A 50,266-nucleotide genomic window follows, 5' to 3' on the forward strand; every position below is an offset into this window, starting at 1 on the left:
TCAACTTCATTTGCCCGCACATCAGTGCGCGACGTTCTAACAAAGCCACGGATGTAGCCGGAGTCCGTTTCGCCGGTCAGCTGAGCACCGTTGGCAGCCGTGCCCGAACGGTCGCCCAGGGTCACGTAGTTGTTGTCGGGAGTCGAGATATCCGTGGTAAACAAGCCGCTGCCAGCCAGGAAGTTCATGGAGTTGGAGATGGTCATGATACCTTGCAGCGCCTTGGTACCAGCACCCGACAGGTCCACGTCGGTGAAGGAGCCACCAGTAATGGTCTGGTTGCCGCTGCCGGCAAACTCAATGCGCGAGCCATCAAACTGACGGTAGCTGTCGAAGAGGTTGCTGAAGCCACCGTATACTTTCCAGCGGCCCTGGTAGAGGCGGCACAGCGAGCGTTGGGCCTGCGAGCTACCCTGCATGTCGACGTTGCGGCACATGGCATCGCCCGAGTTCGTGTTATTAATCGTGGTAGAGCCAAACGTATAAACAGCGCCAGCGTGGATGTTCGGGTAAGGCTTCGTGTTGCCCACGCCGAAGTCGGGGATAACGACGTTGATGTTGGCCGTCGGAACAATTTTCAGGTCCCAGTTGGCCGGAGTAAACCAGTCGTCGCTGGTGCCGCCAGTCCAGGTGTCAATCAGAATCGGCACACCGGTCGTGTTGAAGGAGGCCGTGTAGCCATTGCCACCGTTGTCGTCGCGCACCCGGAACGTGGTGCCGTTGGCACGCAGCACAACTGCTTCGTAGGTAACAGTAACGGTATAAGTACCAATGCCCTGGTTAGCCAGGCCCGAAATCAGGTTGCGGAGGGCGGTGCTATTCGAGAAAGAGCGGTTGGTACCGCCGTTGCCGGCAGTGCCGGTACCATCCTGAATCAACGCGATTTCAGACTGCGGAAAAGCAAAGCCGGGCTGGCTGTTCTGCGGGGGCTTCACAATGAGGTATTGCAGACGGGCGCTTTGTATCACGTCGCCACCGCTTTCGAAGGTGTTCAGCGTGCCGCCATTGAGCGTAAGCTTGCCATCGTTGATGTCATAAGTACCCAGGTTGGTGCCGTTAAATGCCGAAGCCGTGTAAGTGGTATTCGGGGTAGTAGCACCGGTCGTGTTGATGAGGATGGTGCTCTGAGCGTTAACGGGAGGGCCAGCGCTGGTTGGGTTCACGCGAGTACCGGTGGCCGTGAAGACCGACTTGCGAAGGCCCGTAGACAGTGTAGTAACGTTCGTGTTATCAGTGGCTACGAAGTTGATATCGAAGCGGTAGCTACCACCGGAGGCCGGCGAGGTTACAGCAGCCAAGATATCATAGCCAGCCGTTGTAGGGGTGAAAGTGCGCACACCATTTGATAAGCCAGCGTTTACCAACGGAATATCGGTAAACCCGACGCTAACAGTTGAGCCGAGCGTGCCGGGAGCTACACGCACCCGCAGTACTGCCTGGTCGTAGCTCTCAGACGGGTCTTCGTTGATGGTAAGAACCCCGTTAGTAACGGCGAACACATCCGTCGAAATGTCGAACGAGCCGAAGTCACGGTTGGCAAAATTGGTACCCCCGCCAGTAGTCGGCTTCGCGTCGTACGTAACAGGCGACCCTTTCACATTTAGTGAAATGGAGGCAGTAGCAATGGTTGACTGCGCCAGTACCGACTGCGACGAGCCCAGACCAACGAAAATGGCGAAGAGGGGGAGCAAAAAGCTGAGGAAGCGACGCTGTCGCAGCAGTTTGGGAGTAAAGTTTAACGTTTGCATGGGATTAGGTATTTATTGTAAAAAACTGGAATGCGCTGAAGGGGGGAAACACATTCAGGGCGCATATACGCAGGGGTAGGAAAAAAGTCGAAGGGTTGGAAAAAAAAATTAAAAAGTGGTAAAACAGTGCAAGTGAGGGCCTTTTCGGGGTGGAAAAAATCCTGTTTTGGGAATAAAACGGGATTTTTTCAATCCGGTTAATGTACCACGCTGTATGGCACAGTGGCTAGCGCCTTCTTCTCCGCCGGCAGCTCGACACCGAGCAAATCGTGGACGCTTACCCGGATTTTATTGGAGAGCTGCGTGATGGGCAAATCGTTGCTGTCGTAGCCGAATGGATTTTCTATTTCGTTGCCAATCATCTCCAAGCCCAGCATGGCGTAGGCCCCAATCATCGTCACGGGCACCATCCACCATCCGCACGAATCGACGAGTACCAGAGGCATAACCATGATGAACACGGTGATGTAGCATTTGATGAAAAAGCTGTAGGAATAAGGAATGGGCGTGGATTTGATGCGCTCGCAGGTGCCGTTCACGGTCATCATGCCCAGGTAATGTTGCTTGAGGTTGATGAGGTGAATGGGGTCGAAAATCTGCACCTGGCGCAACTGCTCCACGCTTTCCATGAGCACGGCAATGATGGTGGAGCACACGCTTTCGGCTTTTTGCAGTCGCTCGATGATGTCGGGAGTAGCTTCCATCTTGTCGAAGCGCACGCGGTTGCGCAGGCTGCCTTCGAGGGCGATGGGGAAGTTGGAGATGAGAGCAGCGAAGTAGCGGCGGCTCGATTTGGCCTCGCGAGGCAGCAAGGCGTTCATTTCCATGGCCAGCCCGCGGCAGTGCGACACCAGCTGACCCCACACGCCGCGGCCTTCGTAGTACCGGTCGTAGGCGGTGTTGGTCCGAAACACCAGCAGCAAGCTGAGCAAAATACCGAGAATGGACAGGTATTCGCGCCCGATGCGGACGTTGAGGGTGTGAAAATCGAGGCTAATGACGGCAATGGCCGAGCCGTAGAGGCCCACCAGGGCCACGCGCTTCAAAAGCAGGCGGATAACTGCGGAGGTATGGAAGTGCCACAAGGCACGCCACCAGTCTCCGCCCTGATACACAATCATCGGGGTAGTAAAAGCGTACGCAATTCAATAACATCCAGGGGAGCGTGGCCGGGGTAGGCAGCCAACGGGCCCGTATACGGAAGGAAGGTGAGAAGGGGTGTGGCCGGTTGGCAGGGGGAGACGCCCTGCTCGGAAACCGGGCGAATGGCCAACACAGAGCCCGCGCCAACCGGCTACGGACTCGGGCAGAAGATTACAAAGCAGTAGAGGTGAATAAGAAAAATAACACCTTTTTAGGGGTAAATACAATTGTAGTAAAGCAATCCACAAAGATAATGCCGAACTAAGAGAAACAGCTATGTCTCTGCGGAAAGGTTGATAGCGCGGCTAGTTCGGCAGCGGGCGGTTTTCTTTGTGGCTCACTTTTCGTCCGGCATGGAACTCCTTAAGCATTTCTTCGACCTGTTGCTGCACCTCGACAAAACCCTCGTGAACGTGGTGCACGACTACGGCAACCTCACCTACCTCATCCTGTTCCTCATTATCTTCACCGAGACGGGGGTGATTGTGTTTCCCTTTCTGCCCGGCGATTCGCTGCTGTTTGTAGCCGGCACGCTGGCCGCGCAGCCCAACCCCGAAACCGGCCACCCGCTGCTCAACATCTGGCTGCTGATTCCGCTGCTGATGGCGGCCGCTTTTATCGGCGATAACCTGAACTATATGGTGGGCGACTACCTGGGGCCGCGCGTGTTTCGCGAGAATTATAAGTTCCTCAACCGCAAGTACCTCGACCAGACGCAGGCGTTCTATGCCAAACACGGCGGCAAGACGATTATCATGGCGCGCTTCGTGCCCATTGTGCGCACGTTCGCGCCGTTTGTGGCCGGCGTGGGCACCATGACGTACCGCTACTTTGCTACGTTCAGCATTGCGGGCGCGGCTTTGTGGGTGGTGTCGCTCACGCTGGCGGGCTACTTCTTCGGCAACATTGCGTGGGTGCAGAAGAATTTCACGCTGGTGATTTACGCCATTATTCTGGTGTCGGTGCTGCCGCCGCTGTTCTCGTTCCTGAAGGATAAATTCGGGAACAAGCAAGCCGTTTAGCACGCAGCAATTGCGAGGGCAGCAGCACGTGCCTTAGCTTGCGGTCAGATACCTGTTAACCTTATCTATGCGCCAGTTCGGGCTTATCGGCCGCACCCTGCAGCACTCGTTTTCACAGACTTACTTCACGCAGAAGTTCTACTCGCAGGGCCTGGCCGATGACCACCGCTACGACCTGTTCGAACTGGCCGACATCCACGAGCTGCCGGCACTGCTGCGCGCCAACCCCGATTTGGTGGGCCTGAACGTGACCGTGCCTTATAAGGAAACCGTGGTGCCGTACCTCGACGAACTGGCGCCCTCGGCTGCCCGCGTGGGAGCTGTGAACGTGATTGAGCGCTGCTCCGACGGCCGACTGCGCGGCCACAACACCGACGTGGTGGGCTTTCGGGAGTCGCTGCGGCAGTTTTTTCCGGCCGGAGCGCAAGGCCGGGCGCTGGTGTTGGGGGCCGGCGGGGCGGCCAAAGCTGTGATAGTGGCCCTCAACGACCTGGGCATTGGCCACTGGAGCGTGACCCGCAACCCGCTGGGCCACGGCCTGACCTACGATGAGCTCACGCCCGAACTGCTGGCCGCGCACTCGCTCATCATCAATGCTACGCCGCTGGGCACCTACCCGCAGGTGGATGCCTGCCCGCGCCTGCCCTACGAGGCTCTGGGGCCGCAGCACTACCTCTACGACTTGGTGTACAACCCCAGCGAAACCCTGTTTATGGCCAGAGGCCAGGCTGCCGGGGCGCACGCCAAAAACGGTTTCGAGATGCTGCAGCGGCAAGCCGAAGCTGCCTGGGACATCTGGAACGGGCGGTAGCTGACTGGCTGCTAATAGACCGTCAAGCGGAGCTTGTCGGAGCAGGTCTACTGCGATAGTAATTGGTTTACTACTGCAGTAGACCTGCTCCGACAAGCTCCGCTTGACGGTCTTTTTTTCTCGTGTAAAAACGATTTATCGATTATTCCACGCGGGGGGCGGCCTGGCGGCGGCCACTCTGCAGCAGGTAGAGATGGGCCACTTCACCCTTCTCGTTCTTGCCGAACTCGACCTGGGCCGGCACGCCGCGCAGCGTGAACAGCACCGGCGAGCTGGCATCGGTTTCGAACTCTGACTGCCCGGTGGCCTGCACGAAGAGGCGGCTATCGCGCTGGCGCACCGTGATGCGGAAGTTGGGGTTCAGCTCATACACTCCCACGTAGGTGTTCAGGGTGGCAACCGGCACGGTTACGGGCGCGCTCGGGGCGGTGCCAGCTGGCGCGGCGGCCACGCTGGGCGGGGTGACGGGCTGGTGGTTGATGAGGCGGAGCAGGCCGCGGCGCAGCTCGGCGAGGCCGGCGCGGTTGCTGTGGTTATCGAGCAGCACGATGCACTGCTGGCGCTGTGGCACCCGCACCAGGTACGACGCAAAACCGTTCACGGCGCCGTTGTGCTCTTGTATCAGCACGGTATCGGGGGCGGTGCCGATGCGGGCTTTGAAGACCATCCAGCCATAGGCGTAGTTGTCTTTGACAGGCGTGAAGAGCAGGCGCTGGCTGGTGGCCGACAGGACTTTGGTGCCCAGCAGGGCCTGGTTCCAGCGGTAGAGGTCGGCGACGGTGGAGGTGATGGCCCCGGCGGCGAAGGGCACGCTCATGTTGATGGGCGCGGCGGGGGCAATGCCGGCGGGCGTGGCGCGGTAGCCGGCGGCGCGGCGTGCATCGGCGGGCTCGGTGGGGGTGTAGGCGGTGGCACGCAGCTTGGCGGGGCGGGCAATCTGGGCGTCGAATACCCGGGCGTAGGGCTGGCCGGTTACTTTTTCGATGATGGCCCCCAGCAGGATATAGTTGGAGTTGCTGTACTTGTGCTGCGTGCCGGGCGCAAAGTCGAGCGGCAGGTTGGCGAAGATGGCCACGAGCTGCGTGGGCGTTTGGGGCGTGGTTGATACGGCGGCAAAGGCGGGCTGGGCCAGGTATTCGGGCAGGCCGGCGGTGTGGCTCAGGAGCTGGTGCAGGGTGAGGGCGCGGCCGGCGGCCGATGGATAGTCGGGCAGGTAGTCGCCCACCCGGCCGTCGAGCTTCAGCTTGCCCTGCTCCACGAGCTTGAGCACCAGCGCGGCGGTGAACTGCTTGGTAAGCGAGCCGATGCGGAATTTGGTGTCGGGTGCGTTGAGCGTGCCGGCGGCGCGGTCGGCTAGGCCGTAGCCTTTTTGCAGCACCACGCGGCCCTGGTCGGCCACCAGCACGCTGCCGTTGAACAGACCGGCTTGCGCATATAGCTGCACGTAGTCGTCGAGCTGCTGAGCCAGCGAAACGGCGGGTTTGGCCGCCGCCGTAGCCGACGCGGCGGCTGGCGACTGGGCCACGGCAGGTGCGGCAGTGGCCAGCAGGCCCAGCAGGGCCAGGCAAAAAGAAGAACGGGTGGAAGGCAGCAGGTTTTTCATAACGGCAAGCAGAAAAGGTGAGAAAAGCAGCGGGCGGCTCGTTGAGTTGGAAGCCGAGGCAAACCTAGGCGGTCGAAAACGGCGTTTTTCAAGTATTCAACCAACCAGGGCTTTCCGGGTAGCAACGCCGCGTTTGGGCTGACCAACGCCCCGCCGGGCCGGCTTCCGCCCAGGCCGCCGCCAGCCGCCGCGTTGGGGGCCGCCGGGTGGGCATTGGGGGCGGGCCGTGGGGCGTTGGTTGAAAATTCGGGCCGACCAGGCCACGGCCGGCTACCTTTCGGCGTGGAAAACCTGCTGCTCTCGCCCGCCCGCCTTGCTTCTGTTGTTTCGGCTACCGCCGTGGGAGCCGTGCCGCGCCCGGGTGGCTGGTGGGCAGCCCGCCCGCGCTGGTGGCCGCGCGCGGCCAGCCACACGCCCGTGCCGGGCTGGGTGCACGGGCTGCTGGTGCTGGTGCTGCTGGCCATCGACGGGCTGCTGTACTACACCATTCGCATCACCCCCAAATCCACCGTCAGTATTGATGCCATGTGGTTTGTGCGCAATGCAGTGCTCGATGCCCTCACGGCGGCTCTGTTTTACTGGAACTGGGCGGGGCTGTTTCCGCGCACGCTGGCGCTGGGTAGGGTGCGGCGCTACCTGGCGGGCGTGCTGGCATCGGCGGCGGGCTTCACGCTGCTGCGGCTGGCTACCTCCAACTTGGTGTATCACCTGCTGCAGGGCCGCGACCCCGATTTGCGCGAGCATTTCTGGCCGCTGTTTGCCGGGCTGCTGCTGGGGGGCGTGGCCACGATGCTGGCCAGCTCGGGCGTGCGCATCACCCTCGATTACCTGCGCGGGCAGCGCACCCGGCACGAGCTCGAGCGCCAGCACCTGCTCACGGAACTGGCCATGCTCAAAACCCAAATCAACCCGCACTTTCTGTTTAATACCCTCAACAATATCTACTCGCTCACCAGCCGCAAGTCGGACCGCGCCCCCGAGGCGGTGCTGCGCCTGGCCGAGAGCATGCGCTACCTGCTCTACGACAGCAGCGCCGACACCGTGCCCCTGAGCCAGGAGCTGGCCCACCTGCGCAGCTTTCTCGACCTGCAGCGCCTGCGCCTCCCCGAAGCCGAAGCTGAAGCCGCCATCGTGCTGCACGTGGCCGGCGAGGTAGCGCCCGAAGCTTTCAGCATCGCGCCGCTGCTGCTGCTGCCGCTGGTCGAAAACGCCTTCAAGCACGGCGACCTGGCTGCCCGGCCCGAGGCCATTCGCATCGAAATCGACCTGCCCGATGCCGCCACCCTGCTCGTGACGGTGCACAACTACGTGGTGGCCCGCGATGCCGCGCTGCCCGCCCAGCCCGGCGGCCTGGGCCTGCACAACCTGCGCCGCCGGCTGGAACTGCTGTATCCTGGCCGCCACGCCCTCACGGTGCGCACCCTGCCCGGCGAGTACGCCGTGACGTTGGAGCTGGGCAGTAAGGAGTAGGCCGGCAGCACGGGCCAGCGTATTTCCCCACCGCTGCCGCTAACTTGCCGGGCCTTCCCTGCTTCCCCGCCATGCACCGCCTAACCTGCGCCATTCTCGACGACGAACCGCTAGCGCTCGACCTGTTGGCCGACTACTGCGCGCAGGTGCCGTTTCTGGAGCTGAAAGGGCGGTTTCACGACGCGCTGGCCGGCCTGGCTTTCCTACAGGACCACCCGGTCGATGTCGTGTTTCTCGACATCAGCATGCCGCGCCTCACTGGCCTGCAACTGGTGCAACTGCTGCCTGCGCCCGCGCCGCGCATCATCTTCACCACCGCCTTCGACCAATACGCTGTGCAGAGCTACACGCTGAACGCGGCCGACTACCTGCTGAAACCCATTGCCTTCGACCGGTTTTTGCAGGCGGTGAATAAAGTGCGCCCGGCCGCCGGGCCAGGCGTGCTGGCCGGCAGCCCGGCCGCCAGTGCTGCACCGGCAACGCCCGAAACGGCTGCCGCTCCTGCACCACCCGCTACTCCGGCCGCCCCCGCCGATGCCATGTTCGTGAAAAACGAGCACCGCCTGCAGCGCGTGGCGTTCGATGACATTCTGTACGTGGAGGGCATGAAAGAGTACCTCATGCTGCACACCACGGCCGGCAACATCCTCACGCTGCAATCCTTCCGGCGCGTGGAGGAAGTGCTGCCGCCCGAGCGATTTGCCCGCATCCACAAGTCGTTTCTGGTGGCGCTCAGCCGCATCGAGCACGTCGAGCGCGGCAAGGTGCAGGTAGCAGGCCGCCTGCTGCCGGTGGGCGACACTTACCGCGACGCCTTCGCCGAGCTGATTCGGGCGCACCAGCAGCTATGAAACAAAACAGCCCCGACCCTTTGCAGGGGCGGGGCTGTTTATTGAGCAATACAGCTGGCCTACTTCGCCGCCAGCTTCTGGGCGATTTCGGCGGTGTGCCGGCCCTGGAAGCGTGCGCCTTCGAGTTCGTTGGGGCTGGGCTGGCGCTCGCCCTGGCCGCCGGCCACGGTGCTGGCGCCGTAGGGCGTGCCGCCGGTTACTTCGGTGTGCCCCATCTGGCCCTGCCAGGCGTAGGGCAGGCCCACCACCACAAAGCCGTGGTGGAATAATTCGGTGTGGAAGCTGCGGATGGTGGTTTCCTGGCCGCCGTGCTGGGTAGCGGTGCTCACAAACACGCCGCCCACTTTGCCCACCAGCGCGCCCGTGGCCCACAGGCCGCCGGTGCTGTCCATAAAGGCCTGCATCTGGCCGCAAAGGTTGCCGTAGCGCGTGGGGGTGCCGAAAATAATGGCGTCGTACTGCGTCAGCTCGTCGGGCGTGGCCACGGGCACGTGGGCAAACGCCTGTTGCGCGCCGGTGGCTCCGGTTTTGTCGAGAATGGCCTGGGGCAGCGTTTCGGGCACGCGCTTCACCACCACTTCGTTGCCGGCAACTTCGCGGGCGCCTTCGGCAATGGCCTCGGCCATTTTCCAGATGTGGCCATAGGTAGAATAAAACAGCACTAGCGTCTTCATGTGAGCGGGGAAAAAGTTGAGATGAAACAGGTGACCCGAGTGGGAGAACAGGTAGTACGCAGGCCGGCGCAAAAAGCTCGAAAGCCGGCCGCCAAACTGCCCGTGTAAATTGGGCACACCGACTGCCGTGATACGGGTTATCTTGCAGGATGAAGGCGGCTTTGGAAGAGTTCGGGCGCGGGCTGGCCACGATTGTGGCGTGGGCTTGCAACCATTTGGCGCGGGTGGGCATCCCCCTTCCGTCGGCGGTCCACGCGCCGGCGGCTATTGCTACCAACCCGCCTTCTTATGCTGCAAAACTTCCCTCTTTCGACTTCTTCCCTGGCTGGCACGGGCACCAGCCGCCGGGCGTGAGCGCGGCCACCTGGTTTGCGTTCGGGGCCGATGACGCGCTGCCCGACCAGCCTGCCGTGGCTCCGCGCCTGACGGCCAGCCGCTCGTCGGCCCTCACCAGCCCGCCCACCGAAGCCGAGCTGATTGACGGCTGCCTGCGCGGCCGCCAGCTGGCCCAGAAGCTGCTCTACGACAAGTACGCCGGCAAAATGATGGCCGTGTGCCTACGCTATGCCCAAACCACCTTCGAGGCCGAGGACGTGCTGCAGGAAGGCTTCCTCACGGTGTTCCGCACGCTGGGCAGCTTCCGCCGCGAGTGCCCGCTGGAATTCTGGATTCGCCGCATCATGATTAACGCCGCCCTGCGGCAGCACCGTCGCAACGCCTCGCTGGTAGCGGTGAGCGACGGCGACTACCCCGAAACGCTGTCGAGCGAGGAATTCACGCTCAGCAATTTCAACTTCAGCGAGCTGCTGGAGATGGTGCAGGAGCTGGCCCCGCGCTACCGCATGGTGTTCAACCTGTACGCCATCGAAGGCTACACCCACAAAGAAATCGGCGAACTACTCAATATCAGCGAGGGCACCAGCAAGTCGCAGTACTCCCGCGCCCGTGTTATCCTACAAACCAAACTGGAGCGCCTCAACGCCCCAACCCGTCATGTCCGCTAATCCTATCGAAAATAACGCTACGCCTAAAACCACCGGCAGCCTGGAGGAATTATTCCGCCACCACCTGGGCGAGGAGGCCGCCGTGCCCCCGCGCCCCATGCTGTGGGACCAGATTGATAACTCGCTGCTGATTCGGCAGAACGAGCAGTACCGCCGTCGCCTCGTGGCCACGCGCTGGGTGGCCGCCGCCAGCCTAATGCTGGCCACGCTGGCCGGCACCGGCTGGTGGGCCAGCCGCACCGGCCTGGTGGGCACCCCCGAAATGGCCACGGTGACTGGCCCGGCTGCCAATGGTGCGCAGTCAAATCAGGGCGCCTCGCGCGGCGGTTTTGGCCCGGCAGGCACTGCTGGGTCGACGAGCCCGGCCGCAGCAACCACCGGTGCGGTGGCTTCCGCCGCCGGTACCGCGCAGCAGGCCGCTGCTGACTATTTGAATGGCAGCAGCCAGCGCGGAACGACGGGCCGCGGCGGCTCAGGGCGTTCGGTAGCATCGGCAACGGGTCTGGCTTCAACTCGCCGGGCCACTACCTACAGCCGTGGGCTGAATAATACCGGCGAAGCCGTGTCGGCCACTTACAGCCGCCTGGGTCGCCAGGGCGTAATGGGCCGCAATGCTGCTGCTGCTGCGGGTAGCGAAGTTGCAACCAGCGCATCGGCAACTGCTAATGAAACTGCGGCAATGTCGGCCGGCTCTGTGGCAATGCAAAACGCCCAATTACCCGCGTCTTCTGCGGATGGATTGACTAACTCGAATGCTGCCTCCGGTGCGGTTGCCCTCGGCAGCACTACTACGGCGGCCGGGACTACGCTGGCTACGGGTGGCGCGGGCACTGTTGCAACGTCTGCTCCGGCGGCCGCTTCAGTATCAGCTGCTTCGCTGTCGGCTTCGGTTGCGGCCGCGCCGGCCACTGCGCTGGGTGCTGAAGAGGCCGGCCTGCTGGCCAGCCGTTCGGTTGCTCTGGGCGCGGTCGAAACGCCTGCCCCGGCGCTGCCTGGGGCCCTGGCCGCCGGCCCCGAGCCCACGGAGCTGGCCCTGGGCACGCACCGCTGGCAGTACGGCGCGAGCTACACGGCCAGCGCCTTCAACCCCAACATCAACTTCTCGCGGGCTGGCATTGAGCCCGATTTTGGCTACAATCCCGTCCTCGGCCCGGCCGAGCTGAGCGAGCAGGCCGCCACCGAGTACCGCCAGAACCTGCGCGCCGGCCTAGCCCAGCGCCTGGCTCTCACGGTAGCGCGCCGCCTGAATGGGCACTGGTCGGTAGGCTCCGGCGTGGAGTTCACCAAAGCCAACGCCCGCTCATCGAGCACCGTGGCCTTTGTGGGCGAGCAGATTGCCGACGGTGGCCAGATAGTAGGCAGTGGCCAGCGCCGTACCACCGATTTCAGCTACACCATGGCCGGCCTGCCGCTGGAGCTGCGCTACAGCAACCCCGCCAAGCACGGCTGGAGCCTCTACGGCCGCCTCGGCGGCGTAGTGAGCGCCCTGCTGGGCAACCGTAGCGAAGTAGCTGGCCGCCCCGAAGTGACGCAGACGTACAGCATCACCTCGGCCAGCACGCCCTACCGCCGCCTCACCAGCAGCGTGCGCGGTGCGGCGGGTGCCCGGTTCAGCCCCGGCGCGGGCCGCTGGGCCTTCAGCATGGGCCCGGTGGCTGAATTGGGCCTGGTGTCGCTGAACGCGCACCCGGTGCAGAGCTACTTTGCCCAGAGCCATCCCTACAGCGTGGGCCTTGAGGCCGGTGTGGAGTTTGGACGGTAAGATTTTGGAGTAGAAGTAGTAAGACCAAAAGCACGTCATGCTGAGCTTAGTCGAAGCATCTCTACCGTGTAAGTAATTCATTTACTAATGTGGTAGAGATGCTTCGACTGGGCTCAGCATGACGTGCTTTTGGTTTCTATCAACTCTACACTCTTTTCCAATTCCCGCGAAACCCATTGCGCGCGGTTTGGGTTAAGGTAGGCTGACCAATTCGGCCTACCTTTCGCGTTGCATGGAGTACCAACTGACCTCAGAATTTAAGCCCACCGGCGACCAGCCCACCGCCATCGCCAAGCTCGTGGAGGGCGTGAACAACGGCGAGCCGGCCCAGGTGTTGCTGGGTGCCACCGGCACCGGCAAAACCTTCACCATGGCCAACGTGATTGCCGAAACCGGCAAGCCGGCCCTGGTGCTGTGCCACAACAAGACGCTGGCCGCCCAGCTCTACGGCGAGTTTAAGGCGTTTTTCCCGAATAATGCGGTCGAGTACTACATCAGCTACTACGACTACTACCAGCCGGAGGCCTACATTGCCAGCACCGACGTTTTCATCGAGAAAGACCTGGCCATCAACCAGGAAATCGAGAAGCTGCGGCTGCACACCACCTCCACGCTGCTGAGCGGGCGGCGCGATGTGATTGTGGTGGCCTCGGTGTCGTGCATCTACGGCATCGGCAACCCCGAAGAATTCGCCAAAAACGTCATTTTCCTGAAGCCGGGCATGCGCTACACGCGCAATGCGCTGCTGTACCAGTTCGTGCAGATTCTGTACTCGCGCACCGAGGTGGAGTTCACGCGCGGCTCATTCCGGGTGAAGGGCGACACGGTGGACGTATTTCCGGCTTACGCCGACTACGCCATTCGCCTGTATTTCTTCGGCGATGAAATTGAGAGCGTGCACAAAATCGACCCGGTGAGCGGCAAGAAGCTGAGCGATGAACCCCACGGCCTGGCGCTGTACCCCGCCAACCTGTTCGTGACCGGCAAAGAAACCTTGAACTCGGCCATCAAGCAGATTCAGGACGACATGGTGCAGCAGCACGCCTACTTCGAAAAAGAAGGCCGCGACGCCGAAGCCAAGCGCATCATGGAGCGCACCGAATTCGATTTGGAGATGATTCGGGAACTGGGCTATTGCTCGGGCATTGAGAACTACTCGCGCTATTTTGATGGCCGCTCGCCGGGCTCGCGCCCGTTCTGCCTGCTCGATTATTTCCCCGACGACTACCTGCTGGTGGTGGACGAAAGCCACGCCACCATGCCTCAGATTCGGGCCATGTGGGGCGGCGACCGCAGCCGCAAAACCGCCCTCATCGAGTATGGTTTCCGATTGCCCTCGGCCCTCGATAACCGGCCGCTGACGTTCAACGAGTTTGAGAGCATGTTCCGGCAGGCCGTGTACGTGAGCGCCACGCCGGCCGACTACGAGCTGGCCCAGGCCGACGGCGTGGTGGTGGAGCAGATTATTCGCCCCACCGGCCTGCTCGACCCCGAAATCGACATTCGCCCCAGCATCAACCAGATAGACGACCTGCTCGACGAGGTGGACAACCGCGTGAAAATGGGCGACCGGGTGCTCGTTACCACCCTCACCAAACGCATGGCCGAGGAGCTGAGCAAGTACATGGACCGCCTCGGCATCAAGGTCGAATACGTGCACTCCGATGTGAAAACGCTCGACCGGGTGGAGATTCTGCGCAAGCTCCGGCTGGGCGAAATCGACGTGCTGATTGGCGTGAACCTGCTGCGGGAGGGCCTCGACTTGCCCGAAGTGAGCCTGGTAGCCATTCTGGATGCCGATAAGGAAGGCTTCCTGCGCGACCAGCGCAGCCTGATTCAGACAATGGGCCGCGCGGCGCGGAATGACAAGGGCAAAGTAATTATGTACGCCGACCGCATCACCGGCTCGATGCAGCGCGCCATCGACGAAACCAATCGCCGCCGTGCCACCCAGCTGGCCTACAACGAGGAACACAACATCACGCCGCGCACGGTGCGCAAGAGCCACGCCGAAATCATCGGCCAAACCGACCTGGCCGACTACCGCACCGTGGAAGCCGCCGGCTACGGCAACCCCGAAGCCGACAGCGTGGCCCTGGCCATGGCCGCCGAGCCCGTGGTGGCCATGATGAACAAGGTGGAGCTCGAAAAACTCATCAAAACCACCGAAAAGCAGATGGAAGCCGCCGCCAAGGACCTCGACTTTCTGACGGCCGCCAAGCTGCGCGACGAACTGAGCGCCCTGCGGGGCATGCTAAAAAACAAGCGCGACTAGCACCGGCTTCGGCGGTTGTTTAAATTGCCCGACTGGCCGGCTACGGCATTGGAAGTGAAACGGGAGGCGGATTATATTCGCCCCACGTTTCACTTTTTCTGCTTAAAAACCCATGTCATTCACGTTTACCAAGTCGCTGCTGGTGGCGGGCCTGTTGGCCGGCGGCGCGGCTTTCACGCCGGCCAAAGCGCAGGCGCCCGGCAACTACACGTACCAGCTGGTCACCACCATCGAATCGGTGGTGCCGGGCGGTTTTGGCCGGTCCAAGGTTTCGTACACGCCGGCCTTCAAGGGCGTGAAGGAAGCCCCCATGGAAAACCTGTTCAGCCTCACTGGCCTGAACATGGCCAACCTCCAGAAAAACGAGGAAACCATTGTGGCCCTCACCCAGCAAATGGCCGCCGATGGCTACGAACTGGTGCAGGCGCTGCCCCTCACGTCGTCCATTCAGGGCAGCGGCATTTTTATGACGCGCTACATTTTCCGCAAGGGCAAGTAGGGCATTGCCAATCCGTTGAAAAAAGGCACGCTGGGTCCCGCCCGGCGTGCCTTTTTTGCGCATAGCTCAGCGGTGCGGTGCGCTCAGGTAGCCTTTTTCACCACGCTGATGGTGCCATCGTGCTCCAGGCGCACAGTTTCGGCCTGGGCCAGGTCGTCGAGGTTGGCGCCCACGCGCAGGCCCGATTGCAGGGCCTCGGGGCTGATGCTGGCCCGACGCAGCTCGTGGTGATGCACGGTCGCGCCTTCGGCCAGGATGCTGGCTTCGCCCTTTACCAGCCGGCCAATGGCGGGGAAAAAGTAGGTGAGGTAGGCCAGTGCCCGGTGCACGAGCACCAGCGTGAGCGCGGCAGCCAGAATGGTGAAAAACGGCGCATCGGCCGCAATGGCGCGGCTAAGCGTGGCGCCGAGCATGAATTTAACCACCATTTCGAGGGCGCTGTTGCTGGCGAACGTGCGCCGGCCCGACACGCGCAGCAGGACGATGGCAATGAGGAAAACCAGCACCGTGCGGGCCGAAATCTGCCCGGCGCTGATGGTTTGGGCGGTTTCGTGGAGGCCAATGAGGTTGGCGAAGAATTCTTTCATGAGAGGGAAGGCCGGAATGCTTAATAGGCTGTACGCAAGCTTTGCAGTGGCGGCCGGATGCGGCCGGGCTGCGTGCTGGGCAGGCGCTGCTACAACCGCTTGCGCTGCCCCAAGGCCGGCCCGCAATTCCCGTAATAACTTGAGGCACCATTCCAACCCTGCTTTTCATGCTAAAATCATTGCTTCTGCCGCTGTTCCTGTTGTTGGCAACTCTACTGGCGGTTCCCGGCTGCGCCCAGAAGGGGCCGCCGGTGGTGTATATGCAGATTTTTTTTGAAGGCCCCAACTGGCTGGCCGGGCGCGAGGTATTGCACTACACGCCCGCGTTCAAAGGCAAAACCGGCGAACTGGTGGCCGAAGGCGCGGACACTCAGGAGGTGTCGCCCATGCGCTTTATGCAAGGGCCAACCCGAACCACCTACGGCAGCAGCACCAGCGGCACCACGGTAACTACCGATAAAGGCACGTTCGTTACGGACGCTGACGGCAAAACGCACCAGCAAACCGAGGAGGACATTCGCAAAGAGAATCAGGTCGAGCAGGACAATATGAACCGAGGCCTCCAACTGCTGGAGAAGCGTGCGCGCCTGGCCCGCGAAGCCCTGACTAAAGCGCTCAACGAAGCCGCTGCCGACGGCTGGGAAGTGGTGCAGATGACGGCCACTGGCACGTCCGGCAGCCTGGTGTACCTGCTGCGCAAGCGCTGAAAAGCCGCGCTACGGCTGGCGGTAGAGCACCCCGCCCTTCATCACCAGCCGGATTTGGCGCAGCGCGGCCACATCCTGCGTGGGGTCGCCGGCCACGGCCACCAGGTCGGCCAGCAGGCCGGGGGCGAGGCGGCCGCGGTCGGCGAGGTGGAAGATGCGGGCGTTGCCGCTGGTGGCCTGGCGCAGCACCAGCAGCGGGCTGAGGCCGTAGTCGCGCACCAGCAGTTCCATTTCGCGGGCATTGTCGCCGTGGGCAAATACGCCCACGTCGCCGCCCATGGCCAGCGCCACGCCGGCTTTCACGGCCGCCGCCATGCTCACGTGTTTTTGCTGAATGCGGGCGGGGGCGGGGTCGGTGCCCTTGCGCCAGCCTTTGTATTGGGCGGTGGCGTCGCCGGCGGCCACGGTGGGGCAGAGGGCCACGCCGCGTTTCTGCATCAGGGCAAAGATTTCGGGCGTGCCGCCGTCGCCGTGCTCGATGGTTTCGACGCCGGCCAGAATGGCGCGGCGCATGCCCTCGGGCGTGCTGGCATGGGCCACCACGCCGCGCCCGGCCGAGCGGGCGGTTTGCACAATCAGGTTCAGCTCGTCCTGCGAGAACGTGGGCTGAGCCGAGCCATCGGCACCCCAGCGGTAGTCGGCGTATACTTTGATGAGGTCGGCACCCTTGCCCATCTGCTCGCGCACGGCCCGGATGATGCCGTCGACGCCGTCGGCTTCCTGCGCGCCCTGGGGCACGTCCTCATCTACCGACAGCTTGGGACCGTAGCTGCCGGTGGCTACCAGCGCCCGGGTGGCTACCAGCAGGCGCGGGCCGGGAATGATGCCCTGGTCGATGGCCTGCTTCAGGCCTACGTCGGCGTAGCCCGCGCCTTCGGTACCGAGGTCGCGGGCGGTGGTGAAGCCGGCCAGCAGCGTGCGCTGAGCGTGGGCGGTGGCGCGGGCCACGCGCAGCGCCTGGCTTTCGAGCAGTACCTGGTCGTTCCAGGTGGTTTCGTTGTAGGGGTGCAGCAGCAGGTGCGAGTGGCCTTCGATGAGGCCGGGTAGCAGCGTGAGGCCGGGCAGGTCGAGCATGCGCGCGCCGGCTGGGGCAGTCACCTGCGCAGCCGGGCCCACGGCGGTTATTTTATTGTTTTCGACCAACACCGCCCAGCCTTCGTGACGGTCCTGGCCATCGAACACGGCGGCGGGCCGCAACAACATGGCAGTAGGAGCGGGACTGGCGGGCTGGGCGTGGCTCGCGAAGGTGCTGCCCACAACCAATAAGCCGGCCCTGATGCCACGGCTTAGACCCAGGCGGGCGATGAATGAGTTTCGGCAGGAGAAGAAAAGCTTCATAAGAGAACGTGCCGTCGGTTGACCGGCCAGCTGGCGCAGCCCGAAGCTACTACGCCGCTACAGTTTCGGCCCGCTACCTCGCGCCGGCTATTCGGCCAGCCACTGCAGGGCGCTGTATTCACCCGGCCCGAAGAACAGATGCAGCAGCTCATCGGCCATTTTGGGGCCGTTGGAACTGTTGGTGAGGAAAACCAGGCTTTCCTGTGTGCCGGGCAGGGTCAGGTAGAAGCCTTTGAAATTGCCGTTGTCGCCCCACTGCCACTGGGCCAGGCCGCGGCTGGTGGTGGCCAGCCCCACGCCGCAAGCCCAGGCGATAAACGGGTCGGTGGCAGTGGCCGGCTGGCCGCAGCGCCGGGCCTCGTTGGCGGGCGTGCGCAGCAGCAGCGCGGTGGCGGGCTTCAGCCCCTGGCCCGTCATCACTGCCTGCAAAAACCGGCTATAGTCGGCCGCAGTGCTCAGCAGGCTGAAGGCCCCATAGGCCGCCGGAAAGTGGCTGATGGCAACCGGCTGCCTCTGACCATCGTGGCCCGAGGCCGCGTTGGCGGCGAATTTCTTCTGCCACGCAAAGCCGCTGTGCTTCATCCTCAACGGCTGGAAAACTTCCTCCCGTGCCAGCGTTTCGAACGGCTTGCCGGTGAGGTGCTCCAGGGTTTTCTGCAGAAACACGTAGCCCTCGCCCGAGTAGTTCCAGCAGCTGTCGGGTGCGTATTTCAAGCGCAGCGGCGTGGTGGGCCACTCCGGGCTCAGGGGGTTAGTAGCCCAGTTGGGCAGGCCAGTGGTGTGGCCCAGCACCATGCGGGCCGTTATTCGGTCGGCGTTGGCCGCGCCTTGCAGACGCGGGTAGGGCGCGTAAGCCAGCAGCGGCTTGTCCAGCGTCAGCACGCCCCGGTCCACCAGCCGCAGCGCCACATAGGCCAGCACCGCTTTGCCCAGCGAAGCCGCTTCGAACGTAGTGGTCGCGTCCACGGCGGCCGGCTGGCCGGCGGTGCGCTGCCCCAGCGCGTAAGCCCGCACCCGGCCGCCGTGGGCGTACACCAGCTGCATGCCGGGCACACCGGCTTTCTGCATCAGCGCGGTGAGGGTAGCGGTGGTGGGAGGCGCTTGGGCGTAGCTGGCCCGGCCGCACAACAACATCAGCAACAGCAAAAACAGGTTTTTCATGGCGGACAAGGCAGCGCATTCGGCCCAGAGCGGCCGGGGCACTATGCTGCCACAGATGCACCCGCTGCTGTGGCAGTTGCCCGGGAGCCCGCCGGTTCGCTAACTTATTTCCAGGCGTGCAGCAGGCGGCGCACCAGAATGATTTCGCCGGTATGGTAGGCGGCATGGTCGGCAATCAGGAAAGCCTCGCGCAGAATGGTCTGACCAGTACCGTGCGGCAGGCGGGCCAGCAGGTCGGTGCCGGGCGCGTGCAGCAGGTGCAGAAACCGCTGCCGGTCCTGCCGAATCTGGTCGAGCGTTTCCTGCCATTGCTCCTCGTCAGCGGTGGCATCCCGGGCCGGCCAGTACCCCTCCGGCCACTTCGGCGACTTGTGCTCGGGCTCAACGCAGAACTCCACAATATCCCATTGCGCAATGCGCACGTGCTCCACCAACTGCCAGATGGTGTAGGGCACATCGGGCACGTGCTGGTTCCAGATTTTGGGTGTCAGGTCGGCGCAGGCTTCTTCAAACGTTGCGTGCGCGTTGCCTTTGGTAATCAGGCTGGTCAATTCTGCCAGCAGGGCTTTTTGGTCGGGGCGGTCCATTGCGTGCTGTTATTTCTTTTTCGTCAGCGCATTCAAAGCGCCCGTCGAATACAGGGCCGCGCCAATCAGCACGGGCTGGAAGAACAGGCGGGCCAGTCGCTTCTTATCGGTGTCGAGGCCGAAGGCGGACAGATGCTGCTGGTACTGGTGAATGTTGCCCGGGAATACCGCCGCGTAAAATGCCGCCAAACCGAAGCCCATGCGCACGCGGTTTTTACCTTTCAGCAACAGCAGGGCCAGCCCCAGGCCAATTTCTACCACTCCCGACTGCAGCACTACGGTGTCTTTGTCTTCCGGTACGAAATCGGGCACCTGGGCCTGAAAATCGCGCCGCGCAAAGGTGAGGTGGCTGGTGCCGGCTACAATCATAAAAGTGCCCAGCAGGCCGCGGGTAACGTTCTGGAGCGTGGTGGTGTGGGAGGCGTGGCGCATAGCAGGTGTGGGTGAGGTACGGTGGCTATACGATGGGGCAGGCGGTTTGGGTAGGGAGTAATAGGCATTGCAGGAGGAACCAGAAGCTTGATTCTCGCAGATTCCTCCTGCGTCGGAATGACAGCTTCTGCCTTGGTACGCCTGCAGCCAGTTTCGGCCCAGGGCCACTTCCATTTCCGGCGTGTTTGGGCAAATTAGGCTCAGGGCATTCTTCCACTACCTGCATAGCACTTGTTCGATGAGAAATGCCAGCAGAGCGTAGTGAATAAAATGCTTTAATTCAGGTGGTTGTGCGGGTGAAAATCCGAGGAGTAGCAATTGTAGATTACCTGTTGCTGCATATATTTGATACATTCAGTGAGCAAGTATAGGCCCATGGTGTACTCCGGCAGTCGTAAGTGAGTTAAATAATGGCCCCGCTGCAGCAGGGGGTACTTGGTCGCAACTCTTTCCTGAAAATTTTATGCGGGTACGTCTACTTCAAGTCCTCATTGGCGCTATCGGCGCAATTTCTTTCCTCGCTCTACAGAACTGCAAAAGTGCCGACCCGGCACCATCCAAACCGGCACCATCCAAAACAGACTTGTTAACTGCCCATCCGTGGTTTTTGGTTGGGTATAACGAAATCTCGCCGGTTGGGGGAGTTGTCGACCGATTCCCTGCCATGTCGAATTGTGTGAAGGACAATTCGCTTTCCTTCAAAGCGAATCAGTCTTTTACCTTCAGCCCGGGTGCTATCAGCTGCAATGGCGAGGGCCCGCGCGACATCGCGTGGTCTTTTGCCGCCAACGAAACCCGATTGTCGCTGGCCGAGCTGCCCGATGTTACCTATGGACAAATAGAAGTTGAGATTGTGGCGCTCACTGCCAACACGTTGCAGTTGCGCTACAGTGGTGGGGCCGTCTACCTCTATTCCGATAAAGGCAACTTCACGCCGCCGTCGGCCAACTACCAGGTAGCGTTCAACCGCCTCACCGCGCATAAGTGGCGCATGAGTCGTTACACGGTGTATAGCAACTACTCGGGGTCGGGTAGCACGTGGGTTTTGACGGACTTGTATGCTGCAATGCCGGCTTGCCGACGCGACGATTTCCTCCAGTTCAACCCGGATTTTACATTGGTGAACGACGAAGGGAACAGCCGATGTGCACCGACCGACCTCCAAACGAATGCAACCAGATGGGGATTATCCGAAACGGGTAACATTAGCATCCTCGCAATAGGGGTATTGAGCAACAACATTCCAGGAATAGCTCCCGGTGGCATCCAGGTCAGCGATTCAACGCTGACGCTTTATAGAAGCCAAACAAACCAAGGCAACGGCTCCACCACAACTGTGGTTTACAAGCCGTTCTAATACAGCGTCATTTTTCGAAGTGCCGGCAAACCCCAACTGCGACGCACTGCTGGCAAGGCAACAGCTCTGGCACCGCAGCCGGGGTACTAGTGCGCCTGTAGCCAATTACGGCCCGAGCCCACTTCCACTTCCAGCGGCACGCCATGCGGCAGCAATAGCGCGGTGGTCATCAGCTCTTTGATTTTGGGCGTGATGTAGTCCACCTCCTCGGCCACGGCGTCGAACACGAGTTCGTCGTGCACCTGCAGAATCATCTTGGTGCCGAGCTTCTCCTCGCGCAGCCAGTGGTGGATGTTAATCATGGCCATTTTGATGATGTCGGCAGCCGTGCCCTGGATGGGGGCGTTGATGGCGTTGCGCTCGGTGTAGCCGCGCAGCGTGGCGTTGCGCGAGTTGATGTCGCGCAGGTAGCGGCGGCGCTTGAGCAGCGTTTCGGCGTATTCCAGCTCGCGGGCGCGGTTGATGCTGTCGTCCATAAACGCCTTCACGCTCGGGAATTCCTGGAAGTAGGTTTCGATAATATCGGTAGCTTCCTTGCGGCTGATGCCGATGCGCTGGGCGAGGCCAAACGCGGAAATGCCGTAGATGATGCCGAAATTGACGGTTTTGGCCTTGCGGCGCATCTCGGAGTCCACTTCCTCCAGCGGCACCCGAAACACCTTGCTGGCGGTGCTGGTGTGCACGTCCTGGCCCAGGCGAAAGGCTTCAATCATGGTTTTATCGCCCGAGAAGTCGGCCATGATGCGCAGTTCCACCTGCGAGTAGTCGGCCGCCAGCAGCACGTGCTTATCGTCGCGCGGCACGAAGGCTTTGCGGATTTCGCGGCCCCGCTCGGTGCGAATGGGGATGTTCTGCAGGTTGGGGTTGGTGCTGCTGAGGCGGCCGGTCGCGGCCACGGCCTGATTGAAGTTGGTGTGCACGCGGCCATCAACCACGCTCACCAACTGGGGCAGGGCTTCCACGTAGGTGCTGCGCAACTTGGTGAGCTGGCGGTATTCGAGGATGAGGGCGGCAATGGGGTTTTCGGCGGCGAGCTGGCTCAGGATTTCCTCGCCGGTGGCGTACTGCCCGGTTTTGGTTTTCTTAATTTTGCCCTTGCCGATGTCCATTTTGTCGAACAGCACCTCGCCCAACTGCTTCGGCGAGCCGATGTTGAACTCCTGCCCGGCCTCACGGAAAATTTGGGTTTCCAGCTCGCTCACGTAACCTTGCAGCTCGGCCGAGTACTCGCCCATGGCCACGCTGTCAATCTTCACGCCCTCGTACTCGATGTCGGCCAATACCGGCACCAGCGGGTTTTCCACGTCGTTCAGCAAGCCCAGCAGACCCAGGTCGCGTAGCATCGGCTCGAAGACGTGCTTGAGCTGGAGCGTTACGTCCGCATCCTCGCAGGCGTAGTCTTTCACGGCGGCCGGGGGCAGGTCGGCCATGGTTATCTGCTTCTTGCCTTTGGGGCCGATGAGCTCGATGATGGGCACTGGCGAGTAGTGCAGGTAGGTTTCGGCCAGCACGTCCATGTTGTGGCGCATGTCGGGCTCGATGAGGTAGTGGGCCAGCATGGTATCGAACAGCGGGCCCGAAATATTGACCTTGTAATGCTTGAGGATGGTGAGGTCGTACTTGATGTTCTGGCCGATTTTCAGAATGGTTTTCGACTCAAAAAATGGGCAGAATTCGTCTACGATGGCCTGGGTGGCGGCCTGGTCGTCGGCCGGCACGGGCACGTAGTAGGCCTCGCCCGGCAGCCACGAGAAGCTCAAACCCACCAGCCGCGCCGTCATGGTATCCAGCCCGGTGGTTTCGGTATCGAAGCTAACTTCCTCCTGCTGCAACAGGAAGCTGAGCAGCGACTTGCGCAGCTCGGGCGTGTCCATCAGGTGGTACTGGTAGGGCACGTCTTCGAGCCGCTTGCGGGGGCCGGCGGGGGCACCGAAACCGGCCGTTTCGCCTTCTTCGGCACCAATGGCCACGGCTGCATCTTCGCTATTGCCAAAGAGCGAGGCCTGCCCACCGGGCACCAGCTTGGGCCGGCGCACGGGCTTGGAGCCGGGCGCGGCCACGCCGGCCGGCGTGCGCTCGGGGCCGCCGCCGCTCAGGATGCGGGCGGCCAGCTGCCGAAACTCCAGCTCCTCAAACAGTTCGCGCAACACCGTTTCGTCGGGCGCGTCGAGCACCAGCTTTTCGGGCTCGAACTCCAGCGGCACGTTCACGTGGATGGTGGCCAGCTCCTTGCTCATCAGGCCCTGCTCGGCGAAGTTGCGCACGTTTTCCTGCTGCTTGCCTTTGAGCTCGTCCACGTTGGCCAGCAGGTTTTCGACCGAGCCGTACTTCTGAATGAGCGTCTTGGCCGTTTTCTCGCCGATGCCGGGAATGCCGGGAATATTGTCCGACGCGTCGCCCTGCAGGCCCAGAATGTCAATCACCTGCTCCACGCGCTCAATCTCGAAGCGGGCCAGCACGTGGGCCACGTCCAGGATTTCGGCCGCGTTGCCCATGAAGGCCGGCCGGTAGATTTTGATGTGCTCCGTCACGAGCTGGCAGTAGTCCTTGTCGGGCGTCATCATAAACACCTCGAAGCCTTCCTTTTCGGCCTTCTGGGCCAGTGTGCCGATGACGTCGTCGGCCTCAAAGCCGTCGAGCATCAGAATAGGAATGTGGAAGCCGTGAATAATTTTCTTGATGTAGGGCAGGGCAATGCCGATGTCCTCGGGCATGGCCTGGCGCTGGGCCTTGTAGGCGGCAAACTGCTCGTGCCGGAAGGTCTTTTTCGGCCCGTCGAAGCACACGCCAATATGGGTGGGCTTTTCCTTTTGCAGCACTTCCACCAGCGTGTTGGTGAAGCCGAGCACGGCGCCCGTGTTCATGCCTTTGGAGTTGATGCGCGGGTTTTTGCTGAACGCGAAATGCGAGCGGTAGATGAGGGCAAAGGCGTCGAGCAGGAAGAGCTTCTTGGGGGCGGCGGCAGTGGTGTCGGACATGAAGGCGAAGGTACGCCCGGGCGGGAAAGCGGCCAGAATCGGCGGCCTTTTCCGCCCGGGCTTTGCCCCGGCAACGGCTTGTTGTGCGCCCGGCGCGCAGCCAAAACACAGCCCGTGCCGCAATCGGAAGACCCCATGTCATAAATGGCCGCTTTTGTCGTTGTGCCCGCGCTGCCCACCCGCACGGACAGGGCCGTAAAGCCGGTTTTTGAAAAAAAAACAATGATATAAATCAATTGCATAATCAATAAATCATAGTCTGACAGGCAGGCAAAGTGTCCTTGCTTGGGCCGGCTGGCGCGGGCACCTTTGCCGGCATGCCGCAATTGCTGCCGCGCCGGTGGCGGGCCGTTCTTTGCCCTTCACTATTCCCTTTTACCCCTTTCAATGTTTCCTTCGCCTTTCCGCACGCTGCGCCTGGCCCTGCTAGCCCTGCTGCTGCCCGTGGCCGCCGCCGCCCAAACCCCCGCCCCGGCCGACACGGCCCGCACCTACAAGCACGCGCTGGGCCTGACGGCCAGCCCCGTGCTCGAGGGCTTCTTCCGCAACAACCGCAGCCTGCCGCTGGGCCTGCTCTACAAGCGGCAGGCAGCCCCGCACCGGGCCTGGCGCTACGGCGCGGTGTTCAGCCAGCAGTACCACGAGCGCTACGACCCCCAGCCCAAAACCAACAATGCGTACACTATCCAGAATTTAGGTGTAAGCGTCTCCGTCGGCCAGGAATGGCAACGCTCGCTAAGCAAGCGTTGGGTTGGCTATGTCGGCGTCGAAGTAGGTGCTGGTGTCAACCGGTACAAGGAAGAGAAAGAGTTGCAACGCTTTGTCACCATGAACGGCGCGGACGTGATATGGGCAGACAATGAGTTTTTCCGCTTCCTGACTTACTCCGGGGTTATCCGTCCGTTGGTGGGGGTACGCTACCACTTCCTGCCTTACCTGTATGCCAGTGCCGAGGCCGCCCTGGAAGCGATGTACTCCCATACAAGTTGGGACTCGAAATTAAGAACGACGCGCACAGACACGGGGGAACTCATCGTGGAAGGCAGCGGAACCTACCAAGAGCACCGCCTTCAAACAGTTTTTCGCCCGATTCAGCAAGTGACTGTGCATTACCTCTTTGGTTATTAGTAGCTATTCCCCCCCTTTCAATGTTTCCTTCGCCTTTCCGCACGCTGCGCCCGGCCCTGCTGGGCCTGCTGCCGGTGGCCGCCGCCGCCCAAACCCCCGCCCCGGCCCTGGCCGACACGGCCCGCGCCTACAAGCACCAGCTGGGCCTGACGGCCAGCCCCGTGCTCGAGGGCTTCTTCCGCAACAACCGCAGCCTGCCGCTGGGCCTGCTCTACAAACGGCAGGCAGCCCCGTACCGGGCCTGGCGCTACGGCGCGGTGTTCAGCCAGCAGTACCACGAGCGCTACGACCCCCAGCCCAAAACCAACAACGCGTACGCAACGCTGCGCTACTATGTGGAGGCCGCCGTCGGCCTGGAATGGCAGAAGCCACTGACCAAGCGGTGGGTCGCCTTCACTGGCGCAGACCTAGGGGCCGGCTACAGCCATTACCGCTACGACCAGGATACGGAGCGTTTCGTGACCATGAATGGGGCCGACGTAGTGCTGGCGGAGAAGGGACGGAGTATTGACAAGGCATATTCTGGTTTCCTGCGGCCTTTTATCGGGATACGCTACCACTTCCTGCCTTATCTCTATGTCAGCGCTGAAACCACGCTAAACCTGAGCTACACGTACAGCAGCGCCGACTTCGGTTCTGTCGTTTCGCGCACTGATACCGGCGAAATTTTAAGCATACCACATGGCGAATACAAAGAGCAAAATTTTCAAAATACGCTGCTGCCCGTCAGCAAGTTGACGGTGCATTACCTTTTTGGATATTAGTAGCTATTCCCCCCCCTTTCAATGTTTCCTTCGCCTTTCCGCACCCTGCGCCCGGCCCTGCTGGGCCTGCTGCTGCCGGTGGCCGCCGCCGCCCAAACCCCCGCCCCGACCGACACGGCCCGCGCATACAAGCACCAGCTGGGCCTGACGGCCAGCCCGGTGCTCGACGGTTTCTTTCGCAACAACCGCAGCCTGCCGCTGGGCCTGCTCTACAGGCGGCAGCTCACGCCAACCAAGGCCTTGCGCCTGCGGCTAGTGGGGCAGTATAGCCGCCGCGACACAACCAATTACTTGGAATATGCTCCTTCCAATACTCTGATAGGGTTTGTGGAAGGTCCTAATACTACTGCCCTGGACTTAAATGTTTACGCAGGCTATGAATGGAAGAAACCAATCAGCAAGCATTTCTACTACACCTACGGGCTTGAAGCAGGCTTTGGGTGGAACCGGCTGCGTTCCGAGTACTTGTTGCAATTTTCTGACCCGGGGCAAGTGCTACCAGCGGTGGAAACATATAGTAAAACTGTCAACACTTGGGGCGTACAGACGCGGCCTTTTGTAACCCTGCAATACCAAGTCGCTAACAGAGTATTGTTGTTTGCAGAAAGCGCTGTGTCGATAGTCTATTCTCATCAACAGCAAGATATTGTTACAAAGCACATTTATTATAATGGGCCAGGCTATGGAGGTCGTAGCAATACCGCAAATGTGTTTAGCGTGGCTTGGCGGCCCATCCAATTGATTGGGGCTGCAGTAAAGTTTTGATTTTTTTCGTCATTTCACCATTTTCAACAATATCATGAAACACTTTTACTTCCGGTTGTTAAGCTGTTCAATTGCGTTGCTGAGCGTGCTCACCGCACCGAGGGAGGGTTCAGCCCAGTCCTTGCGGATAAATAATCCAAATCCCAAAACTGCTGGCAAATTTCCATCTACGGTGACTGCAGCGGCGGCGGCCCCATCGAGCCCGAGCCCTGCGTAGAGTGCCGCCAGGCCAGCACCACTGCCTATCCCAACCCCGCCGCCACCGACCTCACGGTGCCCGTGCCGGCCGGCGCGCATGGCCAGGTGCGCCTGCGCGATGCCCAGGGCCGCACCCTGCGCCACGCCCCCGCCACCAGTGCCCGCGTGGTGCTCGACGTGCGCGCCCTGCCCAACGGCTTCTACTACCTGGAAGTGCCCACGCCTGCTGGGGCCCCCAGCCGCCAGCAGGTGCAGCACTAGCAGCCGCTGGCGGCTCGGTTGCTGGCTTAGAAAGTCGAAAACGTTGTCATCCTGAGCGTAGCGAAGGACCTTCTCACGTCCTGATAAAGTTGCTCAGCCGTGAGAAGGTTCTTCGCTGCACTCAGAATGACAAACACACAAGAAATACCGAGTTTCTAAACAGTTTCATAGATAGCAAAATAGCAAAAAGGCCCGGTGCTACGCAGCACCGGGCATTTTTTTCGTTATGGGTGGCCAGGAACGGTCAGCTTACAAGGCGGGCTTCACATCGAAGGTAAACTGCTGGCTGCCGGCTTTTCCGTCGGCGGCCAGGCCCTGAAGCACCACGAGGTAGCGCCCGGCCTGGTCGCCGGTGTAGAAGCGCAGGGTTTGGGGCGTGGCCCCGGCCAGGCCGATGTTGGGATTCCAGTAGAGCAGGTTGCGCAGGTCGGGCAGGCGGCTTTGGCGGGCTTCGGGCGTGTCGTAGCGCGGAGCGAAGAACTCGCGCTGCGCCTGCGTGCCCTCGTACTGCTGCACCAGCGCGTGCGGGTCGAGCTGAAAGCCTTCGAGGTCGCCCTTGTAGGTCGTGAAGCTCACCAGCCCGTCGTAGATGGCCGCGCCGTGCACGTAGCGGCTGTCCATCACCTCCAGCTTCTGCACCTTCAGCGGGTTCAGGGCCATTATTTTGTTCATGTTGAACACCGGCACCCCGTCGAGCAGCACCATGGGGTTGTTGCCCAGCAGGGCCTTGTTGATGAGGTCGTCCACCATCAGGTGGTAGCCGTCCTTGCGAATGCGCACCACCACGCCGGGCACGTACTCGCGCAGCACTTCCTCCATCACCTTAAAGCGCGTGTAGCGGTCCAGGTAATACGTTTCGGTGGCTTTGCCGAAAAACGACGTGGTATCGCCCGTTTCCGGTGCCAGGGCCGGCCGGCGGCGGTCGAGGTACACGCGCTGCGTCTGGGCCTGCAGGTGGCGCCGGGCATACTCCGGCGCGAAGCGCGGCAGCAGCCCGTAGCCCGGCAGCGCCGAGGCCGCGTAGCTGGTCGAAAACGGTTCGAGCAGGGTAATCTGGCTGGTGCTGTCCTGGCGCGGGTCGGTTTGCACCACCAGCTCGCGCGGCCCGGGCAGCGGCCCCAGCTCGAAGCGCACGCGGCCGTCGGCATTGCTGAGCGAGTTGCTCAGGCGCAGCGTCCGGCTCGGCGAGGCGAGGTAGGCCATCGTCCAGGGCGCGGGGGCGTTGGTGCCGGCCCGCGTGATGCGGCCCGTGATGATGGGGCCGTTGGGCTCGGGCACGTGCCCGAACCGGGCGGCCGTGCCCGCCAGCACGTCTTCCCAGCGCCAGCGGCTCCAGCCCTGGGTCAGCATCAGGTTATCGGCGGCGGTGCGGGCGGCCTCGGTGGCCGCAAAGTAGGTGCCGGGGGCTTCGATGTAGCCCTTCAGGTCGGCCACCAGCCACAGGTATTCCTCGATGGCGGCCGGCGGCGTGGTAGCCAGCGAATCGAGCTGGTACACGGCCATCGACACGCTGCTGCGCCCCATCTGGCCGGGAGCGGCTACCTGCACGCTCACCGGGGCGCGGGCGGCGTAGCTGGGCTGGTCGGCGCTGGCCGCCAGGGCCAGGTGCCGGGTGGGTGCCCGGAAATACAGCCGCTCGCACACCGGCTGCCGGCCGGCCGTGAACAGGGTGAGGTGCGAAATGCCCTCCAGCAGCTGGCTTTTGTCGAACGCGTACGTGGCCTGGCCGTTGGCCAGCGCCAGGCGGGCCGTGAGGGCCACTTTCTGGCGCGAGTGGCCCAGCAGGTACAGCGTTTCGGGCTGCTGGCCGGTGGCATTCACCGTGAGGGTGAGCTGGGTGGGGCTGGTGTCGTCGAGGCGCAGCACGTAGCCCTGCCCGAAGGCGCGGGGCAGCGCCCGGCGCACCGGGCGGGCAGGCGAGCCGCTTGGCTTCAGCACGGCCGTGTAGGGCTGCTGGCTGTCGAGAGGCGTGAGGAAAAAGCTGCCCATGCCCAGCTGCTGCGTGGCAAACGTGGCCACCACGGCCCCCTTGTTGTCGAGCACCTGGCCGGTGGCCGCCACGCCGTGCCCGGCCGGGTCGGTTACCTTAAAGGCCACGCGGCTGCGCAGGCCCTGCACCAGGTTGCCGCCCTCCGGAAAAAACTGCGCGTCATAGGCCACCGAGTCGGCCTTGGGCGCGCCCGAGGCCTGCCGGGTGTTCACCACCGTCACGGCGGTATTGAAGTAGTATTCGGGGCTGAAATTCTGCATCCAGCTGGTGTAGGCGCGCACGCGGTAGCTGCCCGCCGGCAGCGAGGTTGGCAGCGTGAAGTAGCCGTGGCCGGTGGCGTTTTTCAGGGCCACTTTGCCTTGCAGCACGGGCTGGTTTTTGGCATCCAGCACCTCCACGTAGGCCACGCTGCTCAGGGCCAGCGGCCGGGCGTGGGCGCCCTCTGCCGCGTACACCTTAAACCACATGGTTTCGCCGCTCAGGTACAGCGGCCGGTCGAGGTGCAGGTAGAGCTTCTCGTGCGGGTCGCGCTGCGCGTACTGCTGCAGGCGACGCGTAATGCTGCCCAGCGAGTCGGCCTGGCCCGCGGCCGGCCCGGCGGCCAGCAGCCCCAGCAGCGCCGCGGCCAGAAAGTTGCGGCCGGTTTTTGCCCGATTAATCATGTGCCAAAAAAGGAAGTGAAGGAGCGAGAAAGAGGCTGGTTAGGGCCAGAACGACGGTTTCACGGTGGTGCCGTGCAGGCGGCAGTCCACGCAGGGGCGGCCGATGCCCAGCACCCCGCCGACCGTGGCGGATATGGGGATGTAGTCGGGCGAGCCAAAAGCCGATGCGATGCTCAGCCCGCGCACGGTGTCGGGCACGCACTTGCCGTACTCGCCGGCGATGTTCCAGTCGAAGGGCAGCTGGCTGCGCTCGACAAAGAGGCGGCGCTGCTCGACGGAGTGCACGCCCACGAAGCCCAGGGCCAGGGCGGCGGGGTCGGTGAGGCAGCGCACGTTGCCGGTGAGCTGCACGGGCTGGGGGTCGAACAAGGTGCCGATGTTCTCGGTGTTTTTCTTGAGCAATTCCCAGTAGTGAAACTCGTCCTCCGACTGCGCCGCTTGCGTCACCAGAATGCTGTACCGGTCATGCAGGCGGTCGCTGGTGGTGGGCAGAGCGCGCACCACGTAGTCCGGAATAGCATCCCGCGTCAGGCGCGTGGTGTTCACCAGCTTGATGTTGGTGGACTTTTCAGTGGCCCAGCAAATGCGTGGAAACCGCGTGGTGATGGGAAAAAGCCCTTCGCGCGGGGCGGCGGGCGGCACCCGCCACTCCAGGCTCGGAATAAGAATGGGGATGGACTCCCAGGTTTCCTCGTACTGCCAGCGGTAGAAGTGGGTGGCGTTGGCGTCGTCGTGGGTGGCGAGGAAGATTTTGAGCCCGTCGGGTTCGGCGCGCCAGCCGAAGCGGTCGAAGGGCGGGGTGGTGACCACGGGCTGGTAGTCGGTGGCGAACTCCTGGCCGGCGGCGGTGGTCAGGTGCAGGCGGTACTTTTTGGCCGGGTTCAGGGTGCGGGCGGCGGAGGTGTAGGTGCCGGCCGGGCTTTCGGTGAGCTGCACGCTGGGGCCGCCGAGTTCTTCGACGTAAACGCGGGCCTTGGTTTCGGCCGGCGGGGCGGCGGGGGCGGCCAGGTTCGAGGCGCGCGAGAGCAGCAGGGTGGTGGCGCCCTTGCTGTTGATGAAGCCGTCGACGACCAGCAGCCGCGGCGGGTTCTGGATGGCCGAGGGCAAATACGGGTCCGTGCACCCACCCAGCATCACGCCCAGCAAGCCAATGCCTAGCAACAGTAGCAATGAAGCGACAGTTGATTTCGCCTTAGTAATCATTAGGAAGGAATAATCGAAAAAGAAAGGAAGCTGGAGAAGCCCTAGGGCCAGAACGGCGGTTTCACCGCGCTGCCGTGCAGGCGGCAGTCTACACATTCGCGGCTGGTAGCCAAGGTGCCGCCAGGTACATAACGGATAGGGCTATTGTAGGCGGAGCCAAAAACTTGGGGGTAAAGCTTAGGTATGATAGTATCTGTTGGGCATTTATCGTATTCGCTGCTGATGTTCCAGTCGAAGGGCAGCTGGCTGCGCTCGACGAGGAGGCGGCGCTGCTCGACGGAGTGCACGCCCACAAAGCCCAGAGCCAGGGCGGCGGGGTCGGAGAGGCAACGCACGTTGCCGGTGAGCTGCACGGGCTGGGGGTCGAAGAGGGTGCCGATGTTCTCGGTGTTTTTCTTGAGCAGCTCCCAGTAGTGAAACTCGTCCTCCGACTGCGCCGCCTGGGTGACGAGGATGCTGTAGCGGTGGCGCAGGCGGTAGCTGGTGGTGGGCAGGGCGCGCACCACGTAGTCGGCCACCACGTCCTGACTCAAGCGTGACGTATTGAATAGCCGGATGTCGGACGACTTCTCGTTGCCCCAGCAAATGAGTGGGTAGCGGTTGCGAATGGGAATCAAGCGGCCCTCCACAGGACCAGAAAAAAGCACTTCCCATTCCAGCGTCGGGACGATGATGGGAATAGACTCCCAGGTTTCCTCGTACTGCCAGCGGTAGAAGTGGGTGGCGTTGGCGTCGTCGTGGGCGGCGAGGAAGATTTTCAGCCCGTCGGGCTCGGCGCGCCAGCCGAAGCGGTCGAAGGGCGGGGTGGTGACCACGGGCTGGTAGTCGGTGGCGAACTCCTGGCCGGCGGCGGTGGTCAGGTGCAGGCGGTACTTTTTGGCCGGGTTCAGGGTGCGGGCGGCGGAGGTGTAGGTGCCGGCCGGGCTTTCGGTGAGCTGCACGCTGGGGCCGCCGAGTTCTTCGACGTAAACGCGGGCCTTGGTTTCGGCCGGCGGGGCGGCGGGGGCGGCCAGGTTCGAGGCGCGCGAGAGCAGCAGGGTGGTGGCGCCCTTGCTGTTGATGAAGCCGTCGACGACCAGCAGCCGCGGCGGGTTTTGGATGGCCGACGGCAAATACGGGTCCGTGCAACTGCTCAACCCCAGCCCAAGCAGGCCCACTGCCAACAGCAGTGACTCAGCTGATTTTAGCTTATGTATCATTGGAAGGACCAGTCAGACAAGAAATAAGAAGCCGGGTGGCCTAGGGCCAAAACGGCGGTTTCACCACGCTGCCATGCAGGCGGCAGTCCACGCACTCGCGGCTGGTGGCCAGCACGCCATCGGGCGCATAGATGATGGGAATGTTATCGGGCGAGCCGAAGACCTGCGGAATAAGGATTGTTTTAACTACATCCGTCGGGCATTTATCGTATTCGCTGCTGATGTTCCAGTCGAAGGGCAGCTGGCTGCGCTCGACGAAGAGGCGGCGCTGCTCGACGGAGTGCACGCCCACGAAGCCCAGGGCCAGGGCCGCGGGGTCGGAGAGGCAGCGCACGTTGCCGGTGAGCTGCACGGGCTGGGGGTCGAACAAGGTGCCGATGTTCTCGGTGTTCTTTTTCAGCAATTCCCAGTAGTGAAACTCGTCCTCCGACTGCGCCGCTTGCGTGACGAGGATGCTGTAACGGTGGCGCAGGCGGTAGCTGGTGGTGGGCAGGGCGCGCACCACGTAGTCGGCCACCACGTCCTGGGCCAGGCGCGTGGTGTTCACCAGCTTGATGTCCGAGGACTTTTCGTTGCCCCAGCAGATGAGCGGAAACCGGTTGCGGATGGGAATGAGCCGGCCCTCCGACGGGCCGTAGAGCACTTCCCATTCCAGCGTCGGGACGATGATGGGGATGGACTCCCAGGTTTCCTCGTACTGCCAGCGGTAGAAGTGGGTGGCGTTGGCAGCGTCGTGGGCGGCGAGGAAGATTTTCAGCCCGTCGGGCTCGGCGCGCCAGCCGAAGCGGTCGAAGGGCGGGGTGGTGACCACGGGCTGGTAGTCGGTGGCGAACTCCTGGCCGGCGGCGGTGGTCAGGTGCAGGCGGTACTTTTTGGCCGGGTTCAGGGTGCGGGCGGCGGAGGTGTAGGTGCCGGCCGGGCTTTCGGTGAGCTGCACGCTGGGGCCGCCGAGTTCTTCGACGTAAACGCGGGCCTTGGTTTCGGCCGGCGGGGCGGCGGGGGCGGCCAGGTTCGAGGCGCGCGAGAGCAGCAGGGTGGTGGCGCCCTTGCTGTTGATGAAGCCGTCGACGACGAGCAGCCGCGGCGGGTTCTGGATGGCCGACGGCAAATACGGGTCCGTGCAGCCGGCCAGCGCCACGCCCAGCAAGCCAATGCCCAGCCCGGTCAGCCGCGAGAAAAAGGCGGAGGTCTTCATCTAGAATTTGAAATTATAGGTGACCGTGGGGATGGGGTTGCCGAAAATCGACAACTGGTAGCCCCGGATTTGCCCGTTCGTCGACTTAAAGTAGATGGAGTACGGGTTGCGGCGGCCCGTTAGGTTGTACACGCCCACCGTCCAGGAGCTGTGGCCCAGCTTCTTCACCTTGTGGCCGCCCTCGATGTTCAGGGCCAGGTCGACGCGGTAGTAGTCGGGCACGCGGTACTGGTTGCGGTCGGAGTAGTACACGCGGTAGGCGTTGTTCACGTAGTACTTGGCCAGCGGCAGGGTGATGGGCCGGCCGGTGCTGTAGTTGAAGTTGAGCGAGGTGCTGAAGCGGCGGCTCAGGCGGTAGTTGCCCACCAGCGTCACGTCGTGGGGCTTGTCGAAGTTGCTGGGGTAGTAGTTGCCGCCGTTTATCATGTCGGCGGTAGTAGCGGCATTCACCTGCACCAGCGAGCGCGAATAGGTGTAGCTCACCCAGCCGTTCAGCTTGCCCGTGAGCTTTTTCACAAACACTTCCACGCCGTAGGCTTTGCCCTGGGCGTTGATGATGTCGGTTTCGATGTGGTGGTTGAGCACCAGCGTGGCCCCACTCTTGTAGTCCACAAAGTCTTTCAGTGTCTTATAATAGGTTTCTACCGACGCTTCGATGGTGTTGTTCTTGAAGTTGCGGTAGTAGCCAATCGAGTATTGGTCGCCCACCTGCGGCCGGATGTTGTTGTCGCTTAGCTTCCAGATGTCGGTAGGCGACACCGAGGCCGTGTTGGTGAGCTGGTGGATGTACTGGCGGGTGCGGGTGTAGCTGGCTTTCACCGACGAGTTATCCGAGAGCGAATAGCGGGTCGACAGCCGGTATTCCGGGCCGTGGTAGCGGGCCACGGTCTGGTTGTTGCCGTAGCGCACCGTGTCGATGATGGACGACTCGGAGCGCGACTCGCCCGGCGCGTACTGGTACACGTCGCGCGGCCCCAGCGCCTGGAAAAACGAATAGCGCAAACCCACCGACACCGAAAAGCGCGGCGTAATGTCGAACCGGTCCGACGCATACAGGGCGCTTTCCAGGGCCTTTTCCTTGTTCAGCACGTCGGGCCGCACCAGCGAGGCCTCGCCCTGCGGCAGCAGGCTGCCGGGCATGATGTCGTAGAGCGTCGAGCTGGCCCCAAAGTCGAGGGTATGCCGCGAATTGGGGAAGAAATTAAAATCGAGCTTCGCGCCCGTCTGGTTGATGCCGTAGCGCAGCTGCGAGGCCGTCGTCTCGTCCTGGCGGCTGGTCACGTCGTAGTCGTAGTGGCTGTAAGTGCCCGTGAGCACGCCAAACAGCTTGTTGCTGAACGTGTGCCGCCATTTCAGGCTGGCCGTCTGGTTCACGTAATGGTAGGTGGTGTCGCTGGCCAGCCGGAACTTGTCGGTGCTGTAGTAAGCCGTGGCATAAAGCGTGTTTTTGTCGTTGAACTCGTGGCTGATGTGGGCCGTAAGGTCGTAGAACGAGGCCGCGCTCTGCGAGAAGCTGCGGTTGGGCAGCTGCTTCAGCAGCCAGTCGGAGTAGCTGGCCCGTCCGCTGATGATGAACGAGCTTTTATCCTTGAAAATGGGCCCCTCCAGCATCAGGCGGCTGGTGAGCGGGCCAATACCGCCCGAGCCGCCCAGCTTCTTCTTGTTGCCTTCGCGGGTCGTAATGTCGAGCACCGACGACAAGCGCCCGCCGTACTTGGCCGGAATGGCGCTTTTGTACAGCTCCACGCCCTGCAGAATGTCGGGGTTGAAGGCCGAGAAAAACCCGAACAAATGCGACGGGTTGTAAATGGGCGCGTCGTTGAACAGAATCAGGTTTTGGTCGGTGGCCCCGCCGCGCACGTTCAGACCGGTGCTGCCCTCGCCCACGGTTTTCACGCCGGGCAAGGTCATCACCACCCGCAGAATGTCGGTTTCGCCGAAGGCCGTGGGCACTTGGCGCATGGTCTTGATGTCGATTTTCTCCACGCCCATCTGCAGGCTCGACACGTTCTTGTCCTTCTCGGCCTCTACGACCACCTCTTTCAGGGTCACGATGTCTTCTTCCGTTTCAATCTCCAGCTTGCCGTCGCCGCGCAGTATCACCTGGCGGCGGGTGTTTTTGATGCCCACGCCGCGAATTTTCAGGTTGCGGCGGCCCACGGGCAGCGTCAGCGAGTAGGCCCCAAACTGGTCGGTGCTGGCGCCCACGTTCAGCGCCTCATCGTAAATAGACGCCCCGATTACGGGCTCGCCGGTTTTCACATCGCGCAGGTGGCCGGCCAGCGTGGCCCGCCCGCTGGTGCTGCCCGTGCCAATGGTGTACACCTTGTACTCGGCCGCGCTGATGAGGTGCGAGCGGCCGGCCGCCACCGCCACGGGCTCATCATCGGGCAAGTCGGCCAGGGCCGAAGTACCCTGGGGCTGGAAAAAATCTTCGGGCAGCGCCGGGTTGATGGCCGTGCCCGACGACACAAACACCCGCCGTTGGGCATCGACGCCGAAGCGGTAGTTGCTGCCCAGCAGCGCCTGGTACAGCACGGCCTGCACGGGCTGGTTCTGCACCCGCACGGTTATGCGCAGGCTGTCCACCGAGCGCGGGTCGAAGTAGAACCGGTAGTTGGTCTGGGCTTCGAGCTGGCGGGCAAACTCCTCGAAGGGCACCCGCACAAAGTCGCCGGTTACCAGCGGCTCGGGGGCCTGCTGGGCGTGGCTGCGGAAAGCGGGCAGCCCCAGCAACAGCACTAGTAAAAGCAGAGAATAAGCTTGCTTCATATAGAAGAGAAAGGACGAACAAGAGTAAGATACCCAACGCGCAACCATCCGCCTTAGCGCTGCGGCAGGTGGCAATAGTAGCGGGCCAGCCGCACCAGCGAAGCATCCAGCTGCTCTTTCCCGAAAGACAACGCCTGCTCCCGGATAAACTGCTGCACTTCGCGGCTGTGGTCGGCAAACACGCGCACCGCCGTGGCCTTGCTGGTAACCGGGTAGTACACCCCGGCTTTGCGGATGAAATACCGGTCGGTTACCACAAACTCCACGTCGGTCACCCGGTCCTTTAGTTGTTCGTGCAGGCGCTTCGAGCGTTTGGCCACCACCTGCACGCAGCTATCCACCATCACTTCGTAGTAGCCGGTGCGTACATCGGGCCCGGTGCTGCTATCGGCCACCACGCGCACAAAGTGGTGGGAGCCAATGTCGAAGGCGCGCACGTGCTCGTCCACGAGGCGCAGGGTGAGGGGGCTGTCGGCTACGGGCACTACCACTTGGTCGCGCACCACGTCGTAGGCCAGCTGAATGTTGGGGAAGTAATGCCCGTTGTAGTCCACGCTGCCGGGCTGCCGGTCGGGCGCCAGAAAAAACTGGTGGCCGATGCGGGCGTTGTAGCGCCGGGAATAGTCGGCGTATTCAGGCCCGTTGTAGAGTTGCGGCTGGTCGGTAAACGAAGCCGTGTACTGCTGTTGGGCCGAAACCACGGCCACCGCCACCAGCATGCTATCGGCCGCCGGGGACGTAGTTTGGCTGCGGGCCGGCTGGCCCAGCGCGAAAATGCCCGCCGCAACGGCGAGCACGGTGCAGAATGTTTTCATGGGGAAGGGCGGAACGTTGGCCCGCCGCCGGTAAGAGGCGGGCGGACCCTCGGTATGGGTCAGGAAAGGAGGCTGTTGCAGCCGATGGAAGGCCAGCCCACGCGAAAACGCGCCCGGGCAAGAGCAACAGCAGAGCGAAACCGAGCTAAACCGGCCGGGGTAGCGGCGGCCATAACCAGCGTGCCGAAGATAAGGCCCGAATCCGTAAATCAACGCCCTGGCGCCTTGCCCGCCTGCCGCTCGCATTTCACTGCGGGGTATCGGTTGCCCGGCCCTTGCCGTACACAGGCCCCATGCGCTACGTTTCCCTCGACCTCGAAACCTCCGGTTCGAACCCGGCCCGTCACCAAATCCTGGAGTTGGCCGCCGTGGTCGAAGACAGCCGCCGCCCTGTGCCGCTGGCCGAATTGCCCGCCTTCCGCCGCGTGGTGCGCCATCCCGAGTACGTGGGCACGGCCGGGGCCATTGCCCTCAATGCCCGCCTGTTTGTGGAACTGGCTCAAAAAGAGCCCAACCCCGAGCTGTGCCAGCCCGCCGAGCTGCTGCCCCAGCTGCGCGAGTTCCTGCTGGCTCAGGGCTTCAAAACCGACAAGCACGACTGCGTGAGCGTGACCATGGCCGGCAAAAACATCGCCGTGTTCGACCTGGGTTTCCTGAAAGAGCTGCCCGGCTACGGCACCCTGGTGCGCGCCGAGCCCGCCATGCTCGACCCGGCCGCCTTCTACCTCAACTGGCACAAAGACTCGCGCCTGCCCAGCATGAGCATCTGCAAAGCCCGCGCTGGCCTGGAACGCGAAGTAGCCCACGAAGCCCTCGCCGATGCCCTCGACGTGGTGCGCCTGCTGCGCCCGTTCTACGAGCTGCCGGTGTACAAGCAGGTGGGCGAAGTGCCCGCCCCCCGCGAATCCTGAAGCCGTTCCGGCTGTTTACAAGGCCGGCTTCACCTCCAGTACGAAGCGGCGGCTGCCCGCCTGGCCATTGGCCCCCAGGCCCTGCAGCACCACGAGGTAGCGCCCGGCCTGGTCGCCGGTATAGAAGGACAGCGGCTTTGAAGCAGTGGCGGAAGTAGTGATGTCGGGGTTCCAGTACAGCAGGTTGCGCAGGTCGGGCAGGCGGCTCTGGGCGGCCTCGGGCGTATCGTAGCGCGGGGCGTAAAACTCGCGCTGCACTTGCAGCCCCTCGTACTGCTGCACCAGCACCTGCGGGTCGAGCTGGAAGCCTTCGAGGTCGCCCTTGTAAGTGCTGAAGCTCACCACGCCGTCGTAAATGGCCGCACCGTGGAAGTAGCGGCTGTCCACCACCTCCAGCTTGCGGATTTTGAGCGGGTCCATCTTCATGATGCGGTTGAGGTTGAACACCGGCACGCCGTCGAGCAGCACCATGGGGTTTTCGGTGAGGACGGTTTTGTTTACTTCGTCCACCACCATGAAGTGAAAACCGTCTTTGCGAATACGTACGACCACGCCCGGCACGTATTCGCGCAGCACCTCTTCCATCACCTTGAAGCGGGTGTAGCGGTCCAAGTAATAGGTTTCGCTGGGAGGGCCGAAAAACGACAGCGTATCCGTTGGGGGCAGCAGGTAGCGGTGGCGGTTTGGGCCGGCATAGGCCTGCTGCAATTGCGCCTGCAGGTGCCGCTTGGCGTAGTCTTGCTGGAAACGGGGCACCAGGGCAAAAGCAGGCTGCAAAGCCGTCGCGTAGTGCGTCGAATACGGGCTGATGAGGGCCAGCCGACTCGTGCTGTCCTGCCGCGGGTCGGTTAGCATCACCAGCTCGCGTGGGCCCAGTATCTTGGGCATCTCGAACTGCACCAGGCCGTTGGCGTCGCTGCGCGTGTTGCTCAGAGTCGTTGTCGGGCCGGGCGCGGTGAGGTACGTCACGATGCCCGGCTTGGGCTGGCCGGAGCCGGCCTGCGTAAGCCGGGCGCGCACCACCAGCCCGTTGGGCTCGGGCAAGAAAGGTAGGGCAGGAGCTGTCGGGCTCAGCACCTCGGCCCACCGAAACCGGCTCCAGCCCTGCGTCAGCATCAGGTTATCCGCAGCCGCAGCGGCTTCCGCGCCGGTGGCCGTGAAGTAGTAGCCCGGGTTCTCCACCGTGCCCTTCAGGTCGGCCGTGAGCGCCAGGTACTGGTCGATGGTGCTGGCGGGGCTGGCATTCAGCGAGTCGAGGCGGTACACGGCCATCGAGAGGCTGGCCGGCTGGCTGGTGGCGCCTAGCTGCACGGTCACCTTCTCGCGGGTTGTGTACTGGGGCTTGTCGGCCCGGGCTTCGAGGGCCAGCGGCTGCCGGGGGGGGGTAAAGTACAGCCGCTCGGCTACGGGCTTGCGGGCCGCGTTGAAGACGGTGAGATGCGCTACTCCATCGGGCAGCAGCGCTTTTCGAATGGTGAACACCGCTTGCCCATTCGCGAGCGTGGCCTGGCCTACGGCCGCCGCCTGCCGCCGCCCGTGCGTGAGGAGCGACAGGATTTCGGGCTGGCCGGCGGGGCTGCTCACCGTCAGGGTCAGCTGCTCGGGGCTGCTGTCTTCGAGGCGCACCACGTAGCCCCATTCATCGGCAGCAGGCAGCTTGCGCATGAGAGGGGGCAGCCCCGCTGGCTGCACTACCGCCGTGTAGGTGTCGCGGGCCGAAGCAGGCGTCAGCTCAAAAGAGCCCATGCCCTGCTGCAGCGTGCGGAAGGTGGCGACCACCTCGCCCCGCTGGTTGCGCACCTGGCCGGTGGCCGCCCGGCCGCGGCCGCCCCTGTCCGTCACCTTAAAGCCCACCTTGCTGCGCAGGCCCTGCACCAGCCGCCCACCTTCCGGAAAAAACTGCGCATCCACGGCCGCCGAGTCTTTGGCCGGGGCGGCGCTCAGGGCCGTCGTGGTGTTCACCACCGTCACGGTGCTGTGAAAGTAGGTTTCGGGTGCGAAATTCTGCATCCAGCGGGTGTAGGCCCGCACGGTGTAGCGGCCCGAGGGGAGCGAGGCGGGCAACAGAAACGAACCTCGGCCGGCTGCTTCTTTCAACGCCACCTTGCCTTGCAACACGGGCTGGTTCCGCACATTCAGCACCTCCACGTAGGCCACGCTGCTCAGGGCCAGCGGCAGGCCGGTAGCGCCGTCCGAGGCGTAAGCCTTAAACCACATGGTTTCGCCGCTGAGATAAAGCGGGCGGTCGATGTGCAGAAAAAGCTTTTCGGGTACGGCCGTCTGCTGGTAACGGGTGAGCTCGCTCGCCACGTCGGCGGGAGCCTGCGCTCGCACCAGGGCGGGCCGCCCTGCCAACAGGCACAGGGCCAGCAACACCCCTTGGCGCAGGCCCGGAACTACAATGTGGGCCTTACCGGCCACCCAACGCGCATGTAACAAGTGCATCATCGCAGGTTTAGGGCCAGAAACTGGGTTTCAGGGCTGAGCCGCGCTTGCGGCAGTCCACACAAACCGGTGTGGAAATGGCATAGCCAAAAATATAGCCGGTTTTGGTATAGAACGGGTAAATGGGCACGTAGAGCCGCCCGCCCGCCAACAGGCCATCCAGCTGCCCTACCAAGGCCGTATCCGGGGGCTCGCACGACTCGTAGCCGGTGATGGTGACCCAGGTGCGAGGCAGCTGGGCGTGGTTGATAAAAATGCGCTTTTCGGCCCGCGAGTGCACTCCTACGAATCCCAATACCAGCTCCGAGGCATCGCCCACGTTGTGCAGGTTGCCCTTAACCTGCGAAGGCAGCGGGTCGAACAAGGTGCCGAGGCTTTCGGTGTTGCGGCGCTGCAAATCCCAGTAAGCATACTCCTCGCTGGTCAGGGCATACTGCTGCACCAGCACGCTGTACTTGCGCTGCAGGCGCGCCGACGACGACGGCAGGTACCGCACCGGAAACTTCGATACTACGTCCTGCGTCAGCGCCGTCGTTTTACCAATGGTGATGGCAGTCGAGGTGCCAAAAGCCCAGCAATAGTCCGGGTAAGGAACGGCAATCGGCCGGATGGCTCCGTTCACGTACTCCACTATCGGGCGGTAAGGGGTGTTAAACTCCCAGGCCTCGTCGCACTCCCAGCGGTAATAGCGCGTGGCATTGGTCGGGTCGTGGCTGTCTACCAGAATATTGAGCCCATCCGGATTGGTTTCCCAGGTCACCGCATCAATAGCCGGCGTGGTCTTCACCGGTGCAAAGTCCGACGTGTAGGCCTTGCCCGCAAACGTATTGATGCGCAGGTGGTAGCGCTTGGCCGGGTTCAGCGTCAGGTTGGCCGAAGTGTAGGTGCCCAACGGGTTTTCGGTGAGCGGGTAGCGGGTGCCGGCTTCTTCTTCAATGAACAGCGTGGCTTTGGTTTCGACCGGCGGCACCTTGGTGGCCGCAATGGCCGTGGTGCGCGACAGCTTAATGGAGCTGATGCCCTGGCTGTTGATAAAGCCATCCACCACCAGGTAGCTGTTTGGCGAGCTGATAACATCCGGAATGTAGCGCTCGGTGCAGGCCGGCAGCAGCAGCAGCGCCAGGCCACACACCCACGCCAGCCGATAGCAGAAAGTAGATAAGCTCATTTAGAATTTGAAATTATAGGTGACCGAAGGAATGGGCTGGCCAAAAATGGACAGCTTATAGCCATTAATCTGACCATTTTCCGACTTGAAATAGATGGAATACGGGTTGCGACGGCCCGTCAGGTTGTACACGCCCACCGTCCAGGAACTATGGGCAAGCTTCTTCACCCGGTGGTTGCCTTCGATGTTCAGGCCAATGTCCACGCGCAGGTAATCGGGCACGCGGTAGGCGTTGCGGTCGGAGTAGAGCACGCGCAGCGAGTTGGCCTCGTAGTACTTGGCCAGCGGCAGGGTGATGGGCCGGCCGGTGCTGTAGTTGAAGTTGAGCGAGGTGCTGAAGCGGCGGCTCAGGCGGTAGTTGCCCACCAGGGTCACGTCGTGGGGCTTGTCGAAGTTGCTGGGGTAGTAGTTGCCCCCGTTTATCATGTCGGCCGTGGTCCCCTCGTTCACCTGCACCAGCGAGCGCGAGTAGGTGTAGCTTACCCAGCCGTTCAGTTTGCCCGTTAGCTTGCGCACCATTACCTCTACGCCGTAGGCTTTGCCGTGGGCATTCACAATGTCGGTTTCGATGTGGCGGTTGAGCACCAGCGTGGCCCCGCTCTTGTAGTCCACAAAGTCTTTCAGTGTCTTGTAGTACGTCTCCACCGAAGTCTCGATGGTGTTGTTTTTGAAGTTGCGGTAGTAGCCAATCGAGTACTGGTCGCCCACCTGCGGCCGAACATTCGCGTCGCTCAGCTTCCAGATATCGGCCGGCGATACCGAAGCGGTGTTCGAAAGCTGGTGGATGTACTGGCGGGTGCGGTTGTAGCTCAGCTTCACCGACGAGTTGTCGGTGAGCGAGTAGCGCGCCGACAGCCGGTATTCCGGCCCCTGGTAATGCGCCAGCACGCTGCCGGAAGTGTACTTCACGGTATCGGTGAGGGTGCTCAGCGAGCGGGCGCTGCCAGCCTCGTACCGGTACACATCGCGCGGGCCCAGGGCTTGGTAAAAAGAAAAGCGCAGTCCTAGCGACACCGACAGCCGCGCCGTCAGGTCGATGCGGTCCGCCGCGTAAATGGCGCTTTCCAGGCCGCGCTCGCGGGGCAGCACATCGGGGCGTATCAGCGAGGCATCGCCCTGCGGCAGCAGGCTGCCAGGTGCGATATCGTAGAGCTGCGAGCTGACTCCGAAGTCGACCGTATGCCGCGGGTTGGGAAAGAACGTGAAATCGGCCCGCAGGCTGGGCTGGTTGATGGCATAAGCCAGCTGCGAGGCGTTCACCGGATTTTTGGAACTCGTGATGGCGTAGTCGTAATGGCTGTACGCGCCCGTGAACACTCCGAAAAGCTTGTTGCTGAACGTGTGCCGCCACTTCAGGCTGGCCGTTTGGTTGAGGTAGCGGTACGAGGTATCGCTGGCCAGCCGAAACTTGTCGGTGCTCAGGTACCCAGTCGCGTACACCGAGTTCTTCTCGTTGATTTCATGGCTCACGTACGCCGTCACGTCGTAGAACGACGCCGAGCTTTGCCGTAGCGCGGGGCTCGACAAGCGGCGCAGCAACCAGTCGGAGTAGCTGGTGCGGCCACTGATGATGAACGCGCTTTTGTCCTTCACCAGCGGGCCTTCCAGCGTGAGGCGGCTGGTGAGTGGCCCGATGCCGCCCGAGCCGGCGAATTTCTTTTTGTTGCCCTCGCGGGTCGTGATGTCGAGCACCGACGACAAGCGCCCGCCATACTTGGCCGGAATGGCACTCTTATACAACTCCACGCCCTGCAGAATGTCGGGGTTGAACGCCGAGAAGAACCCGAACAAGTGCGACGGATTATACACCGTCGCGTCGTTGAACAGAATCAGGTTCTGGTCGGTGGCCCCGCCGCGCACGTTCAGGCCGGTGCTGCCCTCGCCCACCGATTTCACGCCGGGCAAGGTCATCACCACCCGCAGAATGTCGGTTTCGCCGAAGGCCGTGGGCACTTGGCGCATGGTCTTGATGTCGATTTTCTCCACGCCCATCTGCAGGCTCGACACATTCTTGTCCTTCTCGGCCTCAATCACCACTTCCTTCAGCGGAATGATGTCTTCCTCCACCTCGATTTCCAGCTTGCCATCGGCCCGCAGCACCACCTGCCGCCGCGTGTTTTTGATGCCCACGCCGCGGATTTTCAGGGTGTGCCGGCCCAGCGCCAGCGTGAGCGAGTAGGCCCCAAACTGGTCGGTGCTGGTGCCCTCGTTAGTCGTTTCTTCATAAATAGATGCCCCAATCACCGGCTCGCCCGATTTCTGGTCGCGGATGTGGCCGGCCAGGGTGGCGCGGCCATTGGTGCCAGTGCCACCGGCGGCCCCAAACTCGTGCACCTGGTACTCGGCCCCGCTCACGTAGCGCGCGCGGCCCAGCGGCGTGGCCAGCGAGTCGGCCCGGGCCAGGTCGGGCGGGCCGCTGGCAATGTCAGGTTGGAAGAAATTGCCGGGCAGACTGGGCACCAGGGCCGCTTTGCCGGTCACAAATACCCGGTTTTCCTCGTCGATATCAAAGCGAAAGGGGGTATTTTGCAGCGCCTGCTGCAGCACGGTGCTCAGCGGCTGGCGCTGTACCTGCAGCGTCACCCGCAGGCTGTCCACGGCCTTGGGGTCGAAGTAAAACCGAACGCCCGTCTGGGTTTCCACCTGGCGGGCAAACTGCTCAAATGGTAGTTGCGAAAAAGACCCGCTCACCATCTTTTCCGGCTGTTGCTGGGCCCGGCTCACACCGGGCAGTAGCCAACCGAAAAAGAGGATGAGCAGCGCGTAGCGGTGCATCATCGAGGGCAAATAAAAATAACGTTGGAAAGGAAATTAGCTTATTGCGGGGGTAGGCCGTTGTAGTAGCTCGCCAGCTCTACTGTGCTGGCCTCCAGGTGCTTTTTGCTGAATTTAAGCTTGTGTGTCTGCACGTACTTCTGCAGGTCTTTGGTACGGTCAGCCAGCAGCCGCAGCAGGGCGTTTTTGTTATTGATGGGGTAGTAGCGGCCGGCTTTCCGCACGAATAACCTATCGGTCGGGATGAGTTCCACGTCGATAAAATCCTGCCCTTTTTTCTCCTGCAACCGCTTTGCGCGCCGGGCTAGCACCTGCGCGCTGCCTTCGGCCAATACTTCGTAAAAACCCGTTCGAATAACGCTGCCCGAGGCACTATCGGCCACCAGGCGCACGAATCGGTGGTCGCCCACCGTGAAGGAGCGCACGTTCTCATTCACCAGCCGAAACCGGTACGGACTGCCCGGAAACTGCAGCACTACCTGGTCAAGCACCACATCATACGCCAGCTGCTGATTGCCAAACGCGTGGTTGTTGTAGTAAACGCTGCCCGCCTGAGGGTCGGGCAGCAAAAAATACGGGAAGCCTTCGCGGTGGTGGTACCGCAGGGTTTTATCAACGTATTCCGGCCCGCTGATGAGCTCGGCAGGATTGGCGAACGACTCGTTGTACCGTTGCTGCAGCACGGCCACAGTCGTAGCTGGTAAGGCTTGGCTCGCCGCCCCTAGGGGCGTTGCCAGGATAGCCACTCCCAGAACCATCAATTTTCCGAGCGTTTTCATGAGCGCAACCCCAACCACAATTGATGGCGGAGCTGCAATCTACTGCATCGGTGGCATAACTGCATTCATCCTTCGGCAACCCGACTTCATTAGCCAATTCCGCTTGGCGCTGGGCTACCCATGCCTTTATATCTATTGCATCTACTAGAGCTGACCATACCGCCCAAACACCGCCGCTGCCAGCGCCAGCACCGCCCGGCGCGTGGGCTCGGGCTGCTCCAGGTAAGCCAAATGCCCGCTGCCTTCCAGAAACAGCGCCGACCCCACCGGCGGCAGGGCCGCCTGCCGCACCGCCTCCTCAAAATGCACGGCCACATCGTGCTTGCCCGCCACCAGTAGCACCGGAAACGGCGCTTTGGCCAGCACTGCGGTGCGGTCGGGACGGGCAGCCATGCCGCGCAGCGCGCCCACAATGGTGGTTTCGGGCGTGGCCTTGCCGATTTCCTCCAGCAGCCCGCGCGCCTCGGTGAGACGGTCGCGGTTGACGGGCGCAAACAGCGGCCGCACGAACGATTCCATGAACTTGCCCACGCCGTGCTTCTGCACGAAGGCGATGTTCTTTTCGCGGTTCTGGCGCTTCTCGTCGGTATCGGCCAGGGCCGAGGAGTTGACGAAGGCCAGTCCGGCTACCCGCTGGGGCCAGCGCTCGGCCAGCGCCAGCGCCACATAGCCGCCCATGCTGTGGCACACCAGCAGCACCGGCTCGGGACAACCCTTCTGATTCAGATACTCAATGACGTAACGGGCCTGGGCTTCCATCGAGAAATCGGGCACGGGCGCGAGGTTGGTGCCGTGGCCGGGCAGGTTGGGCGCCAGCAGCCGGTAGCCGTCGGGAAAAGCGCGGGTGAAGTCGGTCCAAACCTCGCGGCTTTCGGCAAAACCGTGCAGGAAAACGATGGTGGGCGGCGTAGCGGTGGGCGTCATGCGGGCAAAAGTAGCATAAGCATAATGCAGCGAATAGGTATTGTCATCTGAAGTATAGCGTCTGTCATCCTGAGCACAGCGAAGGACCTTATCACGTTTGGAGTAGCAGTTACTGCAAGTTGTTCATCGGTGATAAGGTCCTTCGCTGCGCTCAGGATGACAGGAAGTGCGCTTCCTTTTCCCACTTTTCGCGTACACCCGTTTCCAACAACGCCCGCCGTACCTGACCTTTGGGGCCTTGAACTACTGAACCCATTACACCTGATATGAACCCTCTCGTTGACATCCGCCAGTTCGACCAAAGCCTGTGGCTGGACTTTATCAGCCGCCCCATCATCATCGACGGCAAGCTCCAGCACCGCATTAGCAACGAAGCCCTGCGCGGCGTAACCTCGAACCCGGCCATTTTCGCCAAGTCCATCGGCGATACCGCCGACTACGATTCGGCCATCAAAGCGCTGGCTCTGCAAGGCAAAACCACCGACGAAATCTATACCAACCTGGCCGTGTCGGACGTGCAGGCCGCGACCGACCTGTTCCGCCCCCTCTACGATGGCCCCGACCACGGCTCCGACGGCTACGTGAGCCTCGAAGTATCGCCCGAGCTGGTGAACGACACCGAAGGCACCATCGCCGAGGCACTGGCCCTGTGGAAAGCCGTGGACCGTCCCAACGTGATGATAAAAGTGCCGGCCACGCTGGAGGGCCTGCCCGCCATCCGCCGCCTCATCTCGGAAGGCGTGAACGTGAACGTGACCCTGATTTTCGGCCTGGAGCGCTACCGTCTGGTGACCGAAGCCTTCATCGCCGGCCTCGAGGACCGCGCCGCCAAGGGCGAGCCGCTGGCCCGCATCGACTCGGTAGCCAGCTTCTTCCTCAGCCGCATCGACGTGCTGATTGACCCGCAGCTGGAAAAAATCGCGGCCGAAGGCGGCGATAAAGCCAAGCTTGCCGAAAGCCTCGTGGGCGAAGTGGCCATTGCCAGCGCCAAGCAGGCGTACCAAATTTACAAGGAGATTTTCTCGGGCCCGCGCTGGGAGGCACTGGCCGCCAAAGGTGCCGAAACCCAGCGCCTGCTTTGGGCCAGCACCGGCAACAAAAACCCCAAATACGACAACCTGCGCTACGTCGACGGCCTCATCGGCCCGCACACCGTGAACACCGTACCAGTGGAAACGCTGGACCTGTTCGGCAAAAGCGGCAAGGTGGCCGCCACCATCGAAACCAACCTGGAGCACTCGAAAGACGTGCTGGCCCGCCTGCCCGAGCTGGGCATCAACCTGGAGGAGTTGACCCAACACCTCGAAGAAGACGGCGCGCAGAAATTCAAAGAGCCCTTCGCCAAGCTCATGCAGTCCATCGAGAAGAAGCGCGCCCTGGCCGTGGAAGATAAAGTGGACGAAGCCAAAATGGAGCTGGGCCAGTACCAGGCCGCCGTGGATGCGCAGCTGGCCAAGTTCAAGGCCGACAATTTCGTGCACGGCTTCTGGGACAAGAAGGCGGACTTGTGGACCAGCGACGAGGCTGGCCAGCACAGCATCCGCAGCTATATGGGCTGGTTGCGCGTGGCCGAAACGATGGTGGGCGCCGTGCCCGAAATCGAGCAATTCGTGCACGAGGTGCAGGCCGCCGGCTTCAAGCACGTCGTGGTGATGGGCATGGGCGGCAGCACGATGGCCCCCATCGTGTTTAAATCCTCCTTCCCAAAAGGCGAAAACGGCCTGCCGATGTCAGTGCTCGACACCACCGACCCTGGTGCCGTGCGGGCCATCGAAGCGGAGCTGCCGCTGGCCGAGACGTTGTTCATCGTGGCCAGCAAATCCGGCACCACGGCCGAGCCGCTAGCCTTCGGCGACTATTTCTACGCCAAAGTCAAAGAAATCAAGGGCGACAAGGCCGGCGAAAACTTCGTGGCCATCACCGACCCGGGCTCCAAGTTCGTGACCGATGCCACGGAGGCCAAGTACCGCCGCATCTTCCTCAACTTCCCCGAGGTGGGCGGCCGCTTCTCGGCCCTCACCTACTTCGGCCTGGTGCCGGCGGCCCTCTACGGCCTGCCCATCGGCGAGATTCTGGAGCGCGCCATTCTGATGATGCGCGCCTGCGGCGCTTATGGCCCGACCGATAAAAACCCCGGCCTCGAATTCGGCACCGCCCTGGGCGTGCTGGCCTCGCAGGGCCGCGACAAGCTCACCATCGTGGTGCCCGATTCCCTGCACGACCTCGGCCTGTGGCTGGAGCAGCTCATCGCCGAAAGCACCGGCAAAGAAGGCAAGGGCATCCTGCCCGTGGCCGGCGAGCCGCTGGGCGACCCCAGCATCTACGGCCAGGACCGCGTGTTTGTATACGTAGGCTACAAGGACCAGGCCGACGAGTCCAACACCGGCAAGCTGCAGGCCTTGGCCGCTGCCGGCCACCCCGTCATCACCCTGCTGATGAAGGACGCCTTCGACCTCGGCCAGGAGTTCTACCGCTGGGAAGTGGCCACGGCCGTGGCCAGCGCCGTGTTCCGGATTAACCCCTTCGACCAGCCCAACGTGCAGGCCGCCAAAACGGCCACCGATAAGCTGATGAAGGCCGTGGAAACCGAAGGCAAGCTGCCCGAAACCGAAGCCCCCGCCGCCAGCGAAAACGGCGTGGACTACTACACCGCCGCCCACGGCGACGGCGCGGCCAGCGTGCTCAAAGCCTTCTTCGCCCAAGCCCAGCCCGGCGATTTCGTCTGCCTGCAAGCCTACCTCACCGAAACGCCCGCCGTGAGCGCCAGCCTGCTGGCCCTGCGCCAGCGCGTGATGCAGGAGCTGCACCTGGCCACCACCTCGGGCTACGGTCCGCGCTTCCTGCACAGCACCGGCCAGTACCACAAGGGCGGCCCCAACACGGGCCTGTTTATTCAGTTCACCGACGACAACCCGCAGGACCTGGCCCTGCCCGGCCGCTCCTACACCTTCGGCACCTTCAAGAATGCCCAGGCCCTCGGCGACCTGCAAGCCCTGCTCGACAACGGCCGCCGCACCCTCCGCGTGAACCTCGGCAAGGATGCGGAGGCTGGTTTGAAAACCCTGCTCGCCGCCCTGCCGCCGCTGAAGTAGCACACGAGCATATTTACAAGAATCCCCAACTCCGCGATTTCGTCGTGGCGTTGGGGATTCTTATTTAATACACTAATACAACGGATTTGTTGCTGCCATAAACAGCTGCTGCTGCCCAGCCTCACCGAATTCTTCGCCCCCGAGCCAATCCGCCAGAATTTTCAAAAAAATACACTGCGGTATAAGTCTCTGATTCCAAATGGCCCGCCCCATCAAAACCGCCCGTGCTACGGCTGCCTCCAGCAAAAGTTGCTTGCCACCCCTTGTCACGCCAGAAATTCCTCCTAATTTTGCACTCCCAATCGCCAACCGGGCCTCGGGTTCTGCTAAAGCAACTGCTCCGGTAGGAAAATTGAAATGGTCAGGAACTTCACGCTGACAATACATGTATTGCCCGCCGTGCCGCTTCGCCAAAGCCTTCGAAAATTAAATTTCGACAGCCCTTGCGAAAGCCGAAAAAAGCGCCTTACCTTTGCACCCCGCTTCGACAGGAGGCGGCCACGGATTGAAAAGCGAAACGACGAAAAAATAAAAACTTTCACATTTCGCTTGTTCGTTCAAAACTTCTTCTTACCTTTGCACTCCCAATCGCAAGAAAGGTATTTGAAAAGAAGAAACAACGGCTGCTAACGGCCACACTATCACTTCAATTGGAAGCGGTACACGTTCTTTGAATGTTTGGAAAAGACAAATAGTAAGGGCTTCTTGCAGCGATGTAAGGAGCAGCAATTACAAGCGTAACACGAATACATAGAACTCGTCAAGACGAGTCGGATTCGCACTCGACATCAGCCACGGTTCGCCGTGGTGTAGAATATTTTACAATGGAGAGTTTGATCTTGGCTCAGGATGAACGCTAGCGGCAGGCCTAATACATGCAAGTCGAACGGTCAGTAGCAATACTGATAGTGGCGCACGGGTGCGTAACGCGTAACCAACCTACCCGAATCTGGGGGATAGCCCGCCGAAAGGCGGATTAATACCGCATAAAACTGCAGTGTGGCATCACATAACAGTTAAAGATTTATTGGATTCGGATGGGGTTGCGTGCCATTAGCTAGTTGGGGGGGTAACGGCCCACCAAGGCGACGATGGCTAGGGGAGCTGAGAGGCTGGTCCCCCACACGGGCACTGAGATACGGGCCCGACTCCTACGGGAGGCAGCAGTAGGGAATATTGGGCAATGGGCGAGAGCCTGACCCAGCCATGCC

38 protein-coding genes and 1 rRNA gene (1 of these 39 only partly in view) are annotated in these 50,266 nt (G+C 62.2%); 17 read left to right on the plus strand and 22 right to left on the minus strand.

What is annotated here, in order from left to right; translation table 11 throughout:
• Both MON38_RS13995 and MON38_RS14000 read right to left on the minus strand, forming a co-directional pair.
• Positions 1-1,691 carry the 5' portion of a T9SS type A sorting domain-containing protein gene (locus tag MON38_RS13995; RefSeq protein ID WP_241936789.1) on the minus strand. 1,003 nt of this gene lie to the left of the window's left edge, so the window shows 1,691 of its 2,694 coding nt (coding positions 1-1,691); it begins with the start codon at positions 1,689-1,691; the stop codon falls past the left edge of the window.
• 254 nt (positions 1,692-1,945) lie between these two features.
• Positions 1,946-2,869: a bestrophin family protein gene (locus MON38_RS14000; RefSeq protein WP_241936790.1), complete on the minus strand. Its 924-nt coding sequence runs from the start codon at positions 2,867-2,869 to the stop codon at positions 1,946-1,948.
• Positions 2,870-3,244: 375 nt separating this feature from the next.
• Here MON38_RS14000 and MON38_RS14005 point away from each other — a divergent pair, with 375 nt between their 5' ends.
• Entirely contained in the window at positions 3,245-3,913 is a 669-nt protein-coding gene (locus MON38_RS14005) for a DedA family protein (protein WP_241936791.1), read from the plus strand.
• Between the two features lie 67 nt (positions 3,914-3,980).
• Positions 3,981-4,724: a shikimate dehydrogenase family protein gene (locus MON38_RS14010; RefSeq protein WP_241936792.1), complete on the plus strand. Its 744-nt coding sequence runs from the start codon at positions 3,981-3,983 to the stop codon at positions 4,722-4,724.
• Between the two features lie 142 nt (positions 4,725-4,866).
• Here the strand turns inward: MON38_RS14010 and MON38_RS14015 are convergent, their stop codons facing one another.
• A complete protein-coding gene (locus MON38_RS14015; RefSeq protein WP_241936793.1) occupies positions 4,867-6,327 on the minus strand; it encodes a serine hydrolase in 1,461 nt (486 codons plus the stop codon).
• Between the two features lie 282 nt (positions 6,328-6,609).
• Between MON38_RS14015 and MON38_RS14020 the strand changes: the two genes are divergently transcribed.
• Together MON38_RS14020 and MON38_RS14025 are read left to right on the plus strand one after the other, a co-directional pair.
• On the plus strand, positions 6,610-7,797 hold the full coding sequence (locus tag MON38_RS14020) for a sensor histidine kinase (RefSeq protein ID WP_241936794.1): 1,188 nt from the start codon (positions 6,610-6,612) through the stop codon (positions 7,795-7,797).
• A 71-nt stretch (positions 7,798-7,868) separates the two neighbouring features.
• Positions 7,869-8,648 carry a LytR/AlgR family response regulator transcription factor gene (locus MON38_RS14025; protein ID WP_241936795.1) on the plus strand — a complete coding sequence of 260 codons (780 nt, stop codon included), beginning with the start codon at positions 7,869-7,871 and terminating at the stop codon, positions 8,646-8,648.
• A 59-nt stretch (positions 8,649-8,707) separates the two neighbouring features.
• Here the strand turns inward: MON38_RS14025 and wrbA are convergent, their stop codons facing one another.
• Positions 8,708-9,322 carry an NAD(P)H:quinone oxidoreductase gene (gene wrbA, locus MON38_RS14030; RefSeq protein WP_241936796.1) on the minus strand — a complete coding sequence of 205 codons (615 nt, stop codon included), beginning with the start codon at positions 9,320-9,322 and terminating at the stop codon, positions 8,708-8,710.
• Positions 9,323-9,471: 149 nt separating this feature from the next.
• Here wrbA and MON38_RS14035 point away from each other — a divergent pair, with 149 nt between their 5' ends.
• The 4 genes from MON38_RS14035 (at position 9,472) to MON38_RS14050 (ending at position 14,862) form a co-directional block, all read left to right on the plus strand.
• Complete coding sequence (locus tag MON38_RS14035) at positions 9,472-10,326, plus strand: RNA polymerase sigma factor (protein ID WP_241936797.1); 855 nt, start codon at positions 9,472-9,474, stop codon at positions 10,324-10,326.
• Positions 10,316-12,088, plus strand: coding sequence for a hypothetical protein (locus MON38_RS14040; RefSeq protein WP_241936798.1), 1,773 nt, complete (start codon positions 10,316-10,318; stop codon positions 12,086-12,088). The genes MON38_RS14035 and MON38_RS14040 overlap by 11 nt, the downstream gene beginning before the upstream one ends.
• A gap of 232 nt (positions 12,089-12,320) precedes the next feature.
• Positions 12,321-14,363, plus strand: a complete 2,043-nt coding sequence (uvrB, locus tag MON38_RS14045) for an excinuclease ABC subunit UvrB (RefSeq protein WP_241936799.1) — start codon at positions 12,321-12,323, stop codon at positions 14,361-14,363.
• A 112-nt stretch (positions 14,364-14,475) separates the two neighbouring features.
• The gene (locus MON38_RS14050) at positions 14,476-14,862 is read left to right on the plus strand and encodes a hypothetical protein (protein ID WP_241936800.1); all 387 of its coding nucleotides are present in this window, start codon (positions 14,476-14,478) and stop codon (positions 14,860-14,862) included.
• A gap of 83 nt (positions 14,863-14,945) precedes the next feature.
• Here the strand turns inward: MON38_RS14050 and MON38_RS14055 are convergent, their stop codons facing one another.
• Complete coding sequence (locus MON38_RS14055) at positions 14,946-15,449, minus strand: DUF421 domain-containing protein (protein WP_241936801.1); 504 nt, start codon at positions 15,447-15,449, stop codon at positions 14,946-14,948.
• 167 nt (positions 15,450-15,616) lie between these two features.
• Between MON38_RS14055 and MON38_RS14060 the strand changes: the two genes are divergently transcribed.
• Positions 15,617-16,156 (plus strand): DUF4177 domain-containing protein, encoded by a 540-nt coding sequence (locus MON38_RS14060; protein ID WP_241936802.1) that lies wholly within the window; start codon positions 15,617-15,619, stop codon positions 16,154-16,156.
• A gap of 9 nt (positions 16,157-16,165) precedes the next feature.
• On the opposite strand, the gene MON38_RS14065 is transcribed toward MON38_RS14060, so the two are convergent.
• From MON38_RS14065 to MON38_RS14080, 4 genes are all read right to left on the minus strand, one after another.
• Positions 16,166-17,494 (minus strand): metal-dependent hydrolase family protein, encoded by a 1,329-nt coding sequence (locus tag MON38_RS14065; protein WP_422388741.1) that lies wholly within the window; start codon positions 17,492-17,494, stop codon positions 16,166-16,168.
• An 87-nt stretch (positions 17,495-17,581) separates the two neighbouring features.
• Complete coding sequence (locus MON38_RS14070) at positions 17,582-18,655, minus strand: serine hydrolase domain-containing protein (protein WP_241936803.1); 1,074 nt, start codon at positions 18,653-18,655, stop codon at positions 17,582-17,584.
• A gap of 104 nt (positions 18,656-18,759) precedes the next feature.
• Positions 18,760-19,242, minus strand: a complete 483-nt coding sequence (locus tag MON38_RS14075) for a DinB family protein (RefSeq protein WP_241936804.1) — start codon at positions 19,240-19,242, stop codon at positions 18,760-18,762.
• A 9-nt stretch (positions 19,243-19,251) separates the two neighbouring features.
• Positions 19,252-19,674: a DoxX family protein gene (locus MON38_RS14080; RefSeq protein WP_241936805.1), complete on the minus strand. Its 423-nt coding sequence runs from the start codon at positions 19,672-19,674 to the stop codon at positions 19,252-19,254.
• A 463-nt stretch (positions 19,675-20,137) separates the two neighbouring features.
• Here MON38_RS14080 and MON38_RS14085 point away from each other — a divergent pair, with 463 nt between their 5' ends.
• The gene (locus MON38_RS14085) at positions 20,138-21,031 is read left to right on the plus strand and encodes a hypothetical protein (RefSeq protein WP_241936806.1); all 894 of its coding nucleotides are present in this window, start codon (positions 20,138-20,140) and stop codon (positions 21,029-21,031) included.
• 86 nt (positions 21,032-21,117) lie between these two features.
• On the opposite strand, the gene polA is transcribed toward MON38_RS14085, so the two are convergent.
• A complete protein-coding gene (gene polA, locus MON38_RS14090) occupies positions 21,118-24,009 on the minus strand; it encodes a DNA polymerase I (RefSeq protein WP_241936807.1) in 2,892 nt (963 codons plus the stop codon).
• 387 nt (positions 24,010-24,396) lie between these two features.
• Between polA and MON38_RS14095 the strand changes: the two genes are divergently transcribed.
• The 4 genes from MON38_RS14095 (at position 24,397) to MON38_RS14110 (ending at position 27,125) form a co-directional block, all read left to right on the plus strand.
• Positions 24,397-25,137, plus strand: a complete 741-nt coding sequence (locus tag MON38_RS14095; RefSeq protein ID WP_241936808.1) for a hypothetical protein — start codon at positions 24,397-24,399, stop codon at positions 25,135-25,137.
• Positions 25,138-25,157: 20 nt separating this feature from the next.
• A complete protein-coding gene (locus MON38_RS14100) occupies positions 25,158-25,901 on the plus strand; it encodes a hypothetical protein (protein WP_241936809.1) in 744 nt (247 codons plus the stop codon).
• 21 nt (positions 25,902-25,922) lie between these two features.
• The gene (locus MON38_RS14105; RefSeq protein WP_241936810.1) at positions 25,923-26,666 is read left to right on the plus strand and encodes a hypothetical protein; all 744 of its coding nucleotides are present in this window, start codon (positions 25,923-25,925) and stop codon (positions 26,664-26,666) included.
• 195 nt (positions 26,667-26,861) lie between these two features.
• Positions 26,862-27,125 carry a T9SS type A sorting domain-containing protein gene (locus tag MON38_RS14110; RefSeq protein WP_338423776.1) on the plus strand — a complete coding sequence of 88 codons (264 nt, stop codon included), beginning with the start codon at positions 26,862-26,864 and terminating at the stop codon, positions 27,123-27,125.
• A gap of 249 nt (positions 27,126-27,374) precedes the next feature.
• On the opposite strand, the gene MON38_RS14115 is transcribed toward MON38_RS14110, so the two are convergent.
• The 6 genes from MON38_RS14115 to MON38_RS14140 form a co-directional block, all read right to left on the minus strand.
• Positions 27,375-29,777 carry an MG2 domain-containing protein gene (locus MON38_RS14115; RefSeq protein ID WP_241936812.1) on the minus strand — a complete coding sequence of 801 codons (2,403 nt, stop codon included), beginning with the start codon at positions 29,775-29,777 and terminating at the stop codon, positions 27,375-27,377.
• A 39-nt stretch (positions 29,778-29,816) separates the two neighbouring features.
• On the minus strand, positions 29,817-30,947 hold the full coding sequence (locus tag MON38_RS14120; RefSeq protein ID WP_241936813.1) for a DUF4249 domain-containing protein: 1,131 nt from the start codon (positions 30,945-30,947) through the stop codon (positions 29,817-29,819).
• A 74-nt stretch (positions 30,948-31,021) separates the two neighbouring features.
• The gene (locus MON38_RS14125) at positions 31,022-32,179 is read right to left on the minus strand and encodes a DUF4249 domain-containing protein (protein WP_241936814.1); all 1,158 of its coding nucleotides are present in this window, start codon (positions 32,177-32,179) and stop codon (positions 31,022-31,024) included.
• A 40-nt stretch (positions 32,180-32,219) separates the two neighbouring features.
• On the minus strand, positions 32,220-33,374 hold the full coding sequence (locus MON38_RS14130; RefSeq protein WP_241936815.1) for a DUF4249 domain-containing protein: 1,155 nt from the start codon (positions 33,372-33,374) through the stop codon (positions 32,220-32,222).
• The gene (locus MON38_RS14135) at positions 33,375-36,146 is read right to left on the minus strand and encodes a TonB-dependent receptor (protein WP_241936816.1); all 2,772 of its coding nucleotides are present in this window, start codon (positions 36,144-36,146) and stop codon (positions 33,375-33,377) included.
• Between the two features lie 53 nt (positions 36,147-36,199).
• Positions 36,200-36,961, minus strand: coding sequence for a hypothetical protein (locus tag MON38_RS14140; RefSeq protein WP_241936817.1), 762 nt, complete (start codon positions 36,959-36,961; stop codon positions 36,200-36,202).
• A 293-nt stretch (positions 36,962-37,254) separates the two neighbouring features.
• Here MON38_RS14140 and MON38_RS14145 point away from each other — a divergent pair, with 293 nt between their 5' ends.
• Positions 37,255-37,872, plus strand: a complete 618-nt coding sequence (locus MON38_RS14145; RefSeq protein WP_241936818.1) for a 3'-5' exonuclease — start codon at positions 37,255-37,257, stop codon at positions 37,870-37,872.
• 15 nt (positions 37,873-37,887) lie between these two features.
• On the opposite strand, the gene MON38_RS14150 is transcribed toward MON38_RS14145, so the two are convergent.
• From MON38_RS14150 to MON38_RS14170, 5 genes are all read right to left on the minus strand, one after another.
• Positions 37,888-40,320: a hypothetical protein gene (locus tag MON38_RS14150; protein ID WP_241936819.1), complete on the minus strand. Its 2,433-nt coding sequence runs from the start codon at positions 40,318-40,320 to the stop codon at positions 37,888-37,890.
• 7 nt (positions 40,321-40,327) lie between these two features.
• Complete coding sequence (locus MON38_RS14155; protein ID WP_241936820.1) at positions 40,328-41,485, minus strand: DUF4249 domain-containing protein; 1,158 nt, start codon at positions 41,483-41,485, stop codon at positions 40,328-40,330.
• Positions 41,486-44,263, minus strand: a complete 2,778-nt coding sequence (locus MON38_RS14160; RefSeq protein WP_241936821.1) for a TonB-dependent receptor — start codon at positions 44,261-44,263, stop codon at positions 41,486-41,488.
• 38 nt (positions 44,264-44,301) lie between these two features.
• Complete coding sequence (locus tag MON38_RS14165) at positions 44,302-44,949, minus strand: hypothetical protein (RefSeq protein WP_241936822.1); 648 nt, start codon at positions 44,947-44,949, stop codon at positions 44,302-44,304.
• 234 nt (positions 44,950-45,183) lie between these two features.
• The gene (locus MON38_RS14170; protein ID WP_241936823.1) at positions 45,184-45,963 is read right to left on the minus strand and encodes an alpha/beta fold hydrolase; all 780 of its coding nucleotides are present in this window, start codon (positions 45,961-45,963) and stop codon (positions 45,184-45,186) included.
• Positions 45,964-46,229: 266 nt separating this feature from the next.
• Here MON38_RS14170 and MON38_RS14175 point away from each other — a divergent pair, with 266 nt between their 5' ends.
• Positions 46,230-49,055: a bifunctional transaldolase/phosoglucose isomerase gene (locus tag MON38_RS14175; RefSeq protein ID WP_241936824.1), complete on the plus strand. Its 2,826-nt coding sequence runs from the start codon at positions 46,230-46,232 to the stop codon at positions 49,053-49,055.
• 72 nt (positions 49,056-49,127) lie between these two features.
• On the opposite strand, the gene MON38_RS14180 is transcribed toward MON38_RS14175, so the two are convergent.
• Entirely contained in the window at positions 49,128-49,469 is a 342-nt protein-coding gene (locus tag MON38_RS14180; RefSeq protein ID WP_241936825.1) for a hypothetical protein, read from the minus strand.
• 407 nt (positions 49,470-49,876) lie between these two features.
• Between MON38_RS14180 and MON38_RS14185 the strand changes: the two genes are divergently transcribed.
• Positions 49,877-50,266: ribosomal RNA gene (locus tag MON38_RS14185) — 16S ribosomal RNA — on the plus strand; the annotation flags it as partial.

It is taken from the genome of Hymenobacter cyanobacteriorum, from assembly GCF_022631375.1.
Lineage (GTDB): Bacteria > Bacteroidota > Bacteroidia > Cytophagales > Hymenobacteraceae > Hymenobacter > Hymenobacter cyanobacteriorum.

Coding starts and splice junctions, on each gene's coding strand:
- MON38_RS14000 (WP_241936790.1), bottom strand. CDS start 2,869: ATGATTGTGTATCAGGGCGGAGACTGGTGGCGTGCCTTGTGGCACTTC.
- MON38_RS14005 (WP_241936791.1), top strand. CDS start 3,245: ATGGAACTCCTTAAGCATTTCTTCGACCTGTTGCTGCACCTCGACAAA.
- MON38_RS14010 (WP_241936792.1), top strand. CDS start 3,981: ATGCGCCAGTTCGGGCTTATCGGCCGCACCCTGCAGCACTCGTTTTCA.
- MON38_RS14015 (WP_241936793.1), bottom strand. CDS start 6,327: ATGAAAAACCTGCTGCCTTCCACCCGTTCTTCTTTTTGCCTGGCCCTG.
- MON38_RS14025 (WP_241936795.1), top strand. CDS start 7,869: ATGCACCGCCTAACCTGCGCCATTCTCGACGACGAACCGCTAGCGCTC.
- wrbA (WP_241936796.1), bottom strand. CDS start 9,322: ATGAAGACGCTAGTGCTGTTTTATTCTACCTATGGCCACATCTGGAAA.
- MON38_RS14035 (WP_241936797.1), top strand. CDS start 9,472: ATGAAGGCGGCTTTGGAAGAGTTCGGGCGCGGGCTGGCCACGATTGTG.
- MON38_RS14040 (WP_241936798.1), top strand. CDS start 10,316: ATGTCCGCTAATCCTATCGAAAATAACGCTACGCCTAAAACCACCGGC.
- uvrB (WP_241936799.1), top strand. CDS start 12,321: ATGGAGTACCAACTGACCTCAGAATTTAAGCCCACCGGCGACCAGCCC.
- MON38_RS14050 (WP_241936800.1), top strand. CDS start 14,476: ATGTCATTCACGTTTACCAAGTCGCTGCTGGTGGCGGGCCTGTTGGCC.
- MON38_RS14055 (WP_241936801.1), bottom strand. CDS start 15,449: ATGAAAGAATTCTTCGCCAACCTCATTGGCCTCCACGAAACCGCCCAA.
- MON38_RS14060 (WP_241936802.1), top strand. CDS start 15,617: ATGCTAAAATCATTGCTTCTGCCGCTGTTCCTGTTGTTGGCAACTCTA.
- MON38_RS14065 (WP_422388741.1), bottom strand. CDS start 17,494: ATGAAGCTTTTCTTCTCCTGCCGAAACTCATTCATCGCCCGCCTGGGT.
- MON38_RS14070 (WP_241936803.1), bottom strand. CDS start 18,655: ATGAAAAACCTGTTTTTGCTGTTGCTGATGTTGTTGTGCGGCCGGGCC.
- MON38_RS14075 (WP_241936804.1), bottom strand. CDS start 19,242: ATGGACCGCCCCGACCAAAAAGCCCTGCTGGCAGAATTGACCAGCCTG.
- MON38_RS14080 (WP_241936805.1), bottom strand. CDS start 19,674: ATGCGCCACGCCTCCCACACCACCACGCTCCAGAACGTTACCCGCGGC.
- MON38_RS14085 (WP_241936806.1), top strand. CDS start 20,138: ATGCGGGTACGTCTACTTCAAGTCCTCATTGGCGCTATCGGCGCAATT.
- polA (WP_241936807.1), bottom strand. CDS start 24,009: ATGTCCGACACCACTGCCGCCGCCCCCAAGAAGCTCTTCCTGCTCGAC.
- MON38_RS14095 (WP_241936808.1), top strand. CDS start 24,397: ATGTTTCCTTCGCCTTTCCGCACGCTGCGCCTGGCCCTGCTAGCCCTG.
- MON38_RS14100 (WP_241936809.1), top strand. CDS start 25,158: ATGTTTCCTTCGCCTTTCCGCACGCTGCGCCCGGCCCTGCTGGGCCTG.
- MON38_RS14105 (WP_241936810.1), top strand. CDS start 25,923: ATGTTTCCTTCGCCTTTCCGCACCCTGCGCCCGGCCCTGCTGGGCCTG.
- MON38_RS14115 (WP_241936812.1), bottom strand. CDS start 29,777: ATGATTAATCGGGCAAAAACCGGCCGCAACTTTCTGGCCGCGGCGCTG.
- MON38_RS14125 (WP_241936814.1), bottom strand. CDS start 32,179: ATGATACATAAGCTAAAATCAGCTGAGTCACTGCTGTTGGCAGTGGGC.
- MON38_RS14130 (WP_241936815.1), bottom strand. CDS start 33,374: ATGAAGACCTCCGCCTTTTTCTCGCGGCTGACCGGGCTGGGCATTGGC.
- MON38_RS14135 (WP_241936816.1), bottom strand. CDS start 36,146: ATGAAGCAAGCTTATTCTCTGCTTTTACTAGTGCTGTTGCTGGGGCTG.
- MON38_RS14140 (WP_241936817.1), bottom strand. CDS start 36,961: ATGAAAACATTCTGCACCGTGCTCGCCGTTGCGGCGGGCATTTTCGCG.
- MON38_RS14145 (WP_241936818.1), top strand. CDS start 37,255: ATGCGCTACGTTTCCCTCGACCTCGAAACCTCCGGTTCGAACCCGGCC.
- MON38_RS14150 (WP_241936819.1), bottom strand. CDS start 40,320: ATGATGCACTTGTTACATGCGCGTTGGGTGGCCGGTAAGGCCCACATT.
- MON38_RS14155 (WP_241936820.1), bottom strand. CDS start 41,485: ATGAGCTTATCTACTTTCTGCTATCGGCTGGCGTGGGTGTGTGGCCTG.
- MON38_RS14160 (WP_241936821.1), bottom strand. CDS start 44,263: ATGATGCACCGCTACGCGCTGCTCATCCTCTTTTTCGGTTGGCTACTG.
- MON38_RS14170 (WP_241936823.1), bottom strand. CDS start 45,963: ATGACGCCCACCGCTACGCCGCCCACCATCGTTTTCCTGCACGGTTTT.
- MON38_RS14175 (WP_241936824.1), top strand. CDS start 46,230: ATGAACCCTCTCGTTGACATCCGCCAGTTCGACCAAAGCCTGTGGCTG.